Raw genomic sequence first — 56790 nt, forward strand, 5'->3', positions numbered from 1 at the left:
TTCTGCACTATGCTGTTGATGTCGAAGACCATCAATTTGCGCTTGTAACTGTACTAATTCATCATTTAACAGATGTTGCTGGTCGAGCGCTTGTTGCGCTTTATTTAGCTGTGAGCGCTGAAACTGCAATTTTTCATAATCTAATTCGCCCAAGCTATGATGTAGTTGATTCACCTCCGCCTGAACCGCATTCACCTTCTGCTCAATATTTGCACACTGCGGCTGAACTTGCATAACAGCTTGAAGTGCCGTTTGATGCTGCGCCTGAAGCGCTGATTGCTCGGTCAATAGCGCTTGCCTGTCACTGTACTCGCGTAAATACTGTTGAAGCACTTCAAAAGTTTGCGGCCACGACGCACACAAAGATATCAGTTGGGGTGATTGTCTTAGCTGCGCATCAAGTTGATTTTTTTCAGTTTCAAGTGCTGCCAGTTGCGTTTGCAGGGTCTGTTGGCTTTGCACATATTGCTTTTCTAATGCCTGTTGCTGTGCAACTTGCTCTTTGAATTGAGCTGCAAGTTTAGCATGTTCATTACGTACTTGATCGAGCTCTCTGACCTTTGCAATATCTGGCTGGTGCTTTTCTAACAAGGCTTCTGCACTCGATAGCTGTGCAATATTGGCCTGAACAACCTGTTCTTGTGCTGCAATATCACTTTGCAAATCTTGGGCTGCCAGTGCTTTTAAATCTTCATGTGCACGCGCGATATTCGTCTTTAATTGCTTCGCTTGAATACGATTATCGGCTATCTGCTGAGTTAGCTGCGCTAAATACGCACGCTTAAATTCATCACTGCGGTTGATGAGTAGTGCTTCTTGATCTGAGAGATTACTCGTCAAAGCCATGATTTGTTGTTCTAATTTCGATTTAGCCGTGTACCACCCTAGATGCAGCTCCAGTTCTTTTGCTTTTACCTGTAACTGATTTTGTTGCTGCTGTAACTCAGCCAATTGGCCTTGCTTTAAAGCCAAATCATCGTCACTGAGCAGCTCAATGTCACCGAGTTTTTGTTTAAATAACGTCAGTGCTTCAGACTTTTGTTTATGAAACTCAAAAATCATTTTACCGACTCGGCTAAACTGTTCAGTCGCAGTCAAACATTCCAGTAATTGTGCTCGCTCGTCAGCGTTGGCTTTTAAAAATGCAGCAAAATCGTGTTGAGCCAACAATACTGCGCGGGTAAACTGTTCAAAATTCAAGCCAATTAACTGTAATAGCTTTTGCTTTGCATTAGACTTTTGCGCCAACACCTGTTCACCAGAAGCATCTAATAAAACAAGTTCCGCTTCTTTAATTCGGCCATCGATTTTATTGCGGGCGCGGGCTACTTGCCAACGCGCAGTGTATTGCTCACCATCTTGGGCGACAAACCCAACTTGGGCGTAACCTGAAACAGTTCCTCTTCGCAATAGGTGTCTTGGATCGCTCAGCTTGATTTCATCGCCATTAAAAGCGACTTTGTTTTTTGAGTCTGATTTTAATCTCGCAGTTTTACCGTAAAACGCCAGGCAGATAGCATCTAGCAGGGTACTTTTACCAGCCCCAGTTTCACCTGTGATGGCAAATAAACCAGTATTTTTTAAAGGAGGGGCGTTAAAGTCGATACGCGCTTCTGGCAAAGAGGCTAAATTTTTAACCGCAATAGTAAGGATCCTCATAGTTCTCCTTGCTCATTTAATGCGACTAACACCATCTCTAGACATGCTTGTAATTCTTGTGGCAAGGCTGATTCCTTATCTATTTGTTCTTTATATGCCAACTCTAATAAAGTAAGCGGTGCGAGGTCATTTACTTTACTTAAGTCCTCAAACAGTGGCTTATTCTCATTATCTGTCGCCTGTGAGACACGCTCTATGCCGCAAAAATGGACGCGTTTATCTGCTAATGCCAGCTCAATTTTATGACGAAATTGACTATCGGTTTCATTGGCGTTCAAACGCAGCCTTAGGTAAGGCTTAGGTGCGACTCCCTCAGCTGGTAACTCCAAGTTTTCTATAGCTTGACATAGTGCTTCTAAAGTCGCGCCGCCTTTTTCTGGTAATAAAATGACTTCTTTGTGCCTTGGCACATATCTTGGTGTTATCTCAGTAATTTGCTTACCAGAAAATTCAACCAGCAATATCTGATGCTTATAATTACGCTCAGAGAACGACATCGGGAAAGGTGTACCGCTGTAGCGTATCGCCTCGTTGTTTGCGACTTTTTGTGCTTTATGCAAGTGACCAAGTGCCACATAGTCAGGCGTCCCTCCAAAAACATCAACGGGAATAGAGTCAAACCCACCAATGGTTATATTACGTTCAGAGTCTGAAGAAATGTCCCCGCCTTTGGCATGTAGATGACCCATAGTGACCACTGGAAGTGACGTGTCGCTTATCTGCTCATACGCAGACTGATAAGCCTGCTGCACTGCTTGTGCGTAACCAGAATCGTCGCCGTCAACTTGAGTCATATCAGCACTGCGTAAAAAAGGCATCGCCACCACATACACAGCACCAGCACGCGTTTCAATTAACTTTACAACATCTTCAGGTGCATATTTGTCATACCTGCCAACAACATGTGTATCAAATTGCTGTAACAATGGCTTTGCGGTTTCAATACGATTAGCGGAGTCATGATTGCCTGCAATAATCACAATATGTATATGCGGTGACACAGACTTCACATGCTTAATAAATGTATATAATTGTTGCTCAGCGGCCGCTGGCGGGGTAGCTGTATGGTAAACATCACCGCTGACGACAAGCAAGTCAGCATCGACTTCTACCAGTTCTTGAGTGAGCCAGTTTAAAAAAGCCTGATGTTCTTCAAATCGATTATGTTCGTAAAATTGTTGACCGAGGTGCCAGTCCGACGTGTGTACAACCTTCATACAGCGTTCCTTTCCTAATTAGGAACGCTAATATAACATTGCTTAGGCCTATTTATTAATAGCTCAATCGCCACCAGGCGAAAATTAATAGCGGTAACACCAAAAGAAGTAGCATTGGTGCTCTATACAACTTATTTTGCTTTGCTTCTAAGCGTTTAATTGCAGCACGCTCATTGCATGCGGCTACTTTATCAACGTAACAATAGCCATCTTCTATGTACGCTTTACAATTTTGTTCGTCAGCAGGTATCGCTACAAGCTTCTCTTGTTTTTTTAGTATGTAAAAGTCCATACTGCTCACCACATTTTTTTCTATAAACGGGTATTAATCAATGAGCAAAACTAACGCCAGTTTTACCCAAAATAAGGAAGAGCGCGATTTTAATGATAAATAATGCCAAATATCAACAGTAAACTTGGGGTTTTTAAATTTTTTTTCAAAATAGAGACAATAAATACGAAAAATGCACACTTGGCATGCAATTAAAATTGTCATTTTTTCATCACTTTCGGCCCTCGTTATAGCCTAACGGATTGAACTGAACAATTTCTGAACCAAGCATTCATTAATACAATTTATTACAAATAGGGTTAGCTTATTGATATATATAAATTTATATAGATAAAGCCAATGAAATTATGATATAACAACACAATAAAGAGGTCAAAAAAACATCATTCCACTTGAAACATATTGGAAAAAAACACAATAATCCTCTCATAAATACAAAAAATACAGTACACTATACGTAAGTGAGTATACACTATCACTTTCCATTTAAGGAGTTGGATTTATGAGAACTTGGCTTTTTGCCGGGCTCAGCTTAGTTTGGATAACACCAGCGCAAGCACACAAGTTAAAAGTGTCTTTAGCAACAGCAAAAATATTGCCCGAGAGCGGCCACATCCAAATAGAGTATCGTTTTCATATGCATGACCTAGAACATGCAGTGGTACATCTATTTAGTGATAAAAAAAATATTTATCAAGACAAAAAAGTACAGCAGCAATTTTCTGAGTACGTATACACTCACACCTCATTGAGACATTTAAACGGCCAGGCGTTGGCTTTATCAGAGCCCACCTTTGAAGTTGATCGCAAATATTTTAGAGTGTATCAAAATGCAAAGTATGAAAAAGGTGTGCCACTGCAGGGTTTGCAAATGCGACATGGAACTTTAAGGGATGTTTGGCCTGAGCAAATTAATTTGGTCAACTTTAGAGGCATGGGACCCGTCAAAACACTGTATTTTGATCAAGATGACAACTGGCTAAAAGTTCAGTTTGATGAACAAAAACCCCATACTCAATAACCTTAGTTGTTGTCCTAGTCTATCGTTCGATCGCCTTTGCAAGATGCAACGTTAAGTTAACTCAAACAGCAACGCTACATGTCGAGGGTTTTGAAAAAGTCACCCGTGTTTATACCTTGTTCGAGCTCAGTGATTAATGACCCTAACTATCAGATACGCTCAAGCAATGACGCCTAAACACCCTAATCCGTAATTAAGTCGGCGCGACGTTAACTCCATCCATCACGCCACACTTAATTATACGCACATATTCGCCTCTCATTCACTGACAAACTTGTTCATTTCGAGCCGAAAACTGCGAATCACAGCGTAAAAACGCTTTTCCTTGCTCATCAAAAAAGCGTCCATACCATCCAGAATATCGATCTAATTCCAGTTCCAAAAAGCCAAACTTTGCTTGCTCATTACCATTAGCTTCTAACCCATCGACAACAGCCTCAAAGCTCGTATATGGTAACTCTTCACTTAAGCTCACGCCGCTATTGCCAACCACTATTTGAGGTGGACGTTTGTATTGCTTATCAAAGCTCAATGACTGATAGATATGCATATGGCCCGATAATGCCAAAGCCACTTGTTCAGGTAAGTGTCCAAGCGGTGTGTCTGCTAATGCCCGCTGTAACATGATATTTAGAGTATTGTCAGTTGCTACATTATTGACGCCCCACAGTGGCCTATGTGTCACCGTCCAAATTGGCTTGTCGGGATATTTACTCGCAAACTTCTGTAAAGATTCATACTGGCTCTGAAATTGTGCAGTAAGTGCATTAGAAAACCGATCATCACATGCATTGGCCGAATCCTGTACCCAAATATTCATTTTTTCAAGCTTCAGCATGTATGGATCTATCATCGCAATGGCAGAAGCTGCTGAATTAAGAGGCTGAGAAAAGTTGCCTTGTGCTGGGCACGCACGTTGGGCTATGCCTTGCTCCAAACCTGACCCTGGACCAAAAAAGTAAAACCAACCAAGCCCTGCACGGCTACATAACTCATGATTTCCCCTTGCAAAAACCCAAGGTGCCTTAGTCAAAATAGCGTCCGCAGCGCTGAAAAAATCAGCTCGCCAAGCGCGCCATGTGTCTGGTTTTGGGCTACCTTGTGCGTTTTGGCTATAGTAGGTTTCCTCTAACCCACAGGTTTTTCCACCATAGCCTCCATCTCCTGCATCGTAAGCATAAACACCTTTACTGATACTGCCGCTGGTACCTCTATAATTGTAATCCCCCATATGTAGGAGCAGGTCAACATCGCGCTTAGACCCTTGAGAGATCAACGTTTTGAACGGCTCCGCAGGCCCATTGCCATCACATACATGTGATTTACAGCCAGAGTCACCATAGACTTGAATACGCTTAGGGTTGAGTGTTATTGCATCAAACTGCAGTTCGGTGCCACCCACCTGATATGCAATACCGGCCTGCACGGCAGATTCACACACTGTAATTGGAAAATTTTTACCAGGATGGAAAGCACGGATTTTCATCTGACTGCGCTCTCCACTTTCGCTTTCAAGTAAAGGGCACACTTGATCTTTACTATGAACACCCGGAATGATGGCACGCACATAAATCAGTGTTTCACCTGATTTACTGGGGGCCAGCATTGAATAAGCCGTGATCACTTCGGCTTTTTTTATTGGCTTTGGACTACTGCAACTGGCCAATACCAACAGCCCACACAATATACTCACAACTCGCATTGTCGTTTTCCTTCTAGTTTGCGTCACTAATTCCTTGTTTAGTGTAGTAAAAACTCTGTAAAGGGCTATTACAGACAATTACCAACACGGACAACGCATTATTTGCTGGCTGCAATATCTCGCCACTTAATACCAAACTTTGCTAGGTACTTTTGCAATCGACTGGAATCGTTAATGGTGGCTTTTTGCGTTCTACTGACATCAAATAACACGCGCCCCGCAGCTGCCATACTAGGGCTTTGCAAACAAACGGTGACGACATACTCTAATTGTTGGCGATCAAATGCATCTAAATGTGCGATTTGCTCGTCGCTCAGAATAGAAATTAAGCAAGAATTGTGCTTGTTAGGTTGATGTACTTGCCAATCACTTTTTAATCTTGCGATTTCTTCAGTCACATCAGTTGTGCTGATCCTTGACGTATCTGCAAGTGTCGCAAGGCGGATCATTGACGATCCCAAATCTCTAAAGTTACCCTGCCATGTTGCCTGCTCACTATGGGCAAATTTTAAATATGCTACACGCGCTTCTTTATTGAAGCGAACGCGGCGGCCATGTTCTTGGCTGTATTTATCCAACTCAAAGTCTATATTTGCATCGATATCTTCCCGCCGCTCCCTCAGAGCAGGCAGGTGATAAGTCCATAAGTTGATACGGGCCAATAAATCCTCTCTAAAAGCACCATCAGCAACACATGCATTCAAATCACGATTAGTACCAGCAATTAATTGAAAATGACTGTGGCTCTCTTGATCGCTACCAACGGGATAGAACTTTTTATTTTCAATTGCATGCAGCAACATTGCTTGCTCCTCTAACCCCAGCTCGCCAATCTCATCAAGAAACAACAACCCTTTATTGGCCGCTTTTAAAAACCCTTCACGTGCTTGCAGCGCGCCCGTAAACGCCCCCTTTGTATGACCGAATAACGCCGCCATGGCATTTTCACCCTTTAAAGTCGCACAATTCACCACAACGAGGTCGCCTTGAAGGGTATTACGCTGCTTCTTCAATTGATAGATCCGGTCTGCCAATTGGCTTTTTCCAGCACCAGTTGGACCCATCAGTAAAATTGGCGCACTTGAGCGTATCGCTACTTTTTCTACTTGAGAAATTAAACGGTTAAACGCTAAATTTTTTGTTTCAATGCCGCCTTTAAGAAAACTCTCTCCCTGTTGGCGCGCAATATCAAACCGCTGTGCTAACTGATCATACTTAGACAGATCCAAGTCTATAGTATGCAATTGACCCACAGATTTATTGTCATTGCTTGGATCAGGAGATGTTTGTACTAGTCTACCTGGAAATTGGCGACTCTCAGTGAGCAGATAGCTACAGATCTGCGCCACATGCGTCCCAGTTGTAATATGAAACAAGTACTCTTGATTGTCTAAATCAAACTCAATCGTTTGGCAAAAGTCATACAATTTGGCATAGACCTCACCAAAATCCCATGGATCATCAAAGTTAACCTCAACCAAATGTACCGATGTTTCAGGCGATACTGTCTCAATATCCACCGCGACATTATGAGCAAGCCGCAAACTGCGCGCACCATGTAACAAATACAGCTTATTAATAATCAAGTTTTCTTGACTTACCAAGGATACATTTGGCCTCCAACGCTGCCAACGATCAACCCGCTTACCGACAAAGTCTAACTGAGTGCCTAATAAACTTACCGCTACCACTTCCTTCAAAATAAATATCCAACTAGATACACCAATATACCAATGGAAACATTTTGGATAAAAAAGGACAAGTAAAAATTAAAGTTAAAACAATCAAAATTAAATTTTAATTATTAAAAAACATAAACTTATAAAATAAATCTGACAATTACTCTCAGCTTGGCACATACCTTGGAATAGTAACCTCGTAGCATGATGTCGTGTTTCGAGATAACACAGCGGTGCGACTTACTCTGTAAGCACGTATTCCGATATTAGCTACCTCAGTGGATAGCACGCAAGTGCGGGGTTCAACTCCCCTTATTTGATAGATAGCTCAACGGTAGAGCAGCGACTTAGGTTCGTGGGTTGCGGGTTCAAATCCCGCTCTAATCACCAAAAATTAAATTCATCTCATGATGATGAAAAAATATTTGAGCTAAATAGCTCATCACTTTGCAAGTAACCGCCGCTAACACTAAGGCAGTTTTTGCTAAGTAAACCCCGAGGTTGGCAAGCCGGATGCTCCCCAGCCACGCACTTACTTAGCCAAATTGTAGATAGCTAGTTGGCCGTTACGATGCTGTATAAGGAAAAAAATGAAATTTAGAAAACAACATATCGTGTCACCTACACAGCGCGTATTCGTATATAAAAATAAGCAATTCGATCGAGTACTCGGCCCTGGCAAGCACCGCTTTTGGGACTTTAATAATCAACTTGAGTTTGTCACTTACAGCATAGACTCATTATATTTTGCTGCGCCTGATGCGGTTCGCATGTACCACACGCACCCAGATCTTCATGCACATATCAGTCATTTTAAACTGACCGAGCAAGAAGTCGGATTGTTGTATTTTAATGACACCTTAAAAGGGGTTGTTGCGCCGGGTGAGAGCTTATACCTTTGGAAAGATGCAGGTGAGATCCGCTTAGAGCGAATAGACATCAGTGAGCAGTTTTACGTGGAAGAAAGCACTCTAAAGCTCATCGAAAAAGCGGGGCTTAATCTCGCCTCAAAACTGATCAAAAGCGCGAAAACCTCGGCATGTAAGCCGATTTATGAAATCACCATCGAACGTGAACACATTGGCTTTTTATTTGCCGATAACGAACTTGTTCGTGAGCTACCAGCAGGTCGCTATGGTCTTTGGCAATTCAATCGTGACTTTGAATTACAAACCTTTGACTGTCGCACAATTTCAGCACAAGCTGGCGCACATATCTATGATAAACATAAAGAAGTCACAAGTATTTCTCATCAAGTACTGGGGCCTGAAGAAGTGGGACTATTGTATGTCAATCAAGTCTTAAAAGGCATTGTGCCACCAGGAGAGCACCTATACCTTTGGAAAGAGGCTGGTGATATCCATATGGAAAGGCTCGATATCAGTAACAACCTATATGTAGACGACAGCCTTTTGACAAGTATTAATCAATCTGGCCTCAATAGCGCCAGCAAACTGTTTAAAGCACCAACAACACAAGCGAGTGCGCCAATTATTGATGTGTCGGTTGAAAGTGACCATATCGGACTTTTATATGTCAATAACACGCTGGTACGTGAGTTACCACCGGGACAGTATGGATTATGGCAATTTAACCACAATATTGAATTGAAAATATTTGATTGTAGAACACAGATGCTAGAGGTATCTGGTCAAGAGATCTTAAGTAAAGACAGAGTGAGTCTGCGTATTAATTTAAGTGCGAGTATCAAAGTTATCGACACCAAACTCGCCGCGCAAAGCGTTGAAGACATCGAATCATTTGCTTATAACGCTTTACAATTAGCACTCAGAGAGGCTGTAGGCACTCAAGATTTAGATGACTTACTGCTTGATAAACTCTATATCAACGAAACCGTTAAAGAACTCGTTGATGAGCGATTAAATGCAGTGGGAATTGAGCTAAATCACGTGGGAATGAAAGACATTATCTTACCGGGAGAGATGAAAACGATTTTAAATCAGGTTGTTGAAGCACAAAAAGCGGCAGAAGCAAACGTGATAAAACGCAGAGAAGAAACAGCAGCCACACGTAGCTTGCACAACACCGCAAAAGTGATGGAAAACAACCCCACTTTAATGCGACTAAAAGAGCTAGAGGCACTAGAAAAGATTGCTGACAAAATAGAGAGCTTGACCGTCTACGGCGGGTTAGATGGGTTAATGAATAACGTGGTAAACCTTGGGAGGAGAGAAGCGCATGTGTAAGTCTCACTACGAAGTATTACAAACAGGCAATAAACATCCCATTAAGGCTTGGACAAAAGGGGTGCCATTTGAAAATGCGGCAAAGCAACAACTAGAAAATATTGCGGCGATGGACATCGTGCATAGCCATATTGCTGTGATGCCAGATGTCCACCTAGGCAAGGGCGCAACCATAGGGAGTGTTATCCCCTCAGTTGACGCTGTTATTCCTGCTGCTGTGGGCGTCGATATTGGCTGTGGCATGGTGGCAACCCGCACCACGCTAAAAGCAGCCGATTTACCCGACAACCTAAAATCGATCCGCAGTGCTTTTGAAGCAGCGGTGCCGCATGGACGCACTGCTAATCGCAGGAAACGCGACGTAGGTGCTTGGGGTAATATCCCCAGATTAGTCGAGCAGCAATGGCTAAAATTAGAAGCACGGTTTACTAAAATCTGTGCCAAACATCCAGCGATTGCAAAAAGCAATCACGTAAACCACCTAGGTACCATGGGCACAGGTAATCACTTTTTGGAGCTATGTATTGATGAAACTGAGCACGTTTGGATAATGCTGCACTCAGGCAGTAGAGGGGTCGGTAATCGTATCGGTACTTATTTTATAGAACTCGCAAAAAAAGAAATGCAACGCCACCAACAGCACTTACCAGATATGGATCTCGCTTATTTAAAAGAGGGAAGTACTTATTTTGATGACTACGTTGAGGCGGTAGAATGGGCGCAAGATTTCGCTGCAAAAAATCGTGAAATTATGATGTTTAATGCATTGAAAGCACTGCGCTCTGAGATCCCTATTCAATTTGATACCATGGATGTTGCGGTTAATTGCCACCATAACTATATCTCTCGAGAAGAACACTTTGGCAAGCAATGTTATGTCACTCGTAAAGGGGCTTTACGTGCAGAGCGAGGAGAAATGGGGATTATTCCGGGTAACATGGGCGCACGTTCTTATATTGTCCGCGGTTTAGGAAACCCAGATAGCTTCAATAGCTGTAGCCATGGTGCAGGACGTGTTATGTCTCGTACCAAAGCAAAAAAAGTGTTTAACATTGCAGATCAAGTGGCAGCGACCAAAGGCGTTGAGTGCCGTAAAGATGAAGCCGTGATTGATGAGATCCCACATGCTTATAAAGACATAGATAAGGTGATGGCGGCGCAACAAGACTTAGTCGAAGTTGTTCACACATTAAAACAAGTAGTTTGTGTAAAAGGTTAAGAATGAACAAAAAAACAATAATAATTGATGGCTCTAAAGGCGAGGGCGGCGGGCAAATTTTAAGAACTGCATTAAGCTTATCTATGCTGTTAAATCAGCCCATAGAAATTCAAAATATTCGCGCAGGTAGGAAAAAACCGGGACTGATGCGACAGCACTTAACGTGTGTGCTCGCGGCACAGCAAATCTGTGATGCGATTGTTGAAGGCGCAGAGTTAGGCTCACAGTACATTAAATTTACACCTGCTATTACCAGGCCCGGGGAATATGAATTTAAAATAGGCACTGCCGGTAGCACAGTACTGGTTTGCCAAACTGTTTTATTGCCTCTTGCGCTCGCAGGGGAAGCATCTACAGTCATCCTGCACGGTGGAACACACAACGGTATGTCGCCATCATTAACCTTTTTTGAGCAGTCATTTTTACCTGCGCTCAAATCTATGGGGCTAGACTGCAAAATTAGCACTCACAAGTTAGGCTTTTTCCCTGCAGGAGGAGGGAGCTGGCAAATTGACATCACTCCAATCGAAGGCTTATCTGCGTGTATGTTCGAAAAGCCGGGCGCAGAACTTGAACAGCAACAAAGTCACTGCGGCGCTTTATCCATCGTTGCTGGGGTTAAGCATTCGGTGGCGAAACGAGAGATAGAAGAAGCAAAACAACTATTAGGGTGGCATGCGCCAAAAACAGAGGTACTCGAGGCAAAAGCATATGGGCAAGGCAATAGCTTTCATCTGAGTGTCGGAAATAAACACCAAATAGCCATGTTCGAGCAAATGGGTGAGCTTGGCCTGCGCGCAGAGCAAGTCGCTAGACGAACAGTCAAGTCACTCAAACACTACCTAAAGTCGGGGGCTGCGGTAGAAGAACATTTGGCTGATCAGCTTTTGTTACCCATGGCATTGGCAGGCAGAGGCAGTTTTACCACCAATGAGCTCAGTAGCCATACTGCCACCAACATTGATGTAATAGAACAACTCAGCGGAGTTTGTATCAAGACGCAACAGCTCAGCGACACGCTTTGGAAAGTGTATTTGGATTAGTTATGACTGAAAAAATAAATAAAATAGCACCAGAAATCCACGATGAAATCATGGAGCGCATCAAAAACGCAGAGCGAGAGTACAATGTCAAGGTCCTTTACGCCATTGAATCGGGCAGTCGTGCATGGGGGTTTGAGTCCCCAAATAGCGACTTTGATGTACGCTTTATCTATGTTCACAAGCAAGACTGGTACTTGTCGGTGATGCTAGAAGATAAAAGAGATGTTATTGAATACCCCATAGTTGATGACATCGACATCAATGGCTGGGATGTGCGAAAAGCACTTAAACTGTTGCACGCATCAAACCCAGCTATCGGAGAGTGGCTGCAGTCCTCTATTGTATATGTCAATTGCGATAATTTTAAGCATCAAGCCATGTCTCTATTTAAAGCGCACTATAGAGTTGACCGTGGTATTTACCACTATTTTAATATGGCAAAAAACAACTATCGTGAACATTTAAGGGCTGACTTAGTATCGCATAAAAAATACCTCTACGTGTTGCGTGCACTATGCGCGGTAAAATGGATAGAACGCTTTAATTGTCCTCCACCCATCGAGTTTGAAACCTTGGCAAGTGCAGTGATTGAAGACACTAAATTACTCGATAAGATTTGCTCGCTCGTCGCTGAGAAAAAGCGCGCAACAGAAAAAACATTGGGCCCAAAAATCCCCGAACTGAACGCATTTATTGAAGCGCAACTGAGTCAATTTAAAGGCAGTAAAAAAGCGCCGCCGTTAGAACAAAATAGAGTCGTTGAGCTCGACAGCTTCTTCCAAAAAATGCTGCGCAGTGCTAATTAAACGCAAGGTAAGTGGTGGCGCTTTTATGCATCACCCATTTGCGCTGCTCCCCAAACATCCTTTAATCTCATTAATCAGAACACTGACACGTTGTGGCTGGGCTGTATTTCGATGTGTACCTAGATAGACAGTCTCATAAACAGGATGTGTTAAAGGGTGAGCTGTAATAAGCTCTCGCTGTGCAAAGGCAGCGACAGCATGGGCAGGCAATACCGTAAACCCAAAACCTCGTGCGACAGGCTCTAAAATTAACCCAATTTGATTTGAAAACCCTTGATTTTTTAGTAAGTCACTATGTTGGAACTCAGGAAAATTAGCGCCAAGTAATAACTCTGCATGATGACTGCCATCGGGGTGATTGATATAGCCCAAAGCACTGAGCGACCGCCAATCAAGTGAGTCCAAGTTTTTTGGCGTCACGAGTAATAATTGCTCCTGAGCAATGGCCTCACATTGCACGTTGGCATCACTGGACTTTTTACTCATCAAGCCAATATCGACATGTTTACTAGCAATGGCCTGTTCGATTTCACGATTGGGTGCAAACCGGTAATCAATAGTGAGGTCGCGATAGCGCTGCTGTAAATTAAGTAAACTCGGATACAACTTTAATCCCACACTACCAGGTGACATCACTTGCACGTGGCCTTTGTAAGCAGGATCCTCCCCGATGAGCTTTTCCAACGAAGATACCCCGTGAAGAATATCTTGCCCATGCACATATAACTTTTCACCTGCCTCAGAGAGTGAAAATTGCTTTCCTTCGCGCAACAACAATATTTTGCCAAGCTGTTGCTCTAGCTTGTTAATATGTTGGCTCACACCTGATTGTGTCATATGAAGTTGCTGTGCGGTGCGCGTGAAGTGACCAACTTCAACCAAGGTGCAAAAAGTACGTAGCCAGATTAGATTAATCATTACATTTTGTACTCAAATCAATAATTACTGATAATTTTACTTAATGAACTTTGATTTGTAACCTGCTCATATCACAGTGAGGAGCATATTTTATGAACAAGGTTTATCCCAGAAATTTTTCCCATATTGGTATTTCAGTACCAGATCTTGAAAAAGCAGTTGAGTTTTATACCCAAGTATTGGGTTGGTATTTAATCATGAAACCCACAGAAATCTCTGAAGACAACAGTGCCATTGGCCAAATGTGCACCGATGTATTTGGTGCAAATTGGGACAGCTTTAAAATTGCGCACTTATCAACGGGCGACAGAATTGGCGTAGAGTTATTTCAATTCAAAAACCAAACTAACCCAGATGACAACTTTGAGTATTGGAAAACCGGTATCTTTCATTTTTGTGTACAAGACCCGAACGTAGAAGAGCTCGCGGAGCGCATTGTTGCAGCGGGTGGCAAAAAGCGCATGGCAGCACCTAGACACTACTATCCCGGTGAAAAGCCATATCGCATGATTTATATGGAAGACCCATTTGGCAATATCCTAGAAATTTATAGCCACAGTTATGAGTTGATATACAGTGAAGGCGCCTATTAATCTCATGTTTCAAATCACTCATCAAATTGCATGACTTGAGTATAATAGTGGTGTAAAGCCCCTTTACTTTTCGCTCCCAGTAAAAAATAGATCTTTTCAGAAGTATGTAACACTAAACTCAACGTCAAGCACCTATGATTGATATAAACAGAATTAGCTTAACAGCTTCGATATTATTTAGTATTTAGTGGCAAATTTAGGTAATGTGGTTTGAACAAAACACGTGCAGCTATTTATTGTAGCCTTGTCGTTATTATTGACTGCCAAGATAACAAGATAAAAAATGGAACTTCTTACACTACTCATCATCACTGTGACGTTTATAGGAATTTTTACCCTAGAAGTTATTGCACCCGCATCTAAAAATAACTGCGATCGCCGCTGGCTGATCCTTGCATCTGGTATTAGCTTCTTTCAATCCATGTGTGCAATCGGCGCAGGGCAGATATTCACCGACCTCTTTAATCACATATCGTTATTGAACTTAGGGTCAAAGAGTATACTCACCCAAGGTGTGATCGGGTTTATATTAACCAGCTTCGTTGCGTATTGGTGGCATAGAGCGATGCATAAATTCGATTTCTTATGGCGTACTTTTCATCAGCTGCATCATAGTCCCCGTCGTATAGAATCACTCTCTGCTTTTTATTTACATCCTTTTGATAGTGTTGCCGCGACCTTACTCAACGCCATGTGTTGTTACCTTATTTTAGGATTAAATGCATACGGCACTGGCGTCAGCTTAATTATCGCCGCCATCTATAATATTTATATCCATGCTGATCTCAAGACGCCTTACTGGGTGGGCTTTATTATTCAACGACCCGAAATGCACAGAGTCCATCACAAACACATGCATCACAAAAAAAATTATGGACTCGCCCTGTGGGATTTGTTGTTTGGCACATTTTCAAACCCTAAAGATTACGTGCGTGAGGTCGGCTTTGATGAAGTCAGAGAGAAACGCGTATATGACATGCTGAAAACCAAGGATGTATATAAATCTTAATAGTTTTAGAGCCTTACTCATTATTTCGGTCTTGCTAGTTACAATAAATTGTCCAAAAAAGTAAATTTATCGACTTGCCATACGACTTATATTAATAGAGCGATAAGTAGGAAAGTACGTATTTATGACAAATACACACACGTGGCCAGCAGATGCCGATGGAGAAGTACTCAAAGTACTAGACGAAAGAGGCTTTGATTTTGGCTCCACACACACGATTGAGTTTTATCTGGAATTTAAGACTTGGCCGCTGAGCGAACACCAGCAAAATGAAATATCTGAAAAATTACACGGTGCAGATTTTATAGAGTCAGATCCTGAAGACATTGAGCTTGGTGATGCACCGGGTTATGTCTTATTTACAACACAAAATAAAGTCACCCATGAGTTTGTCGGCCAAGAGCAAGTCAGACTAAGTAAATTAGTTGCCCATTTAGATGGCACTTGTAACTCATGGGCCGTATGTAGCCCATGTAGCGGATAACTCCTTATATAGCTAACTCACTAGCATAACCCGATATATCAATGTTAGTGAGTAACATGATAATTTGCCATTCTGAACGCTTTTTCAATAATCTAATTACCTATCCTGCACTTGGTTTACATCAAAAAATCGTGCACTCTACTGACTAAAATAACAACAATATACGCATCAGAGATCATGCAATACATAAAAGACAATTATCTAATTAGTGATTCACGAGAAGACGTTCAACTCGATCAGGTTGAGTCATTGCTGAAAAACTCCTACTGGGCGCGTAAACGCGACTTAGCAACCATCAAAAGCACAGCACAACGACCATGCAATACTACATATTACTTTGCAAACGCTTTATAGGTCTTAGTAATAAACAAATCTTTTTGTTTGATATTAACGAGGTGATTGCAGGTTGAGGTGAATAACGGCGTTTGTACAATACCGGTTTTTTGACCCGTAGGGACTAACGCCATAAACGGATTACGTTTGTACGCTTTTACCGACCTACCTTGACGCCTTCGCACTATACTTTTCGCCAAGTATTTACCTTGCTCCACTGCCAAATAACCCAGTTTAGCCTCGCCCACATCGGCAATGTCACCCAGCGCATAAAAGTTTTCTTGCCCCACGACTTGAAGCGTGTCATTCACCACAATCAAACCTTTATTATTCAGTATATGTGAGAAGTTTTGTTGCAAAAATACGTTGTTCGGTTTGGTACCCGTCGCACACAATACCATATCCGGCTTTAACACATCTGTTGAGCGCTTATCTTGGAAGCCCTGAGTTTTGGTGCATAGCTGATAATCACTATTTAACTTAACCTGTACGCCTAACTCTTCCAACTGTTGATGTGCTTTGCGCTGTGCTTTTTGACTAAAGCCAGTGAGTAGTGCTTTATCTTTGTGAGCTAAAGTAACCACTTTATTTTTGAAGGTATAAGCAATTTCACCAGCCAGCTCTACGCCAACGACACCACCGCCAATGATTAATATCTCTGAGGCTTTTTTGAGCTGCGCACAATGCTGTCTAAGCTCAGTATCTCTGTCATTTAAGCTATGTGCATCCATGCTCTTAGCCAATGGCAAAGTCGGATATCTAGACCCACTTGCAATCACAACCTGTTCAAATTCAATACACTCACCGTTTTCCAACAGTACAGTATGCTCTTGAAGGGTTTTCACAGCACTTTTAACAAACTGACCAGCTAAAATATCTCGATAATATCGACGTGATTGCCCTTGAAATTGGCCCTGCGTTGTAGATTCTCTGAGCACGGCATAAGTCACCTCAAAGTAATCTTTCTTGTCTACAAGTGTGGTCTGTACGCCACTTTTCTGTAATTTCTGTGCAGTCGCTACGCCACCAAAACCACCACCAATGATCAGTACTTGCGTTTTCATCTCTCTTACCTCAATTCACTGAATAAGACATAGCATATACCGTTGCAAATTTGTTTTTAATGCGCATTTAAAATACCCTTACGTGCAAATATGCAACAGAGACATGTCATGGATAAATGGACAGAGTTTAAAACCGCCTACCGATTAGCAAAGCTAGGGACGCTTAGTGCCGCAGCAACCGATCTGGGTATACACCGCTCAACAGTCATGCGGCAAATAGATAGCTTAGAAGCGCACTTAGGTATCAAGCTCTTTCAACGCAATGACAAAGGGTATATCCCAACAGAGGCAGGGCTGGAAGTGATGCGGTTGGGGGAGATCACAGACGTACAATTTAATCAGTTTGTCGATAAGACAACAAACCTCGATGCCATGATGAGCGGTGTACTTAAAATCACTTGTGTCAATGAACTATCCGAGTTGTTATTCCCAGTGATAAACCTATTCCAAGCGCAATACCCAAACGTAAGATTCGAGATCTCGGGTGATATAAGAAAATATGCGTTAGAGTATGGCGAAGCAGATTTAGCCATTCGGATGGGTGAGAGGCCGCATACACTTGATAACATCGTGATCCCATTTCAGTGCATCGAAGTGGTTATGTGTGTGCATCAAAAATATGTCGAGCAACATGGCCTGCCAACAAAAGATAATTGGTCACAACATAAATTTATCGCCAATTCCGAGCGCATTGCACATTTGCCTTGGAATGAGTGGATCCACACGCAGGTGGAAACAAGTCATATTGTTACCACCAGCAATGCTCACCAAGTGCTCGACTATGCACTGCATGCAGGGTGTGGGATCTCTGTTAGTACAAAAGAAGCTGCACAAAACAACCCAATGCTACACATATTACCCATAGGGGATTCGTGGCAGGTAAACACCTGGATATTGGTACATCGTGACATCGTACATATTCCAAAGATACGTAAATTTGTCGACCTGCTAAAGCTAGCACGATAAAAAACCCAACTTATACTTTATCAGCTGCTTCAATTTCTTGTATAAACCCACTTAACACGGCTCGATTTTTTGCCAAACGCGCGGCTTTTTCATCGACCTCTCTTAGCTGGCTGTGTAATCGCACTCTTAACTCATCACAAGGCTCAAAAATGGGCCGTTCACCTCTAATGCAAGGTAAAAATTGTAGTATGGTACTTAGTGTCATACCTGCTGAACTGAGCAACTTAATGCGCTTTAACGCCAGCACCTCACGCTGATCATAGTCACGATAACCAGCTGCGGTACGACGTGGTGTTATTAGCCCTTGCTCTTCGTAATACCGAAGCATTCGCACGCTCACACCGGTTTGTTCAGATAGTTCACCTATTCTCATCTTTGCTCCTTGACCTTCACAGTACTGTCAGGGTTTATCGTATTGGCTTCTAAGTATGGACTCAATGGAAGTAACACAATGACTAATAATGAATTTTCAGAAAATACCTTTATCAATGGTGAGTATCAACCCAACTCAGCACTTAATCCTTTAGCATTTTCTGGCTTTGCACACTTCAGTGCGATGCAAGTGAGAGGAAGAAAAGTGAGGGGTATAGACCTACACTTAACGCGTCTGCGTAAAGCGTCTCAAAAGTTATTTAATAACACGCTCTCAGATCAGCAGATACGCACTTACATCAGAGACGCGATGAGTGAAAGCCCATTAGATTGCTCACTGACTATTACGCTGTACTCTTCTCACGGTGAATTTACCGCCCAAAGTATGGACACGCTTCCACAAGTACTCGTGCGCACCAGTGCGCCTTCAAACGGCCCCGTAGGACCGTTACACCTCACCGCAATTAAACACCAGCGACCTATGCCTGACATAAAGCATGTAGGAGAAATTGGTAAAACTTTTTATTTACATAGAGCCATTGAAAAAGGATTTGATGACGCGATATTTGTTGACGAGCAAACAAGGATAAGTGAGGGGACAATTTGGAATCTCGTCTTTTGGGACGGATATACCATTATTTGGCCAAAAGCCCCAATGCTTCAAGGTACCACGATGAGCATATTACAACGACAACTCACACTACTTCAGATACCACAGCGCACTGTAGAACTTAAGCTGAGCGATCTTAACATACTCCGCGGCGCGGCGGTCATGAATTCATGGACACCAGGGATAACTGTAAAGGGCATTGACAGTACTGTATTTAAAGATTCAGATACACTGAACGCGCTGTTGCATAAAGCATATCAATACGAGCCATTACAGGAAGTTTAACGCTTTAACGATAGGTAGTACCAATAGAGCACTTGCCTTTTGGGCCAATATCGTTGATTGCATTATAGAGACATGCAACAACGACACCCTGTTATATTAAAGCTCAAGCGCGTAAACGCACATTTTTCTAGTTGTGTCTGAAATATCTAACGTGGTTGGCGCAGTGCTTTGCAATATCGCGCCCACTTTTTCAGCGTTTCGAATGCTGGCTATATTGTCTTCTAAACAATGAAACTCAAGTGTTTTAGCACCTTGAGATTTTATCCAAGGGATCAGTTCATTTAAAACGCGTGGAATGACTTGCTGTCCTCGCGCCTCCTCACATAGCCAGTACCCGACCTCACACTGGCTTTTTACCGGATCTACGTACTTCACACCAAAGACACCACTAAAGCAGCCGTTCACAAAGATAGCCAACCACCTTGAATTTGGCTCGCCACTGTTAATTCGCTCTTCAATATACTGCTGTGCACTATCATCGCAAGTTACCCGCTTCACCCAAGGCAAATTGCGCTCTAAGCTAATCCTGTTGCGCTCTACAGTACTATAGAGTTCGGCGCTATGATACAACCCCAGTGCCGTTAATTGAATATTAGGTAAAGTCATTTATATATACGTTTCCTTGCACGCAAGTCCGCTCTATGTTTCTTAAATAAAAACATGACTGTACGAATAAAAAACCATTAAGTCAAAGCGGCTATATTCAGTCTATGGCTAGTTTTGTATTCAAAAAGGCTGTATTTGAAAAGAAAGTTACAAAGCGTAACAAGCGCTCACAAGGATTTGCACACAGTGTCGGGAATACAACACAGGTTTTAGATAGACTTTACTTCGTTAAGTAAACACATATACACCTGCTGTTTGTAGAGACGTTTATTGTAGTTATTTAACATGTTGATTTCCCTGTCTTAAGAGACTTTTAGCGCACCATTGGTGCGCTTTTTTTTCTACATTAATTGTAGCAGCTTACATGTGGTCCATCAGTATGGCATACAGGGTAGCTATATTGGCATAACCAAGGGGCAGTTTTATACTGGGCCTGATATTGACCACCAGCAACTGCACCAGTTTGTTCTTTTGATACTTCTTTGTTTGTTAATGACTTGAGCTTCGTTTTTTGTAATTTAAGTTTCATAACTATTCCTTTAATTCATTGTTTTTTATATACAGTATTTAGCCAACCCAGCCTAAATACTGAACACCACTATCCGTAAAATTCATAACATAGTAAACATGGAAATTTTCATCAAAATATACGCTTTCGTATCATCTTGTTGAGTATTTTTAAATAAGAAATGGCTCATGAAGCTATTATCATCAATAAGAACAAGTGGCGTGTATGGTGTTATCTACTATATTTCTGACTAATAACAACATTCATTAATTAGGTGCCCTATGATATTTTCATCAAGGACAGATCGTCAGAAATTACACTCACTCGAAGCCAAACTTAACGTCTTTTTTGAAAACCAATCCATCTTAGAACTCAATGATGAAGGGATAATCACACAAGTAAGTCCACACTTTTTAAGAGAAATAGGCTACCCGAATGCTGACTTGAAAATGCAACATTACAGCCGCGTCATTAAAACGCAACTCAAGCTCGACAACCATACTCCGGTTGAGTTACAGGTACAATATGAACACGGCACTATCAGTTGGTTTCGAGCCAATATATACGCCAGCTTTGATCAGCCTTCACGAACCCATCATTACACTTTATTGCTGACAAATATCACCGAATATAAACATGCTTCATTTGATCACCTCGGGCAAATAGACGCCATAAATAAGTCGCAAGCAGTGATCGAATTCAATATGGATGGCACCATCCTTCATGCCAACGAGAACTTCCTACAAACGATGGGATATGCACTTGACGACATCGTTGGTCAGCATCACAGCATGTTTGCTGAACCAGCCTATGCACAAAGCGAAGAATATAAAGTGTTCTGGCAACAACTCAATCAAGGACAGTTTAGTACCGGCGAGTATAAAAGACTGGCAAAAGGCGGGAAAGAAGTATGGATCCACGCATCATATAACCCTATTTTTAATGCCGACGGTGTACCGTATAAAGTCGTCAAATACGCTAGCGAAATCACCCAAGCTAAACTGCAAGCGGCAGACTATCAAGGTCAGCTTGAAGCAATCAGTAAATCTCAAGCAGTGATAGAGTTTAATATGGATGGCACCATCATAAATGCCAACGACAACTTTTTATCCGCCATGGGTTACACCCTAGATGAAATTAAAGGCCAGCACCACAGCATGTTTGCAGATGCTGAGTATGCAGCCAGCGCCGAATACGCGGCATTTTGGGCCGATTTAAACGCGGGCCACTACTCTGCTGGAGAATATTTACGCAAAGGGAAAAACGGTAAAGAAATTTGGATCCAAGCTTCTTACAACCCTATATTAGACCTCAATGGTAAACCGTTTAAAGTCGTCAAGTATGCAGCCGACATCACAGAACAAAAACGCCAAGCGGCAAATTATGAAGGGCAATTGCAGGCCATCGGAAAATCACAAGCGGTAATAGAATTTAATATGGACGGCACCATTATTACTGCCAATGACAACTTTCTAAAAACAATGGGATATACTCTGGATGAAATAAAAGGGCAACATCACAGTATGTTTGCAGAGCAAGACTATGCAAAAAGCCAGTCCTACCATCAATTTTGGCAGCAATTAAATCTGGGGAAGTTTGATTCTGGTGAGTATCAAAGACTTGGTAAAAACGGCAAAAAGATTTGGATCCAAGCCACCTACAACCCGATTTTTGATGCCAATGGTAAGCCTTTCAAGGTGGTTAAATTTGCCACAGATATTACCGCTCAAAAAATACAGAGTGCTGACTTTGCCGGCCAGCTCGCCGCTATCCATAAGTCTCAAGCAGTCATAGAGTTCAATCTTGATGGCACTATCATCGACGCCAACGAGAACTTTTTAACGACAACCGGTTATACGTTGTCGGAAATAAAAGGCAAGCACCACAAAATGTTCGCTGAAGTTGATTACGCTAATAGTCAAGCATATCAACAGTTTTGGCAACAACTAAGGCAGGGCCAGTTCGACAGCGGAGAATACAAACGCATAGCCAAAAATGGCAAGGAAATTTGGATCCAAGCTTCCTATAACCCCATTTTTGACGCTGAAGGCAATCCATTTAAAGTCGTCAAGTATGCCTCCGATATCACCGCAAGAAAGTATGCTATTTCAAGCATCAAACGCGCTATTATGGCGCTCTCAGACGGAGAGCTCACTCATACGATTGATGAAGACTTAGGCGTAGAATTTAATATCTTAAAAGATGCCATGAATAGCCTCATGGATAACCTAAGTCGAATGGTAAAAGAGATCACTGACGCTTCTAACCATGTCTACCAAGGAGCACAGAGCATCGCCAATGGTAACGAGGAGCTCAATAAACGCACCGAAAATCAAGGGGCGAGTATTGAGGAGACAGCAGCGACCATGGAAGAGTTAACGGTCACGGTGCAACAAAATGCAAAAAGTGCTAAAGATGTCTCCGATCATGCAGATGAGGTTATGAAAAAAGCACAACAAGGGGGCGAGACGGTCGAGAATGCGGTTGCAGCTATGAATGAAATAGAGACATGCAGCAATCGAATTTCAGACATCATTGGTGTGATTGATGAAATTGCTTTTCAGACCAACTTATTGGCACTCAATGCCTCTGTAGAAGCGGCAAGAGCTGGAGAAGCTGGCAGAGGGTTTGCAGTTGTAGCCAGTGAAGTTAGAAACCTAGCGCAGCGCAGTGCCTCTGCGGCAAAAGAAATAAAAGGGCTGATTCAAGACAGCTCTCAAGCCGTTTCTAAAGGAAGCGAACTTGTCTCTGCATCGGGTGATACCTTTAATCAGCTCATTCACGTGGTGAAAGAGGTGAATGTGATGATCACAGAAATCACTTCCGCCAGCCAAGAACAATCCGAAGGTGTCGCAGCAGTGTCTTCAACCATTGCTCAAATGGACAATGAAACGCAAAATAACATGCACTTAGTTGAACAATCGAGCCATGCCAGTCAAGTAATGAAACAGCAAGCACAGCATCTGCTGCAACAAGTCGCCAGCTTTAAAACTCAGTCCCAATCTAACCAAGAGCTATTACCAGCCCCACAATCGCGAAGCATGTTAAGGCTCAATGCAGGATAGCCACACCACCTAATGCACTAAATAAGTCGCAGCTTGGCATTTAACCAAGCTGTGATAACACATAATTGATCTTAAGGCGTCTTGCCAGTGCTCTGGTTGTTTTGGTCAATAGAGAGATCAAATCACTCTGTTAATTTACTTTGCGCGCCAATTTTGACAGATGACGTAGCCCAGCTTTCAAAGCAAGATCTTCATTGTCCACATTATTAGTGTGATCAATCTCAATATCAGGTAAAAATGCCTCTCTTGGCGTGCCATTGACATGAAATAACTTTTCAACAGGGATCACTGCACTCAACTGGGAGTGCCTCAGTGTATGTCCAGAAATCGCACCTAATAACTGAGCCATGGGTGTACCGATGACAGTTGCGCGCTTCATACCATGCAAACCGATCGTTATGCCTTCACCCATGCTGCCTGTCCAGCGGTTGCTGAGCACCACCAACGGTTTGGTAAAGGTATTTTCCCCTCTTGGATACACAAACTCTTGCCAGCGCCTTTTCACTCCAAACTCACGCTCTACCGCCACCAGCTCATGTTCTTGGTATGGAAAACGCTCAGAGATAAAGCGGCTCATAATGCCACGCGCCACATCGCTGTTACCACCACTGGGGGTGTTGCGTAAATCCAAAATTAAAGCAGACGCATCCTTGTATTCAGACAGCGCTTGGTCAAACGCGGAGATCAACGCATTATTACCTAGGCTGTTTTCAGGCCGAATATACGCAATGTCACCTAACCATTGGCTGGTCAAGATTGGCTTATCTTTTAAGATGTCGGCAACGACTTGTCGGGTATCGATCGTGAGCGTCTGTGATTGTCCTTGCCAGCTTACAGTCAGTGCTATTTGCTCATGACGAGTACCGGTCAATAATCGATTAAGCACCCAAGTCTGAGCACTTTTTTGTCCTGAAATATTGGCCGCCTTTATTGCTTCAAAAACAGGTTTTTGGTTTATCTGTTCAATCTTCATGCCCGCTCTAAAACCAATTTTATGTGCATACCCATTATGTGGAATAGAAATAATGGTCGCGGTATCATTGCCAACTTCAGCCCACATGGTTAAAGCAGTCGGCATAGGCAAATAATAGTCTCTAGGACGTGGCCGAACTTCGCTGTGTTGGTCATAAAAAAACTCAAAGCAGCGGTTCAAGTGCCCTGATAAGGCATTAACTGTTTTGATTTGGGTTACTTCTTTTTGCAAACACGCTTCAAATGACGTTTGATCCACGTTTTTTTCGTCAAGGTAGGCGTATCTTTGGTTTAAAAGCGCAACAAACTCCGTAATGTCCTCATCCACTTGCTGGGTGGTTAAACTCTGTGTACTCTCCTTTGCAAAACTAAAACTAGAAACCGCCATTGCACTATAAATAATCGTCTTTGCTATATATGCTTTGGCATCACGTGGCATTGTAAGAATCAATTTAATTTCCTTCTTTTTCAAGTTGAGCCTCTCGTATCCTCAAAGTCCTTTCCAATTCATGTAATGAAATCTCACCCTTTTGATAACGCTGCTCTTGCTCTAAGACATACAACACAAAACTTAAATTCGACACAAAAAGGTCAGGTCTAAGCGTATTTGCGCGTTTCATTAAAATAAGTGATTCACTTAATTCTGTCAGTGACTCTTGAGATAGGTTTTTGATAAACAATTGCTGAGACATGAGTGCATCGAGATACTCAGGGTAGGGCAAGGGGTTATCTTTAAAGAATTGTTGCTTCGAGCGCTTAGTTTGTTCGCTCGCTTCATTACTCTCGTAAAATACCATAACAGCTTGACTATATTCCAAGCTTTCTGTCGCCACCGCTTTGGCCGCATACAGTAATTTTATTAAGTCTCGGCGCTCTTTTTCATCTTCATCATAATTACTGATGGCTATTGCTAATAGAACACCAATAAGCGTTGCAACCATCGTCAATGCAAAATTACTTGCCAATTCATTATCTTTAGTAAACCGTCTTAAAGACGGGATGAAAAATACAGTGCAACATGCAATTAAAATGACAGTAGTAATTAAATAAGCCATTGGGAGACACCTTTATTTGTCGTTATTCTGTGGTGTTTATTTATTACTTTAACAGTCAATGATATGAATTTTAAGATAAATTAAAAAACATTTGCCTATAGTAAATACGTGAACTGATGGCTCAGCACATATCTCAAAAGCTTCATTTACACACTCTCGCGATGAAAGCTCGCCAATGTTGATACAAACGAGTTCGTATTAAAAACACGATGCAAGTATCTTTGTTTCAACATTTAAGGCGCGTAATTTTTGCGCTTTTTATGACGCTCAGGTAAGTCCTGTTACCTCATTTGATTATTTTTTACTGTGATCTTTGCAACCTTAATTGACGTACTCTATGGTTAAAGGCAAGCAGAGTATCTTGCTATGGAATACGAGGTAAGAAACGCATGATTAAAGGAATTATTTTCGACTTGGACGGCACATTAGTGACCTCCAATCTGGATTTCGCAATGATGAAAGCACAGCTTGGCTGTCCAAGAGAGGAAGATTTGCTTGAATTCATCAATGCGCTACCATCTCCATACATGCGTGAAGAAGCCATGTCGCTTATTCACCAACATGAAATGCAAGACGCACATCAAGCTGAGTTTTTACCTGGCGTAAAGCAAGCTATATGCGAGTTGTCCAACAAAGGCTTTCCAATGGCCATTGTAACCCGTAATTTTGCAAAAGCGGCGCAAATCAAGCTAGAGCGCTGCAATTTGCCCATAGACCTGATCCTTACGCGAGATGATGCGCCCGCTAAACCCAACCCTACAGCACTTAACCTCGTCGCAAAACAATGGGGCTTGCCCAATAGTGCCTGCGTATATGTTGGGGACTATCTGTATGATATCGAAGCGGCGAATAATGCAAACATGGTATCGTGTTTATATTCACCAGAAATAACACCTGAGTATGCTCAAAAAGCAGACATCATATTTCGCCATTGGGAAGCGTTTTTACCGCTGATAGAACAAAATAACCTAAAATTCCAGCACCAACTGGCCTGACGAATTCATTTTATGGTAATAAACCCGCATATCGCAGGCCTCATGCCCAATAGGGTATAGCCCAACGCGTCGAGTCTTGTTAGAATCTTGTGCAATTGAATTTCAAATAACGAGAACTAAGATGGGTAGAGCATTTGAAGTCCGCAAAAACGCCATGGCAAAAACGGCAGCGGCAAAAACTAAGGTAAACTCCAAATACGGTAAAGAGATCTATGTAGTTGCAAAAAATGGCGGCGCAGATCCTGAAACAAACCTATCTCTTCGTCGTTTGATCGAAAAAGCTAAAAAAGATCAGGTTCCAGCACATGTAATCGACAAAGCAATCGAAAAAGCGGCTGGTGGTGCAGGAGAAGATTACTCTCCAGCACGCTATGAGGGTTATGGTCCTGGTAACTGCATGGTTATCGTTGACTGCTTAACAGACAACCCAAATCGTACAATCAAAGATGTACGTCTTCCGTTTACTAAAACCGATTCAAAAATCGGTAGCCCAGGCTGTGTTGCTCACATGTTTGATCACTTTGCAATTTTAGGTTTTGCTGGTGATGATGACGAAGCCGTTCTAGAAGCATTAATGATGGCTGACGTTGACGTGACTGATGTTGAAGTAGAAGACGGTAAAGTATCTGTGTTTGCGCCTAACACTGAGTACTTCAAAGCAAAAACTGCCTTAACTGAAGCATTTGAAGGCATTACATTCGAAGTAGACGAAATCACGTGGATCCCACAAACTCATGTAGAAATCGAAAACGAAGATGACATCGCAAACTTCGAAAAATTCATGGGTATGCTTGAAGACTGTGACGACGTACAAAACGTTTACCACAACGCTATCGTGAAGAAATAATCGACACGATTACTCTGAAAAAGCCGGACACAGTCCGGCTTTTTAGTGTCTAGGTGTTAGAAATCAAAAGTGCGTGACACTGAAAACGCAATTCGTTCGTCCGATGTATCCGAATCGATCGAAGTATCTTCAGCGGCAATCGATAAGTCAAAGCCTGACAAGCTGGTGGAGTAAGCTATTTCATAGTGGTGATAAGAGCTGTCAGTACCATCCCAAGTCTGATCTCCACCCACATAATTAGACACGGTATAACTGACAGCAATATCATGATTTTCGGCCACTTCAAAAGTATGAGAGAGGGTCGTGATTACATGCTCTTCATCTTGACCCGCATAATCCCAGCTATACCAGAAGTTAAACTCCGTCGTCCCTAATGCATTATCAAAACCAAATTTGGTATACGCCTCTGGATAGTTAATATCGCTAGAATCGTCTCCACCATAATAGCTGTAATATGCCATACCCACATCTAAACTAACCGCATCGGTTAATGACCACGTTTTGCCAAAGTAAATATCCACTTCCACATCTGTGCCATCATCAAAATCGACATTTGAGGCCCAAGAGCCTGCATACCAGTTTGTTTCAGAGTCACTGTAATCAAGGCTAGCTTGCAGAGCAAAATCATTCTCAGTTTGGCTAATACCATTAAATGTATAGTCTGAAGCACCGGTAATAGTTGAAGACCAATCACTCGCAATAACCGTATTTGTTACCATCAAAACAGACAATGTGGATAAAGTGAGTCGCAGATTTTTTTTCATAATATTTATCTCAAACGTACGGTATTCCCGAACCTATTTAGTATTAAAAGTCACAATAGCGCTATCTACATACTGCATGTGCACAAGTTTAGTGTAACTCACTGGTTAAACAATATGTTTCCTCAACATAAGTACAATAAATTAATATTTAACCCGGTAAAATTACAAAATACACAATAAGCAGTAGGTAACATTATCGCTTAAAGACGATACCATTTAGCGAAAGTTAACCCGTATAAAAGTATCAATTTTCATATAACACCTTATTTTTAATGGCATAATATTATCATTTTTGCGATTTAAAGCATACTTATCGTCCTACTGGATAATACAAGGTCGATATTTATACTATTTAAATAATCACACTTATAAATTTAACCTTCCTACAAATTTACAGTTCAGAAATAAAAGTTTAACGATTACGGAGTTAAATAGACAAAAAACACCAAAATTAGAGTAAATACTTATGAGCATTTCCCGTCGCCAGTTTGTTAAAAGCAGCATGATCATCTCAAGCTTACCACTGAGTCTCTCACTATCAGGCTGCACCTTCTCTGAAAACCCTTTCAGCCATGGCGTTGCCAGTGGTGATCCCTTATCAGATAGCGTGATATTGTGGACTAGGGTAACTATTCCAAAAGAAGTAAAAGATCGCGTTGATATCGACACATTGACAGTGAAAGTAATTTGGCAAGTTGCGGCAGATAGCAGTTTTTCTAACATCATTTCTAGTGGTCACGTGATAACGAGCCAAACACAAGATTTTACTGTGAAAGTCGATGCCAAAGGCCTGCAAGAAAATACCCGATATGTATATCGTTTTATTATCGATGAGCTCGATGACCCCATTATCTCACCAATCGGAAAAACCAAAACACTCCCTGAATATGATGTCAGAAATATCAAGTTAGCCATGGCATCCTGCTCTCACTTCAGCTACGGCTACTTTAATGTGTATGCACGCATCGCTGAAATAGCAGACTTAGATGCGGTACTGCACCTCGGTGATTATTTATATGAATATGGCAACAAAGACATATACAGAAATCCATTTTTATGGAATCGCAAAGTAACCCCAAACCATGAAATGGTCACATTGGCGGATTATCGCCAAAGACATGCATGTTATAAAACAGATACTGATCTGCAAAAACTGCATCAAACCCACCCGATGATCTGTATTTGGGATGATCATGAATTTACCAATGATACTTGGCGAGAAGGTGCAAAAAACCATAATGATGGTGAGGGCACATGGCAAGCGCGCAGTAATGCCGCGATTAAAGCATACTATGAGTGGATGCCAATAAGAGAACCTCAACATGAAACCAGAGAAAAAGCATACCGTCGTTTTCGATTTGGTAATCTCGCCGAACTTAATATGTTAGACACTCGTTTTATCGGTCGGGATCAACAAGTCGATGTGAAAGATCCTGCACGCCTTGATGAGCAGCGCACACTACTTGGCTATGAGCAAGAACAGTGGCTACAGGACAACTTACTGGATGCCAAACGCAATGGCGTGACATGGCAGCTGATTGGCCAGCAAGTGCAAATGATGCAAATTCAGATGCTTGGTAAGCCTATTAATACAGATTCTTGGGATGGATATCCAGCAGCCAGAAACCGACTATTAGATTTTATAGAACACAATCAAATCAATAACGCCGTGATATTGACCGGTGATGTGCACTCATCTTGGGCAGCTAACATCTGCAAAGACCCTTACGACTGGCGAAAATACAACCGTTTTACCCACGATGGTGCTGTTGCTGTAGAAATCGTGACTTCATCGGTAACCTCTCCTTCCATTCCTGTGCCAGGTTTACAGCAGCTAGTCGGAGATGTTGGCAAAATCTTAATGCCCGAAAACCCACATATTCGATATGTAGATCTCGCAAACCGCGGATTTGTGACATTAGAAATCAACGAAGAGCAATTACAAGCCAATTGGCATCACGTGCCTTTTGTCGGTTTTAAAAATGACCAAGTGCATATTGGAAAGCGCTTTACTGTGTATTCAGGCAAATCCAAACTCTGCTAAAACTCTCCGGAAAAGCCCGTAAAATGGGCTTTTTAAAATTTATTTTAATTTTTTACTTGAAAACTATTTGCCCCGTCCATAGATAGTATTGTGAGGACGCCGACAGGGTCCCAACCAAAACAAATGTTATTTTTTTAGTTTGTTTATCAGTTCAAAAGAAGGGTAAACAAACATTATCGCTTATTAAGAGGATATTATTATGCGCAACGTAGATCTAACTCCACTTTACCGTTCTTTCATTGGTTTCGATCATTTAGCATCACTTATGGACCGAGCTGCCCATAATGGCAAGCAGGCAAGCTATCCACCATACAACATCGAAGCGCTTGACCAAGACAAATACCAAATCACCATGGCTGTGGCCGGGTTCAGCGAAGATGAATTACACATAGAGTCTGAGAACAATACGCTCAGAATAACAGGTCAAAAAGCCAATAAAGAAGAGAGTGCAGAGCGTAAATTTATCCATCAAGGCATCGCCGAACGTAATTTCGAACAAAGCTTCCAGCTTGGTGATCATGTCAGAGTGATTGGCGCAGAACTAGAAAACGGATTACTGGTAGTCAAATTAGAGAGAGAAGTGCCTGAAGCATTGAAACCGAGAAAAATTGAAATCGGCAAAGGTAAGCTGCTAGAAAACGAAAGTTAATCTTAGCAAGCAACCTATTTGATTACCCCTGGATAAAGTCGCTATATGCGGCTTTTTCTGCTCTCGTAAACCCCCTTTACACAATATCACTCATCGCTTTCTTTCTATTCCACACAGTTCATTACTTGCACATGACTTTGCTAATTCCACCGTACTTTTGGCACCTTGCTCCGAGTGTGCTCTGTCACCACACTGCTCTTTATACTCTATTGAGTCCTGTATATTGTTATATACATAAGTGACCGTTGAAAAGGCAGCAGACGTTGCGGCCACCAATGCAGGAATATAAATATCACTTGGATAAGATGGCGTCATATTAGATGCTTCATCAGCAAAGACGATAACATCAATATCCGTTTTTTCTCGCACAATATCGCAATGTTCATCTAAATAAGTCGTTTTTTTTGGTGCAAAGACACAACCATTCAACCCCAACGCACTCACTAACATTAGGCTCTGTATATAGTTTTTCAAAACACTCTCACACATTCCAATTGAACATTAAATATAGCAGGCTCGATAAACAAAGTTTGTAACAATGTGTAGACTATTTAACCAACGACTTAGGGGCTGAAGATCTAATAATATATCTAAAAAGGGTTTAAATTGAGCAGGATGGGGCTGATCAAGTTATTCAATTGAAAAAAGTAAATTCAAACAAGCAACATCTAAAGTTGCGATTTAATGCTCGGCACACTAGGTATGCACCGAGCCTCACAATCAACTTTACAGTACGTCTTTGCTACATAAATCCATGTTTGCTTTATCTTTCAGCTTTAAGCAATACATAGAGGTTTCGTTCACTTCAATACCATTAACCATAAAGGTTGAGAACCAGCCAAAAACTAACGCCAAAGCCACGATTGCATACTTTTTATATGGAGGTAATGTTGTCATGTTTAATACCTTACTACTTTCTTGTCGGCCTTCTATTGTGGCCAAATAAATCTTGAAATTAGGTGCCAACGGCTTGTATCCAGCTTGGTAGGCACCTTGTAAAAATTAGCGATATACGCGAACGTTTCTTACTTCACCTTTGAACGGATAAGTGTTCTTTGGTGTAGAGCCAACGCTAAGTGGCACGTCATTTTGCTTTGGTAGCACAATGCTCTTACTACCCATTGACTGACCATCAATGCTCAGAGATAAAACATTACCCTCTAGCTGCATTTCAAGTTTGTGCCATTGACCATCAGCAAAGTTACCTGCGTTGACGCCTTTACCATTGATACGCGCACTGATCACACCGACTTTATTCACTTGAATGTAATACGCATTGTTTGTACCGTAGTTGCCTTTCGATAACATGAAGCCCGCTTTATTCGTGCTGAAATTATCGTATTTAAACTCAAGCTCTATTTTGCTGAATTGATCGATGTCACCAAGCTCAATGCGCTGATCAACGCCGTTAAATGTGTCTTGATATTCACCATACACTTTGCCATCTTGCCCTTGACCTGACAGGTCACACACACTGCCTTTCAATGACCAAGCACCAATTAAATTGTCACCAGTTACTTTTTTTGCACAGCGGCGTTGCTGCAACTGTTGCGCGTATAAACTTTCGATATCAGTGTGACTTTGCACATGTGCTTGTGGTTTATCAGCCAAACTTGTGTCGTATCTTTGCTGGCTCTCAAAACCACTGAATCCAGCACCTTTTAAGCCAACAACATATGGCATGATCACACGACCATATTTGCTGTCGTGGCGCATAAATGCCCACTTATCAATTGACTCGTTTTGTGCTGTGTTTGTGATGTTCCAAAATACTAAATGCTTAAGGTGGTTAGGCTGTGCACCGACAGAGCCGCCCATAAATCCATAATTCCAACCGCCAGTGCTGTTTTCAATTAAATTGCTGTAAGGCATATTGGCATGCAAATTATGGAAGCGCTCAGGCGAGTGCGTTGAACCAGAAATTACGTTACCCGCAGCTTTATGAGAAAAGCCCGCCGCATGCCAGTGCGCAGCTTGATCATCAATGTTTTGTGCCAAAACATGGGTCGATGCGTTAATGTCTAAGCTGATATGGCCAGGGTTACCCGTAAACGCTAAGTCTTTTAGGGTCATCGCAGCACTGTTTACCACAGAAACGCCTTGGTTTAAGTCGATAAACTCCACGTCCTTAAGCCATGCATGCGCAACGCGAGAGAAACGAATCGCACTCCACCCACCATCATGCACACCGCTCTTATGATGTTTGAATGCTTCCTGCCAATTACCTTGAATTGTCAGGTTTTCAACACCGATATTTTGTACCAGACGTGCTTGTTTCAAGCCCCAGTACCCATCGTTTTCAACATCATGATGAATAACCGCAGCGAATGTCACTTCATTACCTTCAATGGCAGTAATTTGATGAAACTCTTGTGAGCGAACCCCTTTTTTGATCATGCCCCACTTACCATCGAACTTATAAGGTGATAATGCTTTGGCAATCGTCTCTGGGCGAGGGTCAAAACGAGACAGTTGTACCCACTGACCGACTTTAAGTAGAGATGTATCACGAACTTGCACAGAGCGTGTAGATTGTCTTGGGTGGCTAGAAGTAATATCAGTAATAAAACGCTCTTTGCTAGGAGAGGTTACCGACTCACGCACACTTTTCACCTTAGGGTCGCGGTTAGCGTAGTTATAACCGATCTCAAATAGATACGGACTTGTCCACATTTTGTTTGGATAAACCAAATCTAAATGCTGGTCCATTTTTAAAATACTCAGCTGGCTCTCACCACGCAATATCATGTTGCCACGTGATATCTTAATAGTTGCGCTTTCACGGCTCTTACGACCTTCAACAGTATCGGACTTATCTATGTCAGCAACATCAGACAAAGTGTTCAAGTCATACGTACCGTTAGGGAAATAAATAACTGCGCCTTTACCCCCCTCATCAATGTGCTTTTCAGCTGCTGCAATGGCATCACGTACCGCCTGCTTGTCAGAGCGGCCTGGGGCGATATCAGCACCGTAACCAGTTACATCAAAAATACGGTAACCCAGTTCATTGACACTCGGGATCGCTTGGTTTGAAAACTGGTAGCCCGCGTATGAAAAGTTAGAGATGATCTGATCATCTGCTATTTGCGTGTTTGGATCTCTCAGATCAGATTGTGTTGATCTAGACTCTAGGTAGCTATGCCAGAAATCGTTTGCATAGCCTTGCATTGGAAGCCAACCTGTCGCAGCGCATAGTGCTACTAGCATTGGTTTATTAGAAAATGTTTTCATATCTATCCTCAAATAACTACATTCAGTAGTGGTATTGAGTAGATCTGGCAGTCACATCCCTCGTGAATATTCACAGTGTCCCTAACTATGAAGCAACCCCGCTATCGTGTGCATTGCATGAATATACAGCGCATTTAGACCGGAAGCTTTGCGTCCTAGGCTTTCACCTAGTTTGCCAGTAACTACAGTGTGTGTAAATTTCAGGAGGAATGTATAGGAAGGTTCCAAATTGGTCAATTATTAATTAGAGCAAAAATCCTAATCCGTTGTACAAACAGGAATTATAAATTATTAAACTTATGTGACAGATAAAATATTCCCTTTTAAAGGTACCTATATCAGTGTATTAAGCACTGCTTTGTGTACAAAACAACGAAGTTTTAGGTCTATCAAAGCGCAAATGCAGATCATTGCAATGAAGTCGTTAGCATAATTATCCACCAATATAGGCGTCTTTTACAAAGCGGGGAATTTCACAGTTATACAGGTGCCTCCTAATTCAGTGCAAACACCCGCAAAGATTTCCCCTCGATAGCGCGCAATAATTTTCGCACTAAACGCTAAACCAATCCCAAATCCAGTACATTGCTGGCGGTTAAGCCTGACAAACGGTTTAAATACTTCAGCGGCTTTGCTCGCATCAATGCCGTTTCCATCGTCACTGATTGCAACCACATACTCATTTTTCTCTTGCCTTATCGTCACCATACAACGGCTATGTCCATACTTCAGCGCATTATCAATGATATTAGAAATAGCCATAGTAAAATAACGTTGATCAACATGAATGAGCGCTTGTTGCGGTGTGATATTCAACTCAACGGCACCATCAAAAGAGAGATCAACCAAGTTAGGGACGGCCGTAACCAGATCAAGCGGCAGGGGGGTAGCCTCATCTAAACTATGCTGCAACCTAGCAAAATCCAACATATGAATTAGTAAGCCTTCCATATCATCTAATTGCTGGTTTACACGCGCTTCGTATTTGGTTCTAAGTGCTTCATCTTGCGTTTCGACAATGGTATCTAGCCCCATACGTATTCGAGCCAATGGCGTCCTTAACTCATGGGATAACCCACCCGCAAGCAGCTTAATATCATCCATAAGTAGGTTAATCTTGTTTGCCATCTGATTAAATGACAACTCAATATCTCGGATATACCAGAGTGTACCGACTTTTAACCTAACCTCTAATTGACCATCACCAAACTTAGCGGCGGTATCGCTTAAATGCATCAACCGGCGAACAAAAGGGGTTAAGAAAAGCACTAAAATGATGACGAGAAGAAAATAAAAAATAAGTGTTAAAGAAAGGCGGTAATCATCTTGCTCAGCCAGCTTGTCATATTGATAAACCAAAATACTCTGATTATTGGTCAGCAGGTGAACTTTCACCTGTTCCTGCGTTTCAAGGTAAACCGGCTCTTGTCTTTGAAGTTGCTGCTGTAATTGAAAAGGCAGGGGATACTCATCCATGGAGTGCAGCCGCAATGAAGCATTACGGTCATCTTGAGTGATCTGTAGAGGCTGTTTTTCCAAAATGGGCAAACTTTCTTTAGCTGCCATCATCTTTAATATTGGCAATGCCAGAGAAAGCTGTTCTGATACATCAGATTGTACAGGCTCTTCTGAGGCATAAAGAACGTCAAATACCTGACCCAATGCTATGCTTGCGATGATCAGTACACTTACAAGCGCAACAACAAATCGCCACATTTAAATAGACTGCCTTCTAAATAAGTCCATTACCAAGTATCCTTAGACAGCTGATAGCCCTTGCCCCAGACAGTGGCTATTTTGTATGGCGCCTCTTTATCACCGAGCTTTTTCCGTAGCCGGGATACGCGCAAATCGATGGTACGATCAAAGCCATCATACTCAAAACCTCGCAGCTCTTGCACTAAATCCTGACGTGTTACTACGCTCCCAGCATGCTTAGCTAGCACCCATAAGACATCAAACTCATTGCTTGATACTTGAATATTTTGACCACCGAGTAGCACTTGACGATTACCCACATCGACTTCAAGGGTACCGATCACTAATTTTTCATCATTAACTTCTTTAGTCACTGTGGCACGCCTCAGCAAGGTCCGCATTCGGGCTTCTAATAATCGGCCTCTTACCGGCTTTGTTAAATAGTCGTCAGCACCCATTTCTAAGCCTAAGATTTCATCAATTTCTTCATCTCTGGCCGTCAACATTAAAATCGGTGTTTGCGTTAATTTCCTAAGCGCTTTGCACACATCTAAGCCATCCATACCAGGTAGCATGCCATCTAAAATAATGAGATCGGGCTTGGTCTTTTGAATCGCTTCAAAGCCAACTAATCCATCGTGATAAACATCAACATGATACTGTTTTGCTCTGAGATAATCCGCTATCCACTGGGCCAACTCGATATCATCTTCTACTAAAGCAACCTTGCACTGACTCATCTACACATCCTTAAAACATTCTCCATCGTACCGCTTTGCTTTTTCTTTTTTTATAAATCCAAGCATACTCAATTGTTTTGGTGAAGATAATTTTTTCACTGTCACTTTTTAGGCTGACGGCTAAATTATCTGTCATCATAATTTCGTTTTGCCATTTTCCATGTGCAACGTTTTGCCAGCAATGCAACTGTTGCTCGTTGGCAAATAAGCAATAGTTACCGACACTGTTCGTTTGCCAGCTCACAGAAACATCAACATAGCATTCTTGTCCCTGCTCCAATGCAACGCATTGCTCAGGCTTAATGATAAACTGTGGCTCGTTAGAGGCTCCGAATGCTAGGGCTGGCGTAAAGAAAAAAACAGCAATATATTTTTTCATTTCGCCTCCTAAAACACGTAGCTCATAGTGACACTTATATGGCGACCAAGCCTGCTACGATTGGAGAGGGTGTTAAGTGCATCTAACGAATAAGGACTATCGTCAATACTGGTAGCGTAATCAGTCAGTCCAATAGCGCCATCAACCACCCAGCGCTTTCCAACTGGCGTCGTAAAGCCCAACTTTAATTTAATGTTCACCCCACCAGAGGCTTGATAAGGATCTACTCTTGCTGATTTGTAAGGCACACCATAGTAATAATTCAGCATAGCGCTGTTACGATATTGAAAGCCGACCGAGCTATAAAAGTGCCAATTTTTGTGTTGCCATGATTTCGCAATCCAAAAAGAGGCGTAAGCCCCTCCGTCATATTCACTATTGTCAGCTTTGGGGGCAAGGATAGTTTGAATTTGATAGCTACCTATAGCACCAGTAACTCGAAGCCCCACATACCCTGTCAAATCCCGCTCATCATATGCATTTGATACATATCCATAGTAGGAAATGTGTGCATGCGCAGCAGAGAAAATGACATCAAACTCCCACTCGCTAGAATTATAAAGGTTATAGCCCATCGCCCATTGCGGCTCAAATTTACTGTCACTCCCAGGCACTTCAACAAAAAGTCCATTTTCAAAGTAATAATTACCGTTGATATTTAAAATTGGCCGAGTAGCAATATTTGTAAGTAATCCCCCGCCATAAGAAGCACCTAAACCTAATGACAGAAACCCGCCTGCTTCGCGCTTATTTGAAAATCCTTCCCAAAAGCTGGCCTCTTCTTCTGCGTAAGCGGCTGGAAAATGAAAAATTGAAGCTGCCAAACATATAGGCATCCACTTTCTTTTAGAGTACATAGCAGTTTCTTATCTTTATTATTAGCTAACTAATGTATTGAATTAATGAAAAAAATAGCGTGTGAGATTATAACAAACTGTATCAATTTGTATCTAAAAGCGAACCACAAAAATAAGATAGGTAATTGGAAAGGGGCTTTACAAAAAGCGCTTTGAACATAAAAGCTCAGAGCACTTTTTGTGTTACAGATTAGTTGGCCTGCTTTTTCAGCCTGCGATAATAATGTAATAGGGGCTCTGTATAACCATTAGGCTGCTGTTTGCCTTCAAAAACAAGCGCCATAGCCGCTTGGTATGCTAGACTATCTGGGTTGGGATGACCACCTTTACACAATGCCGTGTAATTTGAGTCATCACTATTTTGACTATCAACCACACTCGCCATTTTGGCAAACGTTGCCTTGATTTGTGCTGGACTGCAAATTTGATGTTCAAGCCAATTCGCAATGTGCTGACTTGAAATTCGTAATGTTGCTCTGTCCTCCATCAGCCCGACATGCGAAATGTCTGGCACTTTCGAGCAACCAATACCTTGATCAATCCAGCGTACAACATAACCTAATATCCCCTGAATATTATTATCCAATTCAGTCTGTATATCAGAAGCTGAAAGAGCCGTATGGTCTGTCAATAACGGAGGTGCCAATAAATCATCTAAACATTGACTTTGATGGTTAAGCAATGCATTTTGTCGAGCATGAACATCTATCTCATGATAATGAATCGCATGAAGTGTGGCCGCGGTAGGAGAGGGAACCCAAGCGGTATTTGCACCGGCTTCTAGTTGCGCGCCTTTTGTACGCATCATCTGTGCCATTTCGTCTGGTTTAGGCCACATGCCTTTACCTATTTGAGCACGGCCTTTGAACCCACATACTAGACCCACTTCAACGTTTTGGCGTTCATAGGCGGCGATCCAAGGCTGAGCCTTTATCTCTTCTTTTGGTTTAACGGCGCCAGCTAACATTGAAGTGTGAATTTCATCGCCCGTTCTATCTAAAAACCCTGTATTAATAAATACAACACGAGACTTAGCAACCTCAATACAAGCTTTTAAATTAACTGAAGTGCGCCGCTCTTCGTCCATAATCCCCAATTTAATACTGTTTTGAGGTAACTCAAGCATACGTTCAACTAGGTCAAATAATTCGGCAGTAAACGCGACCTCTTCAGGACCATGCATTTTAGGCTTCACTATATTGACGCTGGCCGTTTTACTATTTTTAAATGGGCTCTTTGCATGTAAATCATGAAGCGCAGCTGTCGATGTGACAACAGCATCTAAAATACCTTCAAACACTTCACGGCCTTGAGTATCTAGAACAGCAGGCGTCGTCATCAAGTGGCCAACATTTCGGACAAACATCATCGCCCGTCCACTCAAGATGATGGGTTCACCGGACAGTGAAATATACTCTCTATCGCTATTTAAACATCGCGTTACTTGCTGACCACCTTTATGAAACTGCTCTTCAAGAGAGCCTTTATTCAAGCCAAGCCAGTTTCGATAAACCAAAACTTTATCTTCAGCATCCACCGCTGCCACAGAGTCTTCGCAGTCCATAATTGTGGTCAGCGCCGATTCTAAAATGATATCTTTGATCCCAGCTTTATCCACTTTTCCGATCGGATCCTCATGATCAATACAGATCTCAAAATGTAGACCGTGGTGCTTAAATAAGATCACCGTAGGATTATGCTGTGGTCCCTGATAGCCCACTAACTGAGGCGAGCTTGCAAGCTGCACTTGGCGACTATCATTCAAGGTGACTGTCAATGCGCCATTAACTAAACCGTAGTGCGTACTTTCAATGTGAGATCCGGCAGTTAAAGGCAATATTTTATCGAGCAATTGCCTGCCATAGGCCATCACCTTAAAACCACGTACAGGATTGTATTTGCTACCTTTCTCAGCACCATCTTCTTCGCTTATTAAATCAGTACCATAAAGCGCATCATATAAAGACCCCCACCGAGCGTTTGCGGCATTGAGAGCAAAACGCGCATTATTCACAGGCACAACTAGCTGCGGCGCTGCAACATGAGCAATTTCTGGATCCGACGCTTCAGTCGTTATTTCAAAATCCTGGGGCTGAGGTAACAGGTAACCGATAGACTCTAAAAATGTCCGATATTTTTTTGCATCCCAATTGGGGTTTTGTACATGATAGCTGTCAATTTGGGCTTGCAACTCATCGCGCTTATCAAGCAAAGTACGGTTTTTTGGTGAGAGTATGGCAATAATGTTTGCTAAACCTTGCCAAAAAGCATCGGAGCTCAATGGCAAACCAGTCAACAACTCTTTATTCACAAAGTCATAAAAGTCAGCATCAATGCTCAGCCCAGCATGTGTCACAGTGGCATTCATAGCAGTGTTCCTAGTGCGATTTATTTTGAACGGGTTATTCAAAAATAAAGCAATTTGTACAAAAACAAACCCCTTTATCCATTCACAGTAAATATAACCACAATAACAACTATAAATTTAAAAAATTTTAAAAGCCGTTCTAGTGTTTAATTAAGCCGCAGCGACTCTCACAAAAACGCTTTGGCGCACCAACTTTAAATTTGCGTACAACTCGTTCGAAGGATATTTACCATGAGCAACTATCAGTCTCAAATTGACCGCTTTACTACCCTATGTACAACCAAAGATCATAACTGGCAGTCTATTAACCCTGAATATGCCAGCAGAATGCACTTACAAAACCGCTTTAAGACAGGGCTAGATATTGCCAAGTACACCGCCAAAATAATGCGTGAAGATATGGCACGTTATGATGCTGATCCTGAGCAATACACGCAATCTTTAGGGTGCTGGCACGGTTTTACAGCACAGCAAATGATGATGGCGATCAAAAGGCATCAAAAGACCACAAAGGGGGCTTATGTTTATCTAAGCGGATGGATGGTTGCTGCGCTTCGCTCTGAATTTGGCCCGCTACCGGACCAAAGCATGCATGAAAAAACAGCTGTACCAAAACTAATCGAAGAAATTTATACCTTTTTAAAACAAGCTGATGCACGAGAGTTGGATCACTTGTACAAGGCACTTGATAATGCTCAGTCAAACGGGCAAGACACTGCGCAAATACAATCTCAGATAGATAATTTTGAAACCCATATTGTGCCAATTATTGCTGATATCGATGCTGGATTCGGCAATGAAGAAGCCACGTATTTACTGGCAAAACAAATGATAGAAGCGGGTGCTTGCGCGATTCAAATTGAAAACCAAGTATCGGATGCCAAACAATGTGGCCACCAAGCAGGCAAAGTCACAGTGCCCCATGAAGATTTCTTAGCAAAAATAAATGCTGTCAGATATGCCTTTTTAGAACTGGGTGTAGAGGATGGTATTATTGTCGCGAGAACGGATTCACTGGGTGCAAGTCTGACGCAAAAGATTCCTGTATCTAGGCAGCCGGGTGATATTGCAAGCCAATATACGGCATTTTTGGACACGCAACTTATTGATGATTTGGGTCAGTTAAAAGACGGGGATATGGCCATAAAATTAAATGGTCAGCTGCAAAAGCCAATCAGATTAGACAATGGGTTATACCAGTTTAAAGCCGGCACTGAAAAAGACAGAGTCGTATTAGACTGTGTGACAAGCTTGCAAGCTGGTGCAGATCTACTTTGGATTGAAACCGAAAAGCCCAACGTTGAGCAAATTGCTGAGCTCGTGAACCGCATTAGAGAGCAAGTGCCCAATGCGAAGCTAGTTTATAATAACTCGCCTTCATTCAACTGGACTTTGAAGTTCCGCGAACAAGCTTACGAAACACTCAAAGCGCAGGGTAAAGATCTCTCCGCCTACCCAGACCCAGAAGCTGATCCCAAAGCGCTAATGGCTCCGGAACTCGATTCAACTGAATTGGCAGCAATAGCTGATGAAAAAGTAAAAAGTTTCCAACGAGATGGTGCAAAACAAGCAGGTATATTCCACCACCTGATCACCCTGCCAACATATCACACTGTTGCCCTTAGCACCGACATATTGGCTGAAGGATACTTTGGTGAACTAGGCATGCTCGCTTACGTAAGAGATGTTCAAAGGCAAGAAATTCGTCGTGAACAAGCATCAGTCAAGCACCAAGACTTAGCTGGCTCCAACATCGGTGATACGCACAAAGAATACTTTAGCGGTGACAATGCCCTCAAAGCAGGTGGTGCAGCCAACACCATGAACCAATTTTAACAAGCACAATCCCAACTTGGGCCCATAGGGCCCTTTTTGATTTTATTACCTGTAAAACCACTCAGCACAAGATATCAAGATCAAGCTTTTACCCACTATACTCACTACAGATCAGAAAAATACTAGCCCCATGCATTTTTCATTATCAATGTCGCTACATGTGAGTAATTCCTCTTTTTTAGTCTGCATAATCAACAAAAGTGGGGGATTTGCTGCAATGTTAGCAATAGTAACACGCACCACGCCCCATTTTTTCAATTCAGAGCAATTTTTTACTAACATCCATACTCAAGCAGATCTACTTTTTACTAAGTGTTTTTGTCTATAAATCATATTTTTACTAACCGTAAATATTTCAGGGCACGATTTTACTTACTCCTATGCTGTAAACCCCCTTTACATGATCCATATTTGTCACACATTTGTTGCATAGGATGCGAGCGTCTTGATTTAAAATGAAAAAATATGAAAAAAATATTTGTGCCTTTGCTTCTAACTTGCATAGTATCTTCTAAAACAGCTAGTGCGAGTATAGATATTGAGGAATTAAAGCAACTTGAGAAGCAAGGAAAGTATCAAATCGCGCTCGACTTAATAGAGCCGTGGCGATTAGAAAACCTACCTCAAAAGAAGGCATTAGAAGTACTCTTAATTCAAGCAGAAATTTACCGCAAACAAGGTTTATTTGAAAAAGCGCTATCCACACTCAACCATATTGAGCAAAATCACTACTTAGATACTCAACTAATACGCACGATTAATAATGAAAAAGGAATCAATTACCGCCGCATGTCTCGACTCATTGAGGCGGAAGAACATTATTATAAAGCATTAAAAGCAGCTCAAGAGTTAGAAGATAGAACGCTCATTGGACTAGCTTACAGTAATTTGGGCACCTTGTATGACCACAAAAATCAACTTGCCCAAGCCATGCAATTTCAACTCAAAGCACAAAGCTATTTGAAAGACAGTAGTGATCACGGTATTAAAGCCAGCAACTTCTATAACTTAGGCGATATCTCTGTCAGGCTCGATGATTATGAGCAAGCCGAAATATTTTTCCGCTGGGCACTAGGGGAAGATAAAAAAGACGGCAATATCGTGGCAATTGCAGACAGTGCTCTGCGCCTTTCTCAAGTTTCCTATAAAAAAGATAATCACCAAGTTGCTATCGACAACATATATGAAGCGCTTAAATACTTAAAACAAACCACCGCCAATGAAAGCCTTTCTCGTGCATACCATATGCTGGCAAGCAGTTATATGAAGCTTGGTCAAGGCGATGCAGCACTTATAAATGCACACTTAAGTTTAGACTTTGCCAAAAAAGCACAAAGCCAAATTCAGCTTATTTACGCACATATCAGCGTATCTCAAGTATATCTGCACCTAAAGCAGCCACAAGTCGCCCAAAACTATATCCTTGAATTGGAGAGGTTGGTCAACGCTGAAAGTCATAGTCCTTTGGCCATTCATTATCATGAGGTTGCTGCCGAGCTTGCTGAACAAACCGGTGATATGGAAATGGCATATACTCACATATATCAAGCACTGAGTTCTCACAAAGCAACAAGCGAGAAGTTCAACAATCAAAAAGCTGAGACCTATCGCAACAGCATTGGTAGCCTAGTTCAGCGTCAGCAACTTGAGGTCTCAGAAAAAGAAAAAGCACTGGCACAAAGCGAGTTAAAACATACAAAACTTATGCAAAAGTCTTGGCTAATCGCTGGGATGTCTGCCTTATTTATTTTCTCATTACTAACCTATATATACTTTATAAAACATCGCACAGCGAATTTATCAGCTAAGTTATATCAACAAAACTTAAAACAAAAAGAAAAAATGCTGGCCGATATTTCCCATGAGCTTCGCACCCCTTTGAGTGTATTGAAACTGCATATTGAAGCGCTAGAGCATGGCCTTTTTGAAGATAACAACAAAGCGTATAGTAAAATCAATGAGAAAATATCCCAGCTTAACTCTCTCATCACAGATGTTTATCAGTTATCCCAGGCAGAAAATAATGCCATTGCACTCAATGAGCAAATTCAATGTGTGCAAACCTTGTCGCAAAACTACAGCTACGATATTAAGCGAATGACGGAAAATCACGCTCTATCATTTAGCAGTGAGATCAGTATCCCAGAAGGCGCAACCATTAATATTGATAAACCCAAACTAGATAGGGTCGTCAATAATTTATGTAAAAACACGTGTTTGTATACAGACAGTCCAGGGCGCGTCGTTTTTAAGATGTATCAAGATAAAAGCCATTTAAATATACGGATTGAAGATTCATCACCGACTGTATCTGACGAAGAATTGCCTAAACTTTTCGAACGCCTGTATCGAGTAGAAAGCTCTCGTAGTCGAGCAACAGGAGGGTCTGGCCTTGGCCTATCCATTTGCAAAAGCTTAATAGAATTGATGTCTGGCACAATTGACATCAAACGCAGTCATTTAGGCGGATTAGATATTTCTATTGCTTTACCGCTGAAATAAGACACGACTTACACAAAGCCACTTACATCAATGTCGGTGGCTTTTTCCAATTAAGGGTGTCGAAAAGCAAAGCTAATACAAAAGAATTAAAAAAGGAAGTTTTTTACCCAACTGATCCGAGCTCTTTACTCCTCCATATTGATCCATTTTTTATCCACATTGCATTGTTTTAATAAGCAACATCAACGGGAGGAATTTACTTATGACACAACGTACAATGAAACACAATGAATGGGTCAAAATTGCCGAAAGAAAAAGGCATAAGAACAAAGTTCGATCCAAGAAGAATGTATTACCTTTTTGGTCTTTGCTATTAGCTGGCTTTTTAATACTGGCTTCTGCATGGAACTACTGGGTAGACAATCATTCAAAACCAGTTGTGCATGCTGAAATAAGTAAAGACGCCCAAACACGCATTGACCGTTACTTTTCTAAGCAATACATGATGGGTAGCTGGAAACTTAGCCGAATTAGCTTTAGTGACGGTGAGTTGAATGTGTTTGTTCAAATCCCTACCCCCTTAGCAATGACCAGTAGCGAAATTAAAAGCTATATAAAGCAGTCTCTTTGCCCACACCCTAAGAGTACGGTGTGGAATGATGTTAAAAATAACTCACTATTCATTTATCTGTACTCAGATAAACCAAGAAATGGTGATTATGCGTTGTGTACCAGATAAAGTGTGTAATAAGTCAAAAAGGGCGTTAAGCCCTTTTTTTATGCCTTTTATTTGAGCTCTAGCTTCGCTTTTTCTAACATTTCTTCAGGCAATTCCTTGGTTACTGAAACCCCTAGCTCTTTAAACTCAGAAGCTTGTTTTATCAAATTTCCTTTACCTGAATACAATTGTCCCAGTGCTTTATCATACGTTTCTTGCGCTTTATCTAGCTGTTTACCAACGCTCTCTAAACTGTGTAAAAAGCTATTGAGTTTGTTGTAAAACTTCTCAGCGCGTAGTGCTAACTCTTTACTATGCTTGCTCTGCTCCTCAAAGCGCCAAAGCTGTTTCACAATGTTCAAACTGGTTAATAAGGTTGTCGGGGTCGCCACTAACACCTTATTCTCTAGTGCATATTGATAAATTTCTGGATCATACTTAATTGCTTCAACAAATGCTGATTCAACTGGAATAAACATGATAACGACTTCTGGAGAATTTAGGCCAGGTAATCGCTCATAGGATTTGTCTCCAAGCTCTTTAACTCTCGCTTTAACAGCAATAACATGCTCTTTCAGAGCCTGCTGCGCGGCTATGTCATCCTGAGCGTTAACATATCGAGTATATGCATTAAGAGATGTTTTTGCGTCAATGACTAAATGACGACTCTGGGGTAAATACACAATTACATCTGGACGGTATTTCCCCTCACTCGTCGTGAAACTGACTTCACGTTTATAATCATAACCCGGCCTAAGGCCAGCACTGTCTAAGACATTTTCCAACATCAACTCACCCCAATTACCCTGAGTTTTAGTCTGACCTTGCAACGCTGTCGTCAATTTACTCGCTTGATCTGTCATTGCTTGGTTATTCGCTTGCAAGTGAAGTAGCTCTGTTCTTAACGCGGCACGTTGCTTTAACTCCTCACTATGAATGGCCTCCATTTTATCTCTGAAACCTTTAATCTCTCCCTGTACTGGGTTTAATATCGTTTGCAGCTTTTCTTGACTATGTCGTGCAAATTGTTGGCTTTTTTCCTCAAAGAGTTTACTCGCGACATTTTCAAACTCTTGTTTTAAGGTATTTTTTGCTTGTTCCAATTGCGCTATTTGCGCATCAAATGCCAATTGCTTTTCAGCCAGTTTGGTTTCCATATCTGTTAACTGCAAAGCCAACTGATGGGCTTCGTCTTGGGCTAATTGCGCCTTAGATTGCGCTTGTTGCCATAACCCAGAATATTCTTTTACTTGGGCATGTTTTTCTGCAAGCCTAGCTTGATATTGTTGTGCTTCACCATGAGTTTTTAGCTGTAACTGTTGTGCAGAGGTGAGCTGCGCTTTCAGCTCATCATGTGCTGCTTCTAATGCCTCAATTTTACTTTGCGACAGTGCATGTAAAGCGCGCGTCTGTTGTTTTGATAAATAGGAGAGAATAAAAAAAACTAAACCGGATAACACTGCACCAGAGCCGAAAAGTCCAAGTGCAATTTGCCAAGGCAGCGAGGAAAAACTAGTCCAAAGCATAATATGACTCTAACAATTAAATCTAGTTAAATCATACCTCAGAGTCAGCTTTCAATCACTTAGAAGAGCAATATAACTGAAATAAAATAATGCGCTAACCGACGCTAGCACATATAAAAAGGGAGTCTAGCTATTAATATGTTGTTCGTTAAATCGATATCCAGCACCATATACAGATTCAACGATTTTGGGGGATATTTCGATATTTTTAATTTTCTTACGGATATTTTTAATATGACTATCAATAACCCGATCAGAAATATCAAAGTTATCTGGTTGTATATGGTCTAAAATTTGCTGACGAGAGAACACGCGATTCGGCGCGTTGTATAGCATGGCAAATACGTCAAATTCTACTTTGGTTAAACTCAGAGATTGGCCTTTTAGCGATACTAACAGCTGCGACTCGTTCACTTCAATATCAGGAGCATCGGCTAGCACAGGGGCGCTACAGCGGCGCAAAATTGCTTTGATACGCATCACAAGTTCAGCAGCACTAAACGGCTTACACACGTAATCATCAGCGCCAAATTCAAGCCCTTTAAGTCTATCCGACTCAGAGACCTTAGCTGTCAACATCACGATGGGCACCATGGAAAACTCTCGGATTTGCTTCATACATTCAACACCATCTTGATTTGGCAACATTATGTCCATTAGGATGGCATCTGGGCTGTTGTCTCTTACCCAGCTCACCACTTCTGCACCGTCGGCAATATGCGTTATTTCAAAGCCTGAAGCCTTAAAAAACAGCATAACTTGTTCTGCTATATCAAAATCATCTTCGACGATCAAAATGTGGTTTTTTTCTTCCATTAGTTTCTCTTACTGGCTTTTAACACTCGTAGTTGCCGCTTCACTTGGTTTTTAAGATCTGATGACAATGTATCGTCAAATAACAATGTTGTTAAAATACTCGTCAAATCTTCAGAGCCAGCAACTTCATTAATAAGATCATAGTCGCACAGTGATTGTGGTTCAATAAAGTTTAACTGCGAAATCGTATTTTCATAGCACAACATAATAACCCACCTTTAAGTCCAATTCATTTGGTTTTCGTTTTCCTATGAGTGTATTAAAGTGAAAGAATGTGGATCAAATGTGGAACAAAGCAAGAAATGACGGCCAATACCATTACACAGCATTACACCGCCTTATTAAAAGAAATTAAGGGGTAGAAAAAAGAAAACCAGCTCAATTGAGCTGGTTATTACAAATTTTGCTATGTAATTAATAAGGGGGAAATCAACATGTGCTCACTGCTATGTACTCTCACAGTGCGCATAATAATAGACTGCCCACTTAGTCATTAGTTCAAAATAATTTTAACTTTTTATCAATTCGAGCATTTGTGCTTCATTAAATTGATTAAGGTTAACGCCGGTATCAGCAAATAGGGCGTCCACCAACGCCTGTTTATCCTTTTGCATCTGGTAAACTTTTTGCTCGATAGAGTTGGCAACAATCAACTTATACACAAACACAGGCTTATCTTGACCAATGCGGTACGCTCTATCAGTCGCTTGGTTTTCAACTGCAGGGTTCCACCAGGGGTCGAAATGAATCACCGTATCAGCCTGAGTTAGATTTAACCCCGTGCCGCCAGCTTTCAGAGAGATCAAAAAAACGTCAACCTCACCTTCAGTAAAGCGAGCAATCGCTTTATCTCTGTGCCTAGTTTGCCCAGTGAGCATAGTAAACGGAATTTGTATCTCTTCACACAACTCGGAAATCATATCCAAAACCGTGGTGAATTGACTAAAAATAATAATTTTTCGACCTTCTTTTAACAAGATAGGTAAATGTTCTTTCAACCACTTAAATTTAGTACTTTGTTGATGTGCACCAGTTTTATCCACTAACTCAGGGTGACAACAGATTTGCCTCAATTTAAGCAGTGCATCTAAGAAAGCCAATTTACTACTTTCAACACCTTGCTCTTTAAATAGGTCAATTAAGCTGGTTTCAATTTGTCCCTGTACATGTTGATAAAGTGATGCTTGCTCTGGCATAAACTCAAGCTTTTTAATAAGCTCGGTTTTAGCGGGTAGCTCACGTACCACTTCAGACTTTGTTCTTCGTAAAATAAACGGCGCGATGAGAGACTGAAGCTCTTTGGCTCGCTTACTATCTCGCTCTTTTTCAATCGGGAGTTGGAAGTTTTGTTTAAACTGCTGCTTAGTACCAAGTACATCAGGCATCACAAAATCTAAGAGAGATTTAAGTTCCATTAAATTGTTTTCAACCGGTGTTCCACTCATACACAGTTTAAACTCCGCAGAAAGCTGCTTTACACATTTCGAAATTTGCGCAGTTTCATTTTTAATATATTGGGCTTCATCAAGCACGATGGAATCAAAATGTAATTCTGAATAATGAGCCAAATCACGTTTTAGGAGCGGATAGGTTGTGATAATAAAACGCGCTTGTGCAACTTGATTTAATTGTTTGTCTCGATTGCTGCCATGGACAGTTAGTACAGGTAAATGAGGCGCGAATTTCTTAAATTCATTTTGCCAATTACCCACCAAAGAGGTAGGACATACAATTAACGATGGTTTAGTTACTAACGTATTGTGCTGGGAAATAAAGTACGCGATTACCTGAAGGGTCTTACCAAGGCCCATATCATCCGCCAAAATCCCGCCCAACTGATGACGGTTTAAGAATTTTAGCCAATTCACACCTTGCAGCTGATAATCTCTTAGAGTGAATCGACCTTGTCCATCAGCCAAGGCGGCGGCATTCGAGTTAATGGGTTTATCGAGCTCAGCTAAGTAATCTAAAAGTCGAGCATCATCTGAGACACTTTCTACACAATCTAACTCGAACAGTTTTTTAGCATACGATAAAGGGAACTTAAATTGAGAACTAGATAAGTAGTAACTAAATCTAGATTTAAGTAATAGTAACTCCTCATACACGCCTTTCGAAATCGCATAATATTGCTGAGCTATTTGAACGTACTGGAATGTATTGGCGATAGAATTCACTTCATGACAAGGCGCTTTATCCCAATCAAGTAAGATTTGTCTATCATCAAACATAACTCTACCGATAACATGATGCTTTTTGTCACGTTTAAGTTGTAATGTAACTTTAGGCAATAACACCTTTTTGGCATGTTGTATTTCTTCAACCTGCCACATCTTACCTTGTAAATAAGGTCTTACTTCACAGTTATACCAATGATAAGCCACCTCATCTTCTACGGGCAGCTTAAACCCATCCCCTTGAGCTTCGAAGCCTAAACCGAGCAGCATTTTTTCACATCGATTTAACTGCTTTTCAGTTGAATATTTCTGAGCAGAGTCAAACAACGACAAGGTAAGGTGTGTATATTCCTGTTCATTGACTGATAACTTTGCAACCAATTTATTTTTATCGATTAAATTTTCATAGCCTTGTGGAGGTGGAATGACGTTGTCAGCAAAGATATCCTGAAAACGTTTTATCACTGCTTCAATTTTATCCTTTTGGATAGTCGGCATAGTGTGTAAATGCGCAATTTCTTTAGCACTCAGTTCCGACTCGATTCGCCCAAGCAACATATTTTCGGTGTCAAGATACACTGGCGGATCAGATTTAATTAACAGCCATTGCTCAACTTCAGATAAGTGGCTGACCAACTTGAAGTCATTATTTTCTATTTGCCAAGAAAAATGCAAATGCTGCATATGGCCAAACTGAAGTGGTTTACGACTATTTCCAAAGAAACAACGCTTGGTTGAGGCGAGTTGTTGGAGCGCTGCGAACCCCCACTTACCTGATAATTCAAAATGTCCAGGAGTATTTTGAGAACGTACCCAACTGAACAATCGATAATCACTTTCAAGAATGTCTTTGGGTGGAACATGCGCATTAAGTTGCTTCTCAGTGAGTACTCGCCCTAACGGGTAGTGACCATCCGGCTTATGCGGTGACATTTTTGGGTTTAATAATACTTCATTACCACGTTGCTCTAAGACAAAAAGAAGTACGTTAGATACATCTAAATCTGTTGATTGTTGAAGCGCTGAAAGCTCATTAAACCAATCATTGACTAAGAAAGACTCTCCAAAACCGCCAGAGTGATCAACCTTCAATTTTAATAACACTGCCGCAATGTGACGGCATTTAGGGTTATTAGAACACGAGCACTGTGCTTCTACAGAAGGTGTACCTTTGACTTGCTCAATTTTAATGTGCTGCGTAAAGGTATTGCCATAATTACCTAGAACTTGTGCATCTATTCTAGAAAAGTCTTCACTGTGTTCTAAAAAAGATATCTGGTCATCATTTAGGTACTCTTTAGCCTTCGTTAGCATAGCAGAATTAAAATACTGCTTTAAAAAACGATCTGACAAAGGAAACTGTGACGACTGTTCCTGTTTAATTTCTTCAAATAAAGCTAATAGTTGCTCTTTAGATAACTGCGAGGACATTTCTTAACAAGTAATAAAACGTAAAGGACCAGTATATGAAATTACCGTTTTGAGCTAAAGAGCCAAATGGGACTAAATTATGAAAAATTGACTGGTTGGATGTCAAAAAATATAAAAAAGGCCTAGAAGATCTAGGCCGCAACATACTAATTAAAACTGCTTAACAGTTTTTGCAACTGCTCTAAACGTTTATCTGTCAGTACTTTATCATCAATTTTTACAGTTATTGCGCCTGAATTAAGACTGCGTTGCACTTTGACGTACTTATTTTCAAGTAATGCCTCAGAGCGGCTAGTAGACTCATCATTAAACGTCGTTAAGTATTTTGTAATGGCAATAGCTCGTTTTTCATCACTCATTTCTTCACTAAAAAGTGACTGCTCGGGGAACTGAGCTAACTTTGTATTAAACTGTTCGGGTTGCTCTTTACTGGCGTTTATCAGCTTTTTAGCAACCTCTCGGCCTAAATGGTTTGGCGTAGGGTAAAGCAACACGACATCACGTTTTATGTGTTGGTATGCTTTAATAGCATCAGCAACTGCAGTATGTGAAACGCCCTCTATTGCAGCAATTTCACGATATGAGCCCTTACTACCTACCTCTTGCAGCTTTGCTCGGGTTTGTTCATAAGCTTTACCTAATTCCCATAAACTCGGAGCAATATACTGATCTGAAGAAACGGCTAAGACTTTAGCATCTTCATTGGTAAAGTCTTCTGAAGTCAAAACTACATAGTCTGCTTTGGCTATTAGGCAGGCTTTTCGCCTTCTAGAACCAGATAGAACTTGAAGCTGCCCCTCTTTTTCCCAACAGAGTGCAGGATGCATATTTCGGCCGTCACTTTTAATCGCAGGGAGAATGTCAGCAACTGATTTTTCGTTCAATAAAGATTGCTCTCGTCGATTTTGACCAAATACAGCTGTTTTATGCTCAATTTTTGAAAATGGGATCACTTCACACTTTAATTTGATCATTCTATTTGGATCGCTAGGTGATGGCATTTCCACTACTTCACCTACGTTTGTTTGACCAAGAAGTTCATCCAAGCTGCTATTTTCTACAGGTGTTGCAAAGGGATCTAATCGAGTGTCATTTTTACGTTTTCTAGCCATTGTTTAACCTTGGTTTTTTAATCTAAGCTTGACTGAGTTGAGGCCCAATTTGAACGAATTAGCATTTCTAATTCATCGACGACATCTTTAATATTTTCTTGAGCACGGAGCAAAGATTCCCTGCTTGCTAGTGAGTCAGAAGTTTTTTGATCGAAAATAGTATTGAAAGAAGACGAACTAGCTGTAATTGCAGAACTATGATTAATAGGATAGCTCATAACTTGGCGGCCAAATGCGGTCCTAACATCTTTAACAATGTCACGTTGAGAGTGATTACCTTTAACGTAGTTTGTAACTAAAAACTGCATAAAATCCCAGCCTTCATGACCAAGGGCAGCGACTGTGTGATAAATTTCCCCAAGCCTTTTTAGATATTTGTTATTGGCATCAAAATCAACAGCTTCAGGATGAACAGGAATTAACATAGCTGTAGACGCCATGAGTGCGTTATAGAACATAAAGTTTAGAGAGGGCGCTGTGTCTATTAAGATAATATCGAACTCGTCTTGTACAGGCTCTATGACACGTTCCTTAAGTTTATGATAATGCCTTGTTTGTTCGTAACCACTCGATTCTTTTAATTCAGTTGCAGTTTCGTGCTCAAAATAAAAGTCATCCATACCAGATGGCAAAATTCTAATATTAGGTATATGTGTTTTTTGAAAAGAATCACCAACGAGCTGTGACCATGTTTCACCTTCATCTAACTCAATACAGTCACGCATTAAATCGCCGACCGTGATCGGATCATGATCGTTTGAAGGGAAGAAACTAGAAGATGATCCCTGAGGATCAAGATCAATGATGCCGATCCTATAACGCTTTATATTAGTAGTTGCCAGAGCAGCTGCGAGATTAACTAAAGAAGTAGTTTTACCACAACCACCTTTTAGACTGTTGATCACAATAACTTGAAGTTTGTCGCTGGAATCTCTGTGATCTGCTTTGATCCCGAGAATGTCAGCCATAGCAAAAATGTTACTTAAGGTATATGCATAATGGCCATTAGCGCCTTTTTGAATTTGTAACAGATCAAAGTCACCTTGGTCGTGTCTTCTTTTTAATGTGCGATTATTTACACCTAACAAATCAGCTGCAGCTTTTTGTGTATAAGTGCGGAGTTCTTTATCATCTGATTTCAGATGTGCTCGATAATGTTGTATTCGACCTTCAAGAGATTGTTCTGCAACCTCAGCTGTTGCTTTCAACAATTTATAAGTAGAAAGTGCATTGCTATTGATAGACATACGTATAATCCTTAAGTTTATACATAATATTATAATGTCCACTTATTAAAAGGTAAACTTATAAAATAGAAGACATCTTAAAAAATTGTGATTTCTAAATTTTGATAAGATTAATAAAGAAGTTTAAGTATGTTTAAATATATAGGTATATAAGGTTAAGGGAACACAAAACTTATTTAACTTATTGTTTTATATGGTTTTTTATTTTTTTGTTAGATCAACAAAATACGTAGTAAAGATCAGATCTATTACTACTTGCAGATCAAGATAATACTAACGACAATTAAAGTTTTTATTATAATAACAGCTTATCCACAGGCTTATGAACATAAGTGAGCTGTGAGATCAAAATTATACTAAGCAAAATGAAGTAGTTATCAACAAATCTTAAAAAAATGACAAATATTAGTATATATGGATCTGATCTTTACTACGAATAGATCAGATCTTTACTAAATCAGATTGTTGTTATACACAAGGCTACGTCAAACAAGAGTAAAACCCCCTGTTTTTGAAAATATTTGCACCGAAAAAACACGAAATAACACTTCTCTTAGTAAAAAATTGATCTATGAAACCGCACTAGTAGGTAAAATGTTGATCTAAGAAAAAACTTGAGATCAGATCAGTTTTTTACTAACTTTAATTATTAACTTTTTGCTTTGAATGTGTTGTTATTAGCTGTCGGAAGAATCAGGAAGTAAAAACATGAGCCGCAAGGTAAACATCTCTGTTGACAATTTGCCAGACTCACTACGAGGTCAAATTCATGGCGTTGAGAGTGCAATCGATAACGAAAGTTTAGCCCTCTTTACAGATAACAAAGATGTACGAATTTCAATCGAAAATACCAATCATGGCCTGAGAGCATATTCAAACACTTTTAACCATTATGATTTGTGGGGTAGGTTTGTTCGGTCTGGTTATAAAAAGTTGCCATTAGAAGAAGCGCCTAAAAAAACCATAATTACAAGACGAATATCCGAAAAAGTAGATGGAATTTTATACGATGGTGAAATTAAAATTACACCTGCGGTAGTCAGTAGTAAGAAAGATGGTGAAGAAACAGAATTTTTGGTTTGGCCGTCTGATAGAGAAGAAAAGGTCGAGCGAGCGCTAATTCGTCTTGCTTCTAAAGGAAAGATAGTAAAAATAAATTTTAAGTCCGGTATTCAATATGCCGTTATTTTTTCTATGAATGAATTAGCCCAAGAGCTTAAAGCTGTAGGCCAATCAATGCCTTATCCACAAATTAAAGAGTCATTAGAAGCACTTCAAGGTTCTAAATTGTCTTTTAAGTATCGTGCGACTGATACAAAAAATACAGATGTTGATGATTCTTTTTATGAATCTAATATGAATTTCTTATCTTCATTGCATTTTAGTGGCAAAAAAGGTCAGGGTGGTAACATTAAGTGCGTTGCTTGTCTTAACGCATTTGTTCACAATATGATCGATAACTTAGAGTATAAAGGTTACTACTTCAATAGTGCACAAGAATTGAAGCGTGGATTATCAAGATGGATGATGCTAAGACTATATCATTTGTGGCGATATGCCGCTCCTGGTAAAACTTATCATTTTAGACTGCTTTCTATAATGGAAAAATATGGCTCTATATACTCTACAGACGAAATCACTGATAATAAGCTAAAAGCATTGCGTCGGGATATGACCACTACGATGAAAGACTTAATCGAAAAAGGTGCAATATCTGAATATAATATCTCAAATGTTAAAGATGATGACACTGGTCGTATTGTAGATTATGTGTATGAAATGCATCCATCTACTCAATTTTGTGAAGAAATTTTAGCTTTGAACAAACACAACAAGAGAATTGAAATTCAAGGTGGAAAAAGGCTTGTTGAAACTGCTGAAGTTATTGATGAAGACATTCTAGAAGAAATCGTTAAGAAATAAACTAAAAAGGCTAGTTATGTTAAATTAGCCTTTTTTTAAAATATACTGCGAGATAACTCAATCTTTCAAATTCTCAAGGTATATCCTCTCTATAAGGTAAGAATAATCTTTTTTCCTCACATCAATGTTCTTTGCACTGTAGCTAACAAGAGTTCCTATCTTTGTTTCTTTTTGTGGATTTAATAAGATAAAAGGTAATGCGCCACTAACATGGTAACGATTTTTGGCCGTAAACCGAATATTTACCTCTGGAGTTACCCTTGTTGGTCTTTTTATACGCAATTTACTTTTTTCGCTTAAACTTGATACTCTGATTTTTTCTGACTCTACGATTTGTTGCCAATTCTGCTGGTCAATAACTCTAGGATTGGAATATCCGGATGATTTATGGAGCATTTCGAGTGCTTGTTTTTTTGAAAGTGTTGTTGTTGAGTGTTTTTTCATCCATGTGAATCGAACAGAATAGGGGATTGCGTCTTCAAAGTGTATTTTTCGGTAAGCTGCTAGTGTAATTAAGTTTGGTATTGCATTATGTACTGCTTCGAATCTTGCATCGTTACTCGATATTTTTAGAATGAGTTCTTTTAAGTTATCTTTTGCTTTATTGACTTCTATTAGTCGAGCCTTTAACTTCCCGTCAAAATCATTTACTGAAATAAGTCCTGGATGGCGAGTTAATATTTTACTGCTTTTTTTTTCACCTACAAATAGATCTTTAAAGCCAGTGATACATTTTTCAAAAGCATCCGTTCCAGATAGGGAGCTAACATGAATATTATCTGGAGCTTTTTTTTCATCTTCTTGTGTTACGTCGGGTAATTGAAAGTAGCTACAATTAACAACGTCAGCTATTTTGAGTTCCTCACATAAAAGATTTATTTGGTCATTTAGGTAATCAAAGTTACTTCTTAATTCAAATTTAGATATCATATTAGATATAATATGTATGATGTGTTCCTTATATTATATATAAATATATTCAATTTTTCTAATTTAATTTATAAGCTTGAAATTGTTTGCATGTATAGAACACATCATCCGGAAAAACGATTAAGTTGTCATTATTACTAATGTATTGGTGAGCGGTCTTTTTAGTTTTTCACAAATGAAAATTATTTGAATTAAACAATAAAGTATGATGTGTTCTTTTTAAAATACCAGCTTTTGTATTTATTTCAACTTAATTATAGATTTGAAATAATATGTAGATAAGAATGCAAAATATATCTGAATGCAGTTTTGAATTTGAGTAGAGTATTGAATTTGAGTAAAGAGTATTGATTGAGTAAAGAGTTTGAATTT

The 56790-nt window shown here is 40.8% G+C and carries 47 protein-coding genes, 1 tRNA gene and 1 riboswitch (1 of these 49 cut by a window edge); of the genes, 20 read left to right on the forward strand and 28 right to left on the reverse strand.

The window, feature by feature from the left end:
* The 3 genes in view from N473_RS10920 to N473_RS10930 are tightly spaced (at most 55 nt apart) and all read right to left on the reverse strand, a layout consistent with a single transcriptional unit that may run on beyond the window.
* A protein-coding gene (locus N473_RS10920) for an AAA family ATPase (RefSeq protein WP_063367934.1) crosses the window boundary here: on the reverse strand, window positions 1-1659 show its 5' end (the start). Its footprint begins 1995 nt before the window's first position; 1659 of the gene's 3654 nt are visible here — the first part of the coding sequence; its start codon is at window positions 1657-1659; the stop codon falls past the left edge of the window.
* Window positions 1656-2876 (reverse strand): exonuclease SbcCD subunit D, encoded by a 1221-nt coding sequence (locus N473_RS10925; protein WP_063367935.1) that lies wholly within the window; start codon window positions 2874-2876, stop codon window positions 1656-1658. Before N473_RS10925 ends, N473_RS10920 begins: the two co-directional genes overlap by 4 nt.
* 55 nt (window positions 2877-2931) lie before the next feature.
* Entirely contained in the window at window positions 2932-3168 is a 237-nt protein-coding gene (locus tag N473_RS10930; RefSeq protein WP_039610526.1) for a hypothetical protein, read from the reverse strand.
* Window positions 3169-3670: 502 nt separating this feature from the next.
* On the opposite strand from N473_RS10930, the gene N473_RS10935 reads away from it, so the two are divergent.
* The gene (locus N473_RS10935; protein WP_063367936.1) at window positions 3671-4189 is read left to right on the forward strand and encodes a DUF6702 family protein; all 519 of its coding nucleotides are present in this window, start codon (window positions 3671-3673) and stop codon (window positions 4187-4189) included.
* Window positions 4190-4451: 262 nt separating this feature from the next.
* Here N473_RS10935 and N473_RS10940 read toward each other — a convergent pair whose 3' ends face one another.
* Entirely contained in the window at window positions 4452-5891 is a 1440-nt protein-coding gene (locus tag N473_RS10940) for a metallophosphoesterase (RefSeq protein ID WP_063367937.1), read from the reverse strand.
* Between the two features lie 98 nt (window positions 5892-5989).
* Window positions 5990-7582: an RNA repair transcriptional activator RtcR gene (gene rtcR, locus N473_RS10945; RefSeq protein ID WP_231099557.1), complete on the reverse strand. Its 1593-nt coding sequence runs from the start codon at window positions 7580-7582 to the stop codon at window positions 5990-5992.
* 306 nt (window positions 7583-7888) lie between these two features.
* Between rtcR and N473_RS10950 the strand changes: the two genes are divergently transcribed.
* From N473_RS10950 to N473_RS10970, 5 genes are all read left to right on the forward strand, one after another.
* Window positions 7889-7960 (forward strand) — tRNA-Leu (locus N473_RS10950).
* A 200-nt stretch (window positions 7961-8160) separates the two neighbouring features.
* The gene (locus N473_RS10955) at window positions 8161-9777 is read left to right on the forward strand and encodes a slipin family protein (RefSeq protein WP_196766397.1); all 1617 of its coding nucleotides are present in this window, start codon (window positions 8161-8163) and stop codon (window positions 9775-9777) included.
* Window positions 9770-10996 (forward strand): RtcB family protein, encoded by a 1227-nt coding sequence (locus N473_RS10960; protein WP_063367939.1) that lies wholly within the window; start codon window positions 9770-9772, stop codon window positions 10994-10996. Before N473_RS10955 ends, N473_RS10960 begins: the two co-directional genes overlap by 8 nt.
* 2 nt (window positions 10997-10998) lie before the next feature.
* Window positions 10999-12039, forward strand: coding sequence for an RNA 3'-terminal phosphate cyclase (rtcA, locus tag N473_RS10965; RefSeq protein ID WP_063367940.1), 1041 nt, complete (start codon window positions 10999-11001; stop codon window positions 12037-12039).
* Window positions 12040-12041: 2 nt separating this feature from the next.
* Window positions 12042-12845: a nucleotidyltransferase domain-containing protein gene (locus N473_RS10970; protein WP_063367941.1), complete on the forward strand. Its 804-nt coding sequence runs from the start codon at window positions 12042-12044 to the stop codon at window positions 12843-12845.
* Window positions 12846-12875: 30 nt separating this feature from the next.
* On the opposite strand, the gene N473_RS10975 is transcribed toward N473_RS10970, so the two are convergent.
* Complete coding sequence (locus N473_RS10975; RefSeq protein ID WP_063367942.1) at window positions 12876-13763, reverse strand: LysR family transcriptional regulator; 888 nt, start codon at window positions 13761-13763, stop codon at window positions 12876-12878.
* Between the two features lie 92 nt (window positions 13764-13855).
* Between N473_RS10975 and N473_RS10980 the strand changes: the two genes are divergently transcribed.
* The 3 genes from N473_RS10980 to N473_RS10990 all read left to right on the forward strand — a co-directional run bounded on the left by N473_RS10980 (window position 13856) and on the right by N473_RS10990 (window position 15849).
* Window positions 13856-14356: a lactoylglutathione lyase family protein gene (locus N473_RS10980; protein ID WP_063367943.1), complete on the forward strand. Its 501-nt coding sequence runs from the start codon at window positions 13856-13858 to the stop codon at window positions 14354-14356.
* Between the two features lie 283 nt (window positions 14357-14639).
* Window positions 14640-15365 carry a sterol desaturase family protein gene (locus N473_RS10985; RefSeq protein ID WP_063367944.1) on the forward strand — a complete coding sequence of 242 codons (726 nt, stop codon included), beginning with the start codon at window positions 14640-14642 and terminating at the stop codon, window positions 15363-15365.
* A gap of 124 nt (window positions 15366-15489) precedes the next feature.
* A complete protein-coding gene (locus tag N473_RS10990; RefSeq protein ID WP_063367945.1) occupies window positions 15490-15849 on the forward strand; it encodes a ribonuclease E inhibitor RraB in 360 nt (119 codons plus the stop codon).
* 332 nt (window positions 15850-16181) lie between these two features.
* Here N473_RS10990 and N473_RS10995 read toward each other — a convergent pair whose 3' ends face one another.
* The gene (locus N473_RS10995) at window positions 16182-17246 is read right to left on the reverse strand and encodes an NAD(P)/FAD-dependent oxidoreductase (protein ID WP_063367946.1); all 1065 of its coding nucleotides are present in this window, start codon (window positions 17244-17246) and stop codon (window positions 16182-16184) included.
* 108 nt (window positions 17247-17354) lie between these two features.
* Here N473_RS10995 and N473_RS11000 point away from each other — a divergent pair, with 108 nt between their 5' ends.
* Entirely contained in the window at window positions 17355-18212 is an 858-nt protein-coding gene (locus N473_RS11000; protein ID WP_063367947.1) for a LysR family transcriptional regulator, read from the forward strand.
* 10 nt (window positions 18213-18222) lie between these two features.
* Here the strand turns inward: N473_RS11000 and N473_RS11005 are convergent, their stop codons facing one another.
* Window positions 18223-18585: a MerR family transcriptional regulator gene (locus tag N473_RS11005; RefSeq protein WP_063367948.1), complete on the reverse strand. Its 363-nt coding sequence runs from the start codon at window positions 18583-18585 to the stop codon at window positions 18223-18225.
* A 78-nt stretch (window positions 18586-18663) separates the two neighbouring features.
* Between N473_RS11005 and N473_RS11010 the strand changes: the two genes are divergently transcribed.
* Complete coding sequence (locus N473_RS11010; protein WP_063367949.1) at window positions 18664-19479, forward strand: aminotransferase class IV family protein; 816 nt, start codon at window positions 18664-18666, stop codon at window positions 19477-19479.
* 96 nt (window positions 19480-19575) lie between these two features.
* On the opposite strand, the gene N473_RS11015 is transcribed toward N473_RS11010, so the two are convergent.
* Together N473_RS11015 and N473_RS11020 are read right to left on the reverse strand one after the other, a co-directional pair.
* Entirely contained in the window at window positions 19576-20085 is a 510-nt protein-coding gene (locus N473_RS11015; RefSeq protein WP_063367950.1) for a GNAT family N-acetyltransferase, read from the reverse strand.
* A gap of 346 nt (window positions 20086-20431) precedes the next feature.
* Window positions 20432-20614: a hypothetical protein gene (locus N473_RS11020; RefSeq protein WP_063367951.1), complete on the reverse strand. Its 183-nt coding sequence runs from the start codon at window positions 20612-20614 to the stop codon at window positions 20432-20434.
* A gap of 260 nt (window positions 20615-20874) precedes the next feature.
* Here N473_RS11020 and N473_RS11025 point away from each other — a divergent pair, with 260 nt between their 5' ends.
* The gene (locus N473_RS11025; RefSeq protein WP_063367952.1) at window positions 20875-23658 is read left to right on the forward strand and encodes a methyl-accepting chemotaxis protein; all 2784 of its coding nucleotides are present in this window, start codon (window positions 20875-20877) and stop codon (window positions 23656-23658) included.
* Window positions 23659-23788: 130 nt separating this feature from the next.
* Here the strand turns inward: N473_RS11025 and N473_RS11030 are convergent, their stop codons facing one another.
* Together N473_RS11030 and N473_RS11035 are read right to left on the reverse strand one after the other, a co-directional pair.
* Complete coding sequence (locus tag N473_RS11030; RefSeq protein WP_155735582.1) at window positions 23789-25081, reverse strand: S41 family peptidase; 1293 nt, start codon at window positions 25079-25081, stop codon at window positions 23789-23791.
* Between the two features lies 1 nt (window position 25082).
* Window positions 25083-25685: a hypothetical protein gene (locus N473_RS11035; protein WP_063367954.1), complete on the reverse strand. Its 603-nt coding sequence runs from the start codon at window positions 25683-25685 to the stop codon at window positions 25083-25085.
* A gap of 389 nt (window positions 25686-26074) precedes the next feature.
* Between N473_RS11035 and N473_RS11040 the strand changes: the two genes are divergently transcribed.
* A complete protein-coding gene (locus tag N473_RS11040) occupies window positions 26075-26680 on the forward strand; it encodes an HAD family hydrolase (RefSeq protein WP_063367955.1) in 606 nt (201 codons plus the stop codon).
* A 121-nt stretch (window positions 26681-26801) separates the two neighbouring features.
* Window positions 26802-27527, forward strand: a complete 726-nt coding sequence (locus N473_RS11045) for a YebC/PmpR family DNA-binding transcriptional regulator (protein ID WP_039610508.1) — start codon at window positions 26802-26804, stop codon at window positions 27525-27527.
* A gap of 56 nt (window positions 27528-27583) precedes the next feature.
* Here the strand turns inward: N473_RS11045 and N473_RS11050 are convergent, their stop codons facing one another.
* Complete coding sequence (locus N473_RS11050) at window positions 27584-28291, reverse strand: TorF family putative porin (RefSeq protein ID WP_063367956.1); 708 nt, start codon at window positions 28289-28291, stop codon at window positions 27584-27586.
* 466 nt (window positions 28292-28757) lie between these two features.
* On the opposite strand from N473_RS11050, the gene N473_RS11055 reads away from it, so the two are divergent.
* Window positions 28758-30335, forward strand: coding sequence for an alkaline phosphatase D family protein (locus tag N473_RS11055; protein WP_063367957.1), 1578 nt, complete (start codon window positions 28758-28760; stop codon window positions 30333-30335).
* A gap of 199 nt (window positions 30336-30534) precedes the next feature.
* Window positions 30535-30984, forward strand: a complete 450-nt coding sequence (locus N473_RS11060) for an Hsp20 family protein (protein WP_039610505.1) — start codon at window positions 30535-30537, stop codon at window positions 30982-30984.
* A gap of 90 nt (window positions 30985-31074) precedes the next feature.
* Here N473_RS11060 and N473_RS11065 read toward each other — a convergent pair whose 3' ends face one another.
* The 8 genes from N473_RS11065 to N473_RS11095 all read right to left on the reverse strand — a co-directional run bounded on the left by N473_RS11065 (window position 31075) and on the right by N473_RS11095 (window position 40260).
* A complete protein-coding gene (locus N473_RS11065) occupies window positions 31075-31458 on the reverse strand; it encodes a hypothetical protein (RefSeq protein WP_155735583.1) in 384 nt (127 codons plus the stop codon).
* A 252-nt stretch (window positions 31459-31710) separates the two neighbouring features.
* Window positions 31711-31881, reverse strand: a complete 171-nt coding sequence (locus N473_RS26180; protein WP_155735584.1) for a hypothetical protein — start codon at window positions 31879-31881, stop codon at window positions 31711-31713.
* A 105-nt stretch (window positions 31882-31986) separates the two neighbouring features.
* Window positions 31987-34218: a DUF4955 domain-containing protein gene (locus tag N473_RS11070; protein WP_063367959.1), complete on the reverse strand. Its 2232-nt coding sequence runs from the start codon at window positions 34216-34218 to the stop codon at window positions 31987-31989.
* 88 nt (window positions 34219-34306) lie between these two features.
* Window positions 34307-34405: riboswitch (cyclic di-GMP riboswitch) on the reverse strand.
* 269 nt (window positions 34406-34674) lie between these two features.
* Complete coding sequence (locus N473_RS11075; RefSeq protein ID WP_063367960.1) at window positions 34675-35934, reverse strand: HAMP domain-containing sensor histidine kinase; 1260 nt, start codon at window positions 35932-35934, stop codon at window positions 34675-34677.
* Window positions 35935-35963: 29 nt separating this feature from the next.
* Complete coding sequence (locus tag N473_RS11080; protein ID WP_063367961.1) at window positions 35964-36656, reverse strand: response regulator transcription factor; 693 nt, start codon at window positions 36654-36656, stop codon at window positions 35964-35966.
* A gap of 10 nt (window positions 36657-36666) precedes the next feature.
* Window positions 36667-37035: a DUF3019 domain-containing protein gene (locus N473_RS11085; protein ID WP_063367962.1), complete on the reverse strand. Its 369-nt coding sequence runs from the start codon at window positions 37033-37035 to the stop codon at window positions 36667-36669.
* A gap of 8 nt (window positions 37036-37043) precedes the next feature.
* Window positions 37044-37892, reverse strand: a complete 849-nt coding sequence (locus N473_RS11090; RefSeq protein ID WP_081221094.1) for a MipA/OmpV family protein — start codon at window positions 37890-37892, stop codon at window positions 37044-37046.
* 190 nt (window positions 37893-38082) lie between these two features.
* A complete protein-coding gene (locus tag N473_RS11095) occupies window positions 38083-40260 on the reverse strand; it encodes a malate synthase G (RefSeq protein WP_063367964.1) in 2178 nt (725 codons plus the stop codon).
* Window positions 40261-40491: 231 nt separating this feature from the next.
* Between N473_RS11095 and N473_RS11100 the strand changes: the two genes are divergently transcribed.
* The 3 genes from N473_RS11100 (at window position 40492) to N473_RS11110 (ending at window position 45277) form a co-directional block, all read left to right on the forward strand.
* Entirely contained in the window at window positions 40492-42096 is a 1605-nt protein-coding gene (locus N473_RS11100; RefSeq protein WP_063367965.1) for an isocitrate lyase, read from the forward strand.
* 465 nt (window positions 42097-42561) lie between these two features.
* On the forward strand, window positions 42562-44598 hold the full coding sequence (locus tag N473_RS11105; protein WP_063367966.1) for an ATP-binding protein: 2037 nt from the start codon (window positions 42562-42564) through the stop codon (window positions 44596-44598).
* 202 nt (window positions 44599-44800) lie between these two features.
* A complete protein-coding gene (locus N473_RS11110) occupies window positions 44801-45277 on the forward strand; it encodes a hypothetical protein (protein WP_063367967.1) in 477 nt (158 codons plus the stop codon).
* A 47-nt stretch (window positions 45278-45324) separates the two neighbouring features.
* Here N473_RS11110 and rmuC read toward each other — a convergent pair whose 3' ends face one another.
* The 6 genes from rmuC to N473_RS11140 all read right to left on the reverse strand — a co-directional run bounded on the left by rmuC (window position 45325) and on the right by N473_RS11140 (window position 53565).
* Complete coding sequence (gene rmuC, locus N473_RS11115; RefSeq protein WP_063367968.1) at window positions 45325-46782, reverse strand: DNA recombination protein RmuC; 1458 nt, start codon at window positions 46780-46782, stop codon at window positions 45325-45327.
* A 126-nt stretch (window positions 46783-46908) separates the two neighbouring features.
* On the reverse strand, window positions 46909-47598 hold the full coding sequence (locus N473_RS11120; protein ID WP_039610496.1) for a response regulator: 690 nt from the start codon (window positions 47596-47598) through the stop codon (window positions 46909-46911).
* Complete coding sequence (locus tag N473_RS11125) at window positions 47598-47804, reverse strand: hypothetical protein (protein WP_039610495.1); 207 nt, start codon at window positions 47802-47804, stop codon at window positions 47598-47600. Before N473_RS11125 ends, N473_RS11120 begins: the two co-directional genes overlap by 1 nt.
* Before the next feature lie 303 nt (window positions 47805-48107).
* A complete protein-coding gene (locus tag N473_RS11130) occupies window positions 48108-51206 on the reverse strand; it encodes a DEAD/DEAH box helicase (protein ID WP_063367969.1) in 3099 nt (1032 codons plus the stop codon).
* Window positions 51207-51352: 146 nt separating this feature from the next.
* The gene (locus N473_RS11135; RefSeq protein ID WP_063367970.1) at window positions 51353-52318 is read right to left on the reverse strand and encodes a ParB N-terminal domain-containing protein; all 966 of its coding nucleotides are present in this window, start codon (window positions 52316-52318) and stop codon (window positions 51353-51355) included.
* 17 nt (window positions 52319-52335) lie between these two features.
* On the reverse strand, window positions 52336-53565 hold the full coding sequence (locus tag N473_RS11140) for an AAA family ATPase (RefSeq protein ID WP_063367971.1): 1230 nt from the start codon (window positions 53563-53565) through the stop codon (window positions 52336-52338).
* A gap of 708 nt (window positions 53566-54273) precedes the next feature.
* Here N473_RS11140 and N473_RS11145 point away from each other — a divergent pair.
* Window positions 54274-55488: a hypothetical protein gene (locus tag N473_RS11145; protein WP_063367972.1), complete on the forward strand. Its 1215-nt coding sequence runs from the start codon at window positions 54274-54276 to the stop codon at window positions 55486-55488.
* Between the two features lie 57 nt (window positions 55489-55545).
* Here N473_RS11145 and N473_RS11150 read toward each other — a convergent pair whose 3' ends face one another.
* Complete coding sequence (locus N473_RS11150) at window positions 55546-56418, reverse strand: DNA replication terminus site-binding protein (protein ID WP_196766398.1); 873 nt, start codon at window positions 56416-56418, stop codon at window positions 55546-55548.
* Window positions 56419-56790 lie beyond the last annotated feature (372 nt).

Origin of the sequence: Pseudoalteromonas luteoviolacea CPMOR-1 (assembly GCF_001625685.1) — a bacterium.
In the GTDB taxonomy this organism is placed as follows: Bacteria; Pseudomonadota; Gammaproteobacteria; order Enterobacterales; family Alteromonadaceae; genus Pseudoalteromonas; species Pseudoalteromonas luteoviolacea_K.

Coding starts and splice junctions, on each gene's coding strand:
- N473_RS10925 (WP_063367935.1), bottom strand. CDS start 2,876: ATGAAGGTTGTACACACGTCGGACTGGCACCTCGGTCAACAATTTTAC.
- N473_RS10930 (WP_039610526.1), bottom strand. CDS start 3,168: ATGGACTTTTACATACTAAAAAAACAAGAGAAGCTTGTAGCGATACCT.
- N473_RS10935 (WP_063367936.1), top strand. CDS start 3,671: ATGAGAACTTGGCTTTTTGCCGGGCTCAGCTTAGTTTGGATAACACCA.
- N473_RS10940 (WP_063367937.1), bottom strand. CDS start 5,891: ATGCGAGTTGTGAGTATATTGTGTGGGCTGTTGGTATTGGCCAGTTGC.
- N473_RS10955 (WP_196766397.1), top strand. CDS start 8,161: ATGAAATTTAGAAAACAACATATCGTGTCACCTACACAGCGCGTATTC.
- N473_RS10960 (WP_063367939.1), top strand. CDS start 9,770: ATGTGTAAGTCTCACTACGAAGTATTACAAACAGGCAATAAACATCCC.
- rtcA (WP_063367940.1), top strand. CDS start 10,999: ATGAACAAAAAAACAATAATAATTGATGGCTCTAAAGGCGAGGGCGGC.
- N473_RS10970 (WP_063367941.1), top strand. CDS start 12,042: ATGACTGAAAAAATAAATAAAATAGCACCAGAAATCCACGATGAAATC.
- N473_RS10975 (WP_063367942.1), bottom strand. CDS start 13,763: ATGATTAATCTAATCTGGCTACGTACTTTTTGCACCTTGGTTGAAGTT.
- N473_RS10980 (WP_063367943.1), top strand. CDS start 13,856: ATGAACAAGGTTTATCCCAGAAATTTTTCCCATATTGGTATTTCAGTA.
- N473_RS10985 (WP_063367944.1), top strand. CDS start 14,640: ATGGAACTTCTTACACTACTCATCATCACTGTGACGTTTATAGGAATT.
- N473_RS10990 (WP_063367945.1), top strand. CDS start 15,490: ATGACAAATACACACACGTGGCCAGCAGATGCCGATGGAGAAGTACTC.
- N473_RS10995 (WP_063367946.1), bottom strand. CDS start 17,246: ATGAAAACGCAAGTACTGATCATTGGTGGTGGTTTTGGTGGCGTAGCG.
- N473_RS11000 (WP_063367947.1), top strand. CDS start 17,355: ATGGATAAATGGACAGAGTTTAAAACCGCCTACCGATTAGCAAAGCTA.
- N473_RS11005 (WP_063367948.1), bottom strand. CDS start 18,585: ATGAGAATAGGTGAACTATCTGAACAAACCGGTGTGAGCGTGCGAATG.
- N473_RS11010 (WP_063367949.1), top strand. CDS start 18,664: ATGACTAATAATGAATTTTCAGAAAATACCTTTATCAATGGTGAGTAT.
- N473_RS11015 (WP_063367950.1), bottom strand. CDS start 20,085: ATGACTTTACCTAATATTCAATTAACGGCACTGGGGTTGTATCATAGC.
- N473_RS11020 (WP_063367951.1), bottom strand. CDS start 20,614: ATGAAACTTAAATTACAAAAAACGAAGCTCAAGTCATTAACAAACAAA.
- N473_RS11025 (WP_063367952.1), top strand. CDS start 20,875: ATGATATTTTCATCAAGGACAGATCGTCAGAAATTACACTCACTCGAA.
- N473_RS11035 (WP_063367954.1), bottom strand. CDS start 25,685: ATGGCTTATTTAATTACTACTGTCATTTTAATTGCATGTTGCACTGTA.
- N473_RS11040 (WP_063367955.1), top strand. CDS start 26,075: ATGATTAAAGGAATTATTTTCGACTTGGACGGCACATTAGTGACCTCC.
- N473_RS11045 (WP_039610508.1), top strand. CDS start 26,802: ATGGGTAGAGCATTTGAAGTCCGCAAAAACGCCATGGCAAAAACGGCA.
- N473_RS11050 (WP_063367956.1), bottom strand. CDS start 28,291: ATGAAAAAAAATCTGCGACTCACTTTATCCACATTGTCTGTTTTGATG.
- N473_RS11055 (WP_063367957.1), top strand. CDS start 28,758: ATGAGCATTTCCCGTCGCCAGTTTGTTAAAAGCAGCATGATCATCTCA.
- N473_RS11060 (WP_039610505.1), top strand. CDS start 30,535: ATGCGCAACGTAGATCTAACTCCACTTTACCGTTCTTTCATTGGTTTC.
- N473_RS26180 (WP_155735584.1), bottom strand. CDS start 31,881: ATGACAACATTACCTCCATATAAAAAGTATGCAATCGTGGCTTTGGCG.
- N473_RS11070 (WP_063367959.1), bottom strand. CDS start 34,218: ATGAAAACATTTTCTAATAAACCAATGCTAGTAGCACTATGCGCTGCG.
- N473_RS11075 (WP_063367960.1), bottom strand. CDS start 35,934: ATGTGGCGATTTGTTGTTGCGCTTGTAAGTGTACTGATCATCGCAAGC.
- N473_RS11080 (WP_063367961.1), bottom strand. CDS start 36,656: ATGAGTCAGTGCAAGGTTGCTTTAGTAGAAGATGATATCGAGTTGGCC.
- N473_RS11085 (WP_063367962.1), bottom strand. CDS start 37,035: ATGAAAAAATATATTGCTGTTTTTTTCTTTACGCCAGCCCTAGCATTC.
- N473_RS11090 (WP_081221094.1), bottom strand. CDS start 37,892: ATGTACTCTAAAAGAAAGTGGATGCCTATATGTTTGGCAGCTTCAATT.
- N473_RS11095 (WP_063367964.1), bottom strand. CDS start 40,260: ATGAATGCCACTGTGACACATGCTGGGCTGAGCATTGATGCTGACTTT.
- N473_RS11100 (WP_063367965.1), top strand. CDS start 40,492: ATGAGCAACTATCAGTCTCAAATTGACCGCTTTACTACCCTATGTACA.
- N473_RS11105 (WP_063367966.1), top strand. CDS start 42,562: ATGAAAAAAATATTTGTGCCTTTGCTTCTAACTTGCATAGTATCTTCT.
- N473_RS11110 (WP_063367967.1), top strand. CDS start 44,801: ATGACACAACGTACAATGAAACACAATGAATGGGTCAAAATTGCCGAA.
- rmuC (WP_063367968.1), bottom strand. CDS start 46,782: ATGCTTTGGACTAGTTTTTCCTCGCTGCCTTGGCAAATTGCACTTGGA.
- N473_RS11120 (WP_039610496.1), bottom strand. CDS start 47,598: ATGGAAGAAAAAAACCACATTTTGATCGTCGAAGATGATTTTGATATA.
- N473_RS11125 (WP_039610495.1), bottom strand. CDS start 47,804: ATGTTGTGCTATGAAAATACGATTTCGCAGTTAAACTTTATTGAACCA.
- N473_RS11130 (WP_063367969.1), bottom strand. CDS start 51,206: ATGTCCTCGCAGTTATCTAAAGAGCAACTATTAGCTTTATTTGAAGAA.
- N473_RS11135 (WP_063367970.1), bottom strand. CDS start 52,318: ATGGCTAGAAAACGTAAAAATGACACTCGATTAGATCCCTTTGCAACA.
- N473_RS11140 (WP_063367971.1), bottom strand. CDS start 53,565: ATGTCTATCAATAGCAATGCACTTTCTACTTATAAATTGTTGAAAGCA.
- N473_RS11145 (WP_063367972.1), top strand. CDS start 54,274: ATGAGCCGCAAGGTAAACATCTCTGTTGACAATTTGCCAGACTCACTA.
- N473_RS11150 (WP_196766398.1), bottom strand. CDS start 56,418: ATGATATCTAAATTTGAATTAAGAAGTAACTTTGATTACCTAAATGAC.